Source organism: Micromonospora sp. DT43 (assembly GCF_049841645.1).
In the GTDB taxonomy this organism is placed as follows: domain Bacteria; phylum Actinomycetota; class Actinomycetes; order Mycobacteriales; family Micromonosporaceae; genus Micromonospora.
Genome location: NZ_JBNCKR010000018.1, coordinates 55,978 through 113,648, shown reverse-complemented (window position 1 = coordinate 113,648; position 57,671 = coordinate 55,978). Strand labels below are relative to the sequence as shown.

At 72.0% G+C, this 57,671-nt stretch carries 47 protein-coding genes and 1 pseudogene (1 of these 48 running past the window's edge); 21 read left to right on the top strand and 27 right to left on the bottom strand.

Annotated features, from left to right (window positions below; translation table 11 throughout):
• Positions 1-85 precede the first annotated feature (85 nt).
• From ACLQ26_RS30100 to ACLQ26_RS30085, 4 genes are all read right to left on the bottom strand, one after another.
• Positions 86-2,284 carry a transglycosylase domain-containing protein gene (locus tag ACLQ26_RS30100; protein WP_425747724.1) on the bottom strand — a complete coding sequence of 733 codons (2,199 nt, stop codon included), beginning with the start codon at positions 2,282-2,284 and terminating at the stop codon, positions 86-88.
• Between the two features lie 251 nt (positions 2,285-2,535).
• Positions 2,536-3,303: a hypothetical protein gene (locus ACLQ26_RS30095; RefSeq protein WP_007462534.1), complete on the bottom strand. Its 768-nt coding sequence runs from the start codon at positions 3,301-3,303 to the stop codon at positions 2,536-2,538.
• A gap of 173 nt (positions 3,304-3,476) precedes the next feature.
• A complete protein-coding gene (locus ACLQ26_RS30090; protein ID WP_425747723.1) occupies positions 3,477-4,583 on the bottom strand; it encodes an SPFH domain-containing protein in 1,107 nt (368 codons plus the stop codon).
• 5 nt (positions 4,584-4,588) lie between these two features.
• Positions 4,589-5,062 (bottom strand): NfeD family protein, encoded by a 474-nt coding sequence (locus ACLQ26_RS30085; RefSeq protein ID WP_425747721.1) that lies wholly within the window; start codon positions 5,060-5,062, stop codon positions 4,589-4,591.
• Positions 5,063-5,182: 120 nt separating this feature from the next.
• On the opposite strand from ACLQ26_RS30085, the gene ACLQ26_RS30080 reads away from it, so the two are divergent.
• Positions 5,183-6,493, top strand: coding sequence for a serine hydrolase domain-containing protein (locus ACLQ26_RS30080; protein WP_425747720.1), 1,311 nt, complete (start codon positions 5,183-5,185; stop codon positions 6,491-6,493).
• A 59-nt stretch (positions 6,494-6,552) separates the two neighbouring features.
• Here ACLQ26_RS30080 and ACLQ26_RS30075 read toward each other — a convergent pair whose 3' ends face one another.
• Positions 6,553-7,365: a DUF3097 domain-containing protein gene (locus ACLQ26_RS30075; RefSeq protein ID WP_425747719.1), complete on the bottom strand. Its 813-nt coding sequence runs from the start codon at positions 7,363-7,365 to the stop codon at positions 6,553-6,555.
• Between the two features lie 237 nt (positions 7,366-7,602).
• On the opposite strand from ACLQ26_RS30075, the gene ACLQ26_RS30070 reads away from it, so the two are divergent.
• Positions 7,603-8,397: a hypothetical protein gene (locus ACLQ26_RS30070; RefSeq protein ID WP_425747718.1), complete on the top strand. Its 795-nt coding sequence runs from the start codon at positions 7,603-7,605 to the stop codon at positions 8,395-8,397.
• A 30-nt stretch (positions 8,398-8,427) separates the two neighbouring features.
• Here the strand turns inward: ACLQ26_RS30070 and ACLQ26_RS30065 are convergent, their stop codons facing one another.
• The 4 genes from ACLQ26_RS30065 to fabG all read right to left on the bottom strand — a co-directional run bounded on the left by ACLQ26_RS30065 (position 8,428) and on the right by fabG (position 11,850).
• The gene (locus ACLQ26_RS30065; RefSeq protein WP_007462546.1) at positions 8,428-9,207 is read right to left on the bottom strand and encodes an HAD-IIA family hydrolase; all 780 of its coding nucleotides are present in this window, start codon (positions 9,205-9,207) and stop codon (positions 8,428-8,430) included.
• Positions 9,200-10,252: a ferrochelatase gene (locus ACLQ26_RS30060; protein ID WP_425747717.1), complete on the bottom strand. Its 1,053-nt coding sequence runs from the start codon at positions 10,250-10,252 to the stop codon at positions 9,200-9,202. Before ACLQ26_RS30060 ends, ACLQ26_RS30065 begins: the two co-directional genes overlap by 8 nt.
• A 100-nt stretch (positions 10,253-10,352) precedes the next feature.
• Positions 10,353-11,120, bottom strand: a complete 768-nt coding sequence (gene fabI / locus ACLQ26_RS30055; RefSeq protein WP_425747716.1) for an enoyl-ACP reductase FabI — start codon at positions 11,118-11,120, stop codon at positions 10,353-10,355.
• Between the two features lie 25 nt (positions 11,121-11,145).
• Positions 11,146-11,850 carry a 3-oxoacyl-ACP reductase FabG gene (gene fabG / locus ACLQ26_RS30050; protein ID WP_425747715.1) on the bottom strand — a complete coding sequence of 235 codons (705 nt, stop codon included), beginning with the start codon at positions 11,848-11,850 and terminating at the stop codon, positions 11,146-11,148.
• Positions 11,851-12,004: 154 nt separating this feature from the next.
• Between fabG and ACLQ26_RS30045 the strand changes: the two genes are divergently transcribed.
• The 5 genes from ACLQ26_RS30045 to ACLQ26_RS30025 all read left to right on the top strand — a co-directional run bounded on the left by ACLQ26_RS30045 (position 12,005) and on the right by ACLQ26_RS30025 (position 16,416).
• Positions 12,005-13,234, top strand: coding sequence for a sensor histidine kinase (locus ACLQ26_RS30045; RefSeq protein WP_425747714.1), 1,230 nt, complete (start codon positions 12,005-12,007; stop codon positions 13,232-13,234).
• Entirely contained in the window at positions 13,231-13,893 is a 663-nt protein-coding gene (locus ACLQ26_RS30040) for a response regulator (RefSeq protein ID WP_007462555.1), read from the top strand. Before ACLQ26_RS30045 ends, ACLQ26_RS30040 begins: the two co-directional genes overlap by 4 nt.
• A gap of 99 nt (positions 13,894-13,992) precedes the next feature.
• Complete coding sequence (locus tag ACLQ26_RS30035) at positions 13,993-14,886, top strand: alpha/beta hydrolase (protein WP_425747713.1); 894 nt, start codon at positions 13,993-13,995, stop codon at positions 14,884-14,886.
• Positions 14,883-16,136, top strand: coding sequence for an acyltransferase family protein (locus tag ACLQ26_RS30030; protein ID WP_425747712.1), 1,254 nt, complete (start codon positions 14,883-14,885; stop codon positions 16,134-16,136). Before ACLQ26_RS30035 ends, ACLQ26_RS30030 begins: the two co-directional genes overlap by 4 nt.
• Positions 16,137-16,260: 124 nt before the next feature.
• Positions 16,261-16,416, top strand: coding sequence for a hypothetical protein (locus ACLQ26_RS30025; protein ID WP_425747711.1), 156 nt, complete (start codon positions 16,261-16,263; stop codon positions 16,414-16,416).
• Positions 16,417-16,515: 99 nt separating this feature from the next.
• Here the strand turns inward: ACLQ26_RS30025 and ACLQ26_RS30020 are convergent, their stop codons facing one another.
• From ACLQ26_RS30020 to ACLQ26_RS30010, 3 genes are read right to left on the bottom strand one after another with little or no spacing between them, the layout of a single operon-like run.
• The gene (locus ACLQ26_RS30020) at positions 16,516-17,466 is read right to left on the bottom strand and encodes a VWA domain-containing protein (protein WP_425747710.1); all 951 of its coding nucleotides are present in this window, start codon (positions 17,464-17,466) and stop codon (positions 16,516-16,518) included.
• Entirely contained in the window at positions 17,463-18,458 is a 996-nt protein-coding gene (locus tag ACLQ26_RS30015) for a DUF58 domain-containing protein (RefSeq protein ID WP_363690031.1), read from the bottom strand. The genes ACLQ26_RS30020 and ACLQ26_RS30015 overlap by 4 nt, the downstream gene beginning before the upstream one ends.
• Positions 18,437-19,543, bottom strand: a complete 1,107-nt coding sequence (locus ACLQ26_RS30010) for an AAA family ATPase (protein WP_363689997.1) — start codon at positions 19,541-19,543, stop codon at positions 18,437-18,439. The genes ACLQ26_RS30015 and ACLQ26_RS30010 overlap by 22 nt, the downstream gene beginning before the upstream one ends.
• 240 nt (positions 19,544-19,783) lie before the next feature.
• On the opposite strand from ACLQ26_RS30010, the gene ACLQ26_RS30005 reads away from it, so the two are divergent.
• From ACLQ26_RS30005 to ACLQ26_RS29995, 3 genes are all read left to right on the top strand, one after another.
• On the top strand, positions 19,784-20,014 hold the full coding sequence (locus tag ACLQ26_RS30005) for a hypothetical protein (RefSeq protein ID WP_425747708.1): 231 nt from the start codon (positions 19,784-19,786) through the stop codon (positions 20,012-20,014).
• 385 nt (positions 20,015-20,399) lie between these two features.
• Positions 20,400-20,942 (top strand): PH domain-containing protein, encoded by a 543-nt coding sequence (locus tag ACLQ26_RS30000; RefSeq protein ID WP_425747735.1) that lies wholly within the window; start codon positions 20,400-20,402, stop codon positions 20,940-20,942.
• Between the two features lie 43 nt (positions 20,943-20,985).
• Complete coding sequence (locus ACLQ26_RS29995) at positions 20,986-22,422, top strand: PH domain-containing protein (protein ID WP_425747707.1); 1,437 nt, start codon at positions 20,986-20,988, stop codon at positions 22,420-22,422.
• Between the two features lie 18 nt (positions 22,423-22,440).
• Here ACLQ26_RS29995 and ACLQ26_RS29990 read toward each other — a convergent pair whose 3' ends face one another.
• A complete protein-coding gene (locus ACLQ26_RS29990; RefSeq protein WP_425747706.1) occupies positions 22,441-23,466 on the bottom strand; it encodes a phosphatase PAP2 family protein in 1,026 nt (341 codons plus the stop codon).
• A gap of 126 nt (positions 23,467-23,592) precedes the next feature.
• On the opposite strand from ACLQ26_RS29990, the gene ACLQ26_RS29985 reads away from it, so the two are divergent.
• Together ACLQ26_RS29985 and ACLQ26_RS29980 are read left to right on the top strand one after the other, a co-directional pair.
• The gene (locus ACLQ26_RS29985; RefSeq protein ID WP_425747705.1) at positions 23,593-23,997 is read left to right on the top strand and encodes a thioesterase family protein; all 405 of its coding nucleotides are present in this window, start codon (positions 23,593-23,595) and stop codon (positions 23,995-23,997) included.
• Positions 23,994-24,824, top strand: coding sequence for an MBL fold metallo-hydrolase (locus tag ACLQ26_RS29980; RefSeq protein WP_425747704.1), 831 nt, complete (start codon positions 23,994-23,996; stop codon positions 24,822-24,824). Before ACLQ26_RS29985 ends, ACLQ26_RS29980 begins: the two co-directional genes overlap by 4 nt.
• Here ACLQ26_RS29980 and ACLQ26_RS29975 read toward each other — a convergent pair.
• Both ACLQ26_RS29975 and ACLQ26_RS29970 read right to left on the bottom strand, forming a co-directional pair.
• A complete protein-coding gene (locus ACLQ26_RS29975) occupies positions 24,821-25,756 on the bottom strand; it encodes a PfkB family carbohydrate kinase (protein WP_425747703.1) in 936 nt (311 codons plus the stop codon). The two genes, ACLQ26_RS29980 and ACLQ26_RS29975, sit on opposite strands and share 4 nt — an antisense overlap.
• A 102-nt stretch (positions 25,757-25,858) precedes the next feature.
• A complete protein-coding gene (locus ACLQ26_RS29970; protein WP_425747702.1) occupies positions 25,859-27,010 on the bottom strand; it encodes an XdhC family protein in 1,152 nt (383 codons plus the stop codon).
• Positions 27,011-27,489: 479 nt separating this feature from the next.
• Between ACLQ26_RS29970 and ACLQ26_RS29965 the strand changes: the two genes are divergently transcribed.
• Positions 27,490-28,638 carry a lytic polysaccharide monooxygenase auxiliary activity family 9 protein gene (locus ACLQ26_RS29965; RefSeq protein ID WP_425747701.1) on the top strand — a complete coding sequence of 383 codons (1,149 nt, stop codon included), beginning with the start codon at positions 27,490-27,492 and terminating at the stop codon, positions 28,636-28,638.
• Positions 28,639-28,727: 89 nt separating this feature from the next.
• Here ACLQ26_RS29965 and asnB read toward each other — a convergent pair whose 3' ends face one another.
• On the bottom strand, positions 28,728-30,689 hold the full coding sequence (asnB, locus tag ACLQ26_RS29960) for an asparagine synthase (glutamine-hydrolyzing) (protein ID WP_425747700.1): 1,962 nt from the start codon (positions 30,687-30,689) through the stop codon (positions 28,728-28,730).
• Between the two features lie 133 nt (positions 30,690-30,822).
• Between asnB and ACLQ26_RS29955 the strand changes: the two genes are divergently transcribed.
• The 3 genes from ACLQ26_RS29955 (at position 30,823) to ACLQ26_RS29945 (ending at position 37,355) form a co-directional block, all read left to right on the top strand.
• Positions 30,823-32,304 carry an aminopeptidase P family protein gene (locus ACLQ26_RS29955; protein ID WP_425747698.1) on the top strand — a complete coding sequence of 494 codons (1,482 nt, stop codon included), beginning with the start codon at positions 30,823-30,825 and terminating at the stop codon, positions 32,302-32,304.
• 912 nt (positions 32,305-33,216) lie between these two features.
• Complete coding sequence (locus tag ACLQ26_RS29950) at positions 33,217-35,409, top strand: right-handed parallel beta-helix repeat-containing protein (RefSeq protein ID WP_425747697.1); 2,193 nt, start codon at positions 33,217-33,219, stop codon at positions 35,407-35,409.
• Positions 35,410-35,708: 299 nt separating this feature from the next.
• Positions 35,709-37,355: a hypothetical protein gene (locus ACLQ26_RS29945; RefSeq protein ID WP_425747696.1), complete on the top strand. Its 1,647-nt coding sequence runs from the start codon at positions 35,709-35,711 to the stop codon at positions 37,353-37,355.
• Between the two features lie 68 nt (positions 37,356-37,423).
• Here ACLQ26_RS29945 and pulA read toward each other — a convergent pair whose 3' ends face one another.
• From pulA to ACLQ26_RS29920, 5 genes are all read right to left on the bottom strand, one after another.
• Positions 37,424-42,922, bottom strand: a complete 5,499-nt coding sequence (gene pulA / locus ACLQ26_RS29940) for a pullulanase-type alpha-1,6-glucosidase (protein ID WP_425747695.1) — start codon at positions 42,920-42,922, stop codon at positions 37,424-37,426.
• Positions 42,923-43,032: 110 nt separating this feature from the next.
• On the bottom strand, positions 43,033-43,722 hold the full coding sequence (locus ACLQ26_RS29935) for a cellulose binding domain-containing protein (RefSeq protein ID WP_425747694.1): 690 nt from the start codon (positions 43,720-43,722) through the stop codon (positions 43,033-43,035).
• 81 nt (positions 43,723-43,803) lie between these two features.
• Positions 43,804-44,469, bottom strand: a complete 666-nt coding sequence (locus ACLQ26_RS29930) for a hypothetical protein (RefSeq protein WP_425747693.1) — start codon at positions 44,467-44,469, stop codon at positions 43,804-43,806.
• Positions 44,470-44,604: 135 nt separating this feature from the next.
• A complete protein-coding gene (locus ACLQ26_RS29925) occupies positions 44,605-44,994 on the bottom strand; it encodes a hypothetical protein (RefSeq protein ID WP_363690029.1) in 390 nt (129 codons plus the stop codon).
• A gap of 37 nt (positions 44,995-45,031) precedes the next feature.
• Positions 45,032-45,739, bottom strand: coding sequence for a hypothetical protein (locus tag ACLQ26_RS29920; protein WP_425747692.1), 708 nt, complete (start codon positions 45,737-45,739; stop codon positions 45,032-45,034).
• Between the two features lie 19 nt (positions 45,740-45,758).
• Here ACLQ26_RS29920 and ACLQ26_RS29915 point away from each other — a divergent pair, with 19 nt between their 5' ends.
• Positions 45,759-45,947, top strand: coding sequence for a hypothetical protein (locus ACLQ26_RS29915; protein WP_393297527.1), 189 nt, complete (start codon positions 45,759-45,761; stop codon positions 45,945-45,947).
• Positions 45,948-45,998: 51 nt separating this feature from the next.
• On the opposite strand, the gene ACLQ26_RS29910 is transcribed toward ACLQ26_RS29915, so the two are convergent.
• The 4 genes from ACLQ26_RS29910 to ACLQ26_RS29895 all read right to left on the bottom strand — a co-directional run bounded on the left by ACLQ26_RS29910 (position 45,999) and on the right by ACLQ26_RS29895 (position 52,283).
• Entirely contained in the window at positions 45,999-46,664 is a 666-nt protein-coding gene (locus ACLQ26_RS29910) for a DedA family protein (RefSeq protein WP_425747691.1), read from the bottom strand.
• Between the two features lie 188 nt (positions 46,665-46,852).
• Complete coding sequence (locus tag ACLQ26_RS29905; RefSeq protein ID WP_425747690.1) at positions 46,853-48,343, bottom strand: FG-GAP repeat domain-containing protein; 1,491 nt, start codon at positions 48,341-48,343, stop codon at positions 46,853-46,855.
• A 78-nt stretch (positions 48,344-48,421) separates the two neighbouring features.
• Entirely contained in the window at positions 48,422-49,972 is a 1,551-nt protein-coding gene (locus ACLQ26_RS29900; RefSeq protein WP_425747688.1) for an FG-GAP repeat domain-containing protein, read from the bottom strand.
• 52 nt (positions 49,973-50,024) lie between these two features.
• The gene (locus ACLQ26_RS29895; RefSeq protein ID WP_425747687.1) at positions 50,025-52,283 is read right to left on the bottom strand and encodes an AfsR/SARP family transcriptional regulator; all 2,259 of its coding nucleotides are present in this window, start codon (positions 52,281-52,283) and stop codon (positions 50,025-50,027) included.
• A 259-nt stretch (positions 52,284-52,542) separates the two neighbouring features.
• Between ACLQ26_RS29895 and ACLQ26_RS29890 the strand changes: the two genes are divergently transcribed.
• Positions 52,543-55,395 carry an aconitate hydratase gene (locus ACLQ26_RS29890; RefSeq protein ID WP_425747686.1) on the top strand — a complete coding sequence of 951 codons (2,853 nt, stop codon included), beginning with the start codon at positions 52,543-52,545 and terminating at the stop codon, positions 55,393-55,395.
• Positions 55,396-55,517: 122 nt separating this feature from the next.
• Here the strand turns inward: ACLQ26_RS29890 and ACLQ26_RS29885 are convergent, their stop codons facing one another.
• The gene (locus ACLQ26_RS29885; RefSeq protein ID WP_425747685.1) at positions 55,518-55,682 is read right to left on the bottom strand and encodes a hypothetical protein; all 165 of its coding nucleotides are present in this window, start codon (positions 55,680-55,682) and stop codon (positions 55,518-55,520) included.
• A gap of 331 nt (positions 55,683-56,013) precedes the next feature.
• Between ACLQ26_RS29885 and ACLQ26_RS29880 the strand changes: the two genes are divergently transcribed.
• From ACLQ26_RS29880 to ACLQ26_RS29870, 3 genes and pseudogenes are all read left to right on the top strand, one after another.
• Entirely contained in the window at positions 56,014-56,238 is a 225-nt protein-coding gene (locus tag ACLQ26_RS29880) for a winged helix-turn-helix domain-containing protein (protein WP_425747683.1), read from the top strand.
• A pseudogene (locus ACLQ26_RS29875) lies at positions 56,234-56,371 on the top strand (XRE family transcriptional regulator); the annotation flags it as partial. The gene ACLQ26_RS29880 and the pseudogene ACLQ26_RS29875, both read left to right, overlap by 5 nt.
• Positions 56,365-56,553, top strand: a complete 189-nt coding sequence (locus ACLQ26_RS29870; RefSeq protein ID WP_425747681.1) for a DUF397 domain-containing protein — start codon at positions 56,365-56,367, stop codon at positions 56,551-56,553. The pseudogene ACLQ26_RS29875 and the gene ACLQ26_RS29870, both read left to right, overlap by 7 nt.
• 279 nt (positions 56,554-56,832) lie before the next feature.
• On the opposite strand, the gene ACLQ26_RS29865 is transcribed toward ACLQ26_RS29870, so the two are convergent.
• On the bottom strand, positions 56,833-57,671 hold the 3' portion of the coding sequence (locus ACLQ26_RS29865) for an RNA polymerase sigma factor (RefSeq protein ID WP_425747680.1). It continues 424 nt past the right edge of the window; only the last 839 of its 1,263 coding nucleotides appear in the window; the start codon falls outside the window, past its right edge; it ends in the stop codon at positions 56,833-56,835.

Genomic DNA, 57,671 nt, shown 5'->3' with positions numbered 1-57,671 from the left:
GGAGTGCGCGACGCCCGCCAGCGGACCTGCGGAAAGAGCACGGCGGCCCGGCCCGAGGTGGACCGGGCCGCCACTGAATCCGGGATCAGCCCCGACGGTCGAGCCAGCGTTGCAGGGCCGAACGCGGATCCTGAGCGGGCTGCTGCTGACGCTCGGGGACGGTCGGGCGCTCCACCGGGCGGTGCGGCTCGCCGGCCAGCTCCTTGCTCGGCGCGGCGAACGCCTTCTCCGGCTGACCCTTCACCGCCGTGGCGATGACTCGGGCGACCGCGTCGATCACCTTGCTCTGCACCGCCGAGCCCACCGAGTCGGCCGGGTCGTCCGGGTTGGCGGCGATGCCGGCAACTGCCACCTGCGGGGTGAAGCCGACGAACGTCTCGGTGGCGTTCTCCTCCGAACTGCCCGTCTTACCGGCCACCGGCCGCCCGCCGAGGATGTCGTTCACGCCGGTGGCGGTGCCGCCATTGCACTGCCCGAACGCCGACTGCTGGCCCACCGGGCACCGAGCGGCGTCGGTCGCGGCACGGGCGACGTCGGCGTCGAGGACCTTCTTGCAGGACGGCTGCCCGACCGGCACCTTCGCGCCGTTCGCGTCGGTCACCGAGACCACCGGCACCGGCGAGCAGTAGGTGCCTTCGGCAGCCACCGTGGCATACGCGTTCGCCAGGTCCAACGGAGTGGTGGCCGCCACGCCGAGAGTGAAGGAACCCCAGTTGGCGGCGTTGTTCTTGGCGAAGGAGGCGTCCGAGTCGGCGCGGAAGGTGATGCCGAGCCGCTGCGCCATCTGCACCACCTTGTCCTGGCCGACCTGCTCGGCCAGCCAGACGAAGTAGGTGTTCACGGAACGACCGAAGCCGTCCCACATCATCCGGTACCCGTCCATCCAGTCCGGGTTGGCGTTCGCCGGGCACCAGTGCCCGTCGCAACTGCCCGGGCCCTCGGCGGCGTACCGGGTGGGTAGCTTGGCGGGCGCGTCGAAGCCGGTGGAGAGAGTACGGCCCGACTCCAGCGCGGCGAGCATGGTGAACAGCTTGAACGTCGAACCCGCCTGGTACCCGTCGACACTGGCCCCACCGGAGATCAACGGGTTGACGGTGTTCGGGTAGTTCGGCTGCCCGGCCGGGTTGTCGGCCAGGCTGTAGTGCCTGTTGACCGCCATCGCCAGCACCCGCCCGGTGCCCGGCTGCACGGCCGCGATCGGCAGGGCGCGCTTGTTGTCGTAGCCGTACACCTTGGTGGCCTGCTGTTGCGCGGTGGCCTGGACCTTCGGGTCCAGCGAGGTGACGACCGTGTAGCCGCCCGAGCGCAGGGCCTGCTCGCGCTCGGCGGCAGTGGCGCCGAAGGCCGGTTGGGTCAGCCACCACTGGCGCAGGTAGTCACAGAAGTAGCCCCAGTCGTCGTGGCCCTGGGCGACGGCGGTGCAGCCGTTGGGCTGCGCGGTCGGGTGCAGGGCCAGCGGCTCGGCCTTCGCCTGCGCGGCCTGCGCGGCGGTGACCGCGCCGGTGGCGACCATCGAGTCCAGCACGTACGACCGACGGGCCAGCGCCTCGTCCTTGTCGCCACCGATCGGGCTGTACGCGTCCGGGGACTGCACCAGGCCGGCGAGCAACGCCGACTGGGCCAGGGTCAGCTTCGCCGGCGCCGTGCCGAAGTAACGCTGGCTGGCCGCCGCGATCCCGTACGCCCCCGCGCCGAAGTAGGCGATGTTCAGGTACCGGTTGAGGATTTCGTCCTTACCGAGGCTCTTGTCCAGCGCGCCCGCGTACCGGATCTCCTGGAGCTTGCGCCCGACGGTGGGGTCGGTGGCGGCGGCGCGCTCCTCCGGCGTGCGGGTGGGGTCGGTCTTGAGGACGTTGCGGACGTACTGCATCGTCAGCGTGGAACCGCCCTGCTCGGTGCCGCCGCCCTTGACGTTGGCGACCAGCGCTCGGGCCAGGCCCCGCAGGTCCGCGCCGCCGTGGTCGTAGAACCGCCGGTCCTCGGCCGCCACGATCGCCTGCCGCATCACCGGGGCGACGTCCGCCAGCGCGACGTCGGTGCGGTTCACGTCGTAGAACGTGGTGAGCAGCGTCTTGCCGTCGTTGGCGTAGAGGTACGAGCGCTGCGGGGTGGCCGGTGTCTTCAGCGAGGCCGGCAACGCGGCGTACGACCCGATCGCGGCACGCGCGGCGAACCCGACCAGCAGGTTGCCCGGGAGCGCGGCGACGGCCAGGGCGAGCCCTGCCAGCACGCCGGCGAGCAACACGGTGAGCAGCCGCGACAGCGGCGAGCGAGAGGCGGCCATGCTCCCCAGGATTGCCACAAAAAACGCCAACCGACCACCCCAACCCACCGAGTGTCACCAACTTCACCCGCTCATCCCCCACCCCCACCCCCACCCCCACCCCCACCCCACCCCGGGGCCCCTACCCACCCCGGTGATCATGGGCTTAGCGGGGGGTTTGATCACAGAACCGCCCGTCAACCTCATGATCACCGGAGTGGGCGGCCGGGATGGACCGGGTGGGTGGGTGGGTGGGTGGGTGGGTGGGTGGTTTAGGGGGTTGGGGTATTTAGGCTGGCTGCGGCGGCGTCTCTGGCGGTTTCTCGGGGCATCAGGCGGCCGGAGCGGTAGCCGATGCCGATGCCGGCGATCAGCACGAAGATCGCGCCGAACGTCTGTAGCGAGCCGATCAGGGCACCGCCCAGGCCGAGCAACGGCGCGGCGATGATCAGCATGACGCCGTCGCCAAGGCTGAAGGTGCCCGAGCGGGCCACCGCCCAGCCGGTGAGGAACCAGCCCACGCTGTAGAACGTCGCGCCGAGCAGGACCAGCGACCGCGCGGTGGTCCCGAAGACGGGCGTCTGCTCCTCCAGGCCGGCGAACGGCAGCATCAGCACCGTCCCGGCGATGCTGACCAGCAGCCCGGCGGCGGCCACCCGGCGGCTGCGCGTGGCGGCCAACAGACCGGTGAGGGCCAGCAGCGCGAGCAGGCCGAGCCACACTGCGGCCACCCAGCCGATCAGGTACACGGCCCGCCCGTCGGCCGGATACGGGTCGTTGCCCACCCCTCCGTCGCTGGCCATCGCCACCGCGCCGTAGAGGATGGCGTACGCGGGCAGCAGCCACACCGCGGCCCGCGCGAACCGGCGTACCGACCAGGCCCAGCTGGCGTTCGTGGCCGGCCCGGCCGGGGTCGGCTCGCCCACGAAGGGGAGTACGCCGAACCCGCCACCGGTGCTCCGGGAGCCCAGTGGGGCGGCCGGGTCGTGCGCGCCGGGCACCGGGGCCGAGGACCACATCCGATTCGCCGGATCCTTCATGCGTCACCTCGCTCGTCCACGAGCGGTGCGGAACGCGCCGGGGCGCCCCGATTGCCTGGTCACCACCCGTCCTAGGACCGATCGTGGCAGGCATCGGAGCGCCCCATGAGTCTTTCTCGCATTCAGGGCCAGCGTCGAAGCCCCTGGCCGGCCGGTCGGCCGGCGAGTACGGATCAGCCGCGCTCGCGCTGGTCGGCCGGGTCCTCGGTCAGGCTGGGCGGAGTGACCGGCTCCGGAGCGGGCAGCCCCTGCGGCTTGTTGCCGCCGGTGGCCTGCGCCTCGGCGACGCGTACCTCGTCGTGGATCTGCTGGGCGGCATCCGCCGCAGCCTGCGCCGCCTCCGCGGCCTCGCGCTCCACCTGGCTCGCGTGGTCGGCAGCCTCCGGCGAGGGCAGGTCCCCCACCATCTGGCTCAGCCCACCGAGCGCGCCACCCATGCCCTCCAGGGCCTTGGTCAGCTCGGCCGGCACGATCCAGACCTTGTTGGCGCTGCCCTGGGCGATCTGCGGCAGAGCCTGCAGGTACTGGTACGCGAGCACCTTCTGGCTCGGGTTGGCCTGGTGGATCGCGTCGAAGACCGTCCGGATCGCCTTCGCCTGACCCTCGGCCTGCAGGATCCGAGCCTGCCGGTCACCGTCGGCCCGCAACACCGCCGACTGCTTGTCACCCTCGGCGGTGAGGATCACCGACTGCTTGTGCCCCTCGGCGGTCAGGATCGCCGCGCGGCGGTCCCGCTCGGCGCGCATCTGCTTCTCCATCGAGTCGCGGATGCTGGCCGGCGGCTCGATCGCCTTGATCTCGACCCGGGTCACCTTGATGCCCCACCGACCGGTGGTCTCGTCCAGCACACCGGAGAGGTGCCTGTTGATCTCGTCCCGGCTGGTCAGCGCCCGCTCCAGGTCGAGCGAGCCGATCACGTTACGCAGCGTGGTGACGGTGAGCTGCTCGATGGCCTGCAGGAAGCTGGAGATCTCATAGGTCGCCCGGACCGAGTCGACCACCTTGAAGTAGAGAACCGTGTCGATCGAGACCACCAGGTTGTCCGAGGTGATCACCGGCTGCGGGGGGAAGCTGACGACCTGCTCCCGCATGTCGACCTTGGTGCGTACGGCGTCGATGAACGGCACCAGCAGGTTGAGGCCGGGGTTGAGGGTGCGCTTGTACTTGCCGAGCCGTTCCACCACGTCCTGGCGCTGCTGCGGCACGATCCGCACCGCCTTTGCCAGCGTTATCACGGCGATCAACGCCACCGCGATCACCAGCACACCCAATATGGTCATCCCGTTCACCCTCTCGCTTCCGGCAGCTCGCCGGCGGAAGAAACGTCGTCCTGCCAGACCAGGGCGGTCGCGCCCCGGACCTTTATCACCCGAACCCGCTGGCCGGGCTCGAAAGTCTGCGTCGTGTCGTACGGCCGGGCGGTCCACAGCTCCCCGTCGATCTTGACGAGGCCGTGGTCGGCGTCCACCCGCTCCAGCACCAGGGCGCTGGAGCCCTCGATCGCCTCCACGCCGAACGGCTGCTCGCCGCTCTCCAGCGCCGAACGGCGATGCCGCCGAATGACCGGACGGGCCACCACCAGACTCAACGCGGACACCACCGCGAAGACCAGAGCCTGCACGGCCACCGGCGCGCCGAGAGCGGCGGCACCGGCGGCGGCGAACGCACCGAGCCCGAACATGATGAGAAAGAGCGTCGTCGTGAAGATCTCGGCGACCGCCAGCACCACACCCAAAACGATCCACACCACCGCGTCCACACCACGATCGTGACACGCAAACGCACGCGCGGCCTCCCCAGGGAGATCAGTAGGCTCATCGACGCCCTTACCGGCCCGCCGGAACGCCACCAATCGGCGCCCGCCCCGAGGAGGTCCCCCTTGACCCTGCTGCCCGAGACCGCCCGTCAGATCGACGCCCGGGTCGCCCAGGCCCAGGCCGACGGCCATGTCCCCTCGCTGGTGCTGGGCGTGGTGCGCGACGGCACGCTGGCGCACCTGGCCCTGGCCGGAGAGCATCCCCGCCCAGACGTCGATCTCCAGTACCGTCTGGGTTCGATCAGCAAGACCATGACCGCGACCCTGATCATGCAGCTGCGCGACGCCGGCCGGCTCGCCCTCGACGACCCGCTGGAGCGACACCTGCCGGGCACCGGCGTCGGCGCGCTCACCCTGCGCCAACTGCTCGCGCACGCCAGCGGCATGCAGCGTGAACCCGAGGGCGACTGGTGGGAACGCGCGGCCGGCGTGGACCTCACCACCCTGCTCGCCGGGGTCACCCCCGACAAGATCGCCTACCCGCCGCACGCCACCTACCACTACTCCAACCTGGCGTACGGGCTGCTCGGCGGCGTCCTCGAACGACTCACCGGGACGCCCTGGGCCGACCTGCTCGGCGAGCGGATCCTCACCCCGCTGGGCCTGCGCCGCACCACGTACGCGGCCACCGAGCCGTTCGCCCGTGGCTACGTCGTACACCCCTGGCACGACACCCTGCGCGAGGAGCCGCGCACCGACACCGGAGCGATGGCCCCGGCCGGTCAGCTCTGGTCGACGATCGAGGATCTGGGCCGCTGGGCCGCCTTCCTGGCCGATCCCGACCCGTCGGTGCTGGCCGCCGAGACGCTTACCGAGATGTGCTCACCCGTGGTGATCAGCGACCAGGAGTCCTGGACCCACGGCCACGGCCTCGGGCTGGAGCTCTTCCGGGAAGGCGACCGGGTGTACGTCGGACACGGCGGCTCCATGCCCGGCTACGTCGCCTCGCTGGCCGTGCACCGGCCCAGCCGCACCGCGGTCGTGGGCTTCGCCAACTCGTACGGTTTCCGCACCGGCTACCTGGGCGGGCTGAGCCGGCAACTGCTCACGCTCGTGTTGGACGCCGAACCCGCCCCGGTCACCGCGTGGCGACCGGCCGCCGCCCCGCCGCCCGCCGAACTCGCCGAGCTGACCGGCCGCTGGTGGTGGATGGGCACCACCATCGAGGTGTACGTGGACGCCGCCGGCGACCTGCACGCCGGACCGGTCGGCACGCCGAACCTCTTCGTCGCCGAGGGCACGGACCGCTGGCGGGGCCGGGCCGGCGGACAGGACGGCGAGATCCTCACTGTGCGCCGCGACGAGCAGGGCCGCGCGGTCGCGCTGGACATCGCCACCTTCGTCTACTCCCGCACCCCCGACCAGGAGCCCTGAGCGCCTCCCGCGCCTCCCGCCCGCGTCGCACGAGCGGCGCGAGCGGGCGCGGGGCCGGATCAGGCTGGTTCGGTGACGAAGTCGATGAGGCGTTCCATGGCGTTGATCAGTGGAGTCTCGACGTCGGCGAAGCTGTTCACCCGGGACAGGATGTGTCGCCACATGTCGGCCGGCTCGGCCACCCCGAGGGCCGCGCAGACCCCTTCCTTCCACGGGCGCCCCGGCGGCACCACCGGCCACGCAGCGATGCCCAGCGCGGCCGGCTTGACCGCCTGCCACACGTCGACGTAGGGGTGCCCGGTCACCAGCACGTACGGCGAGGTCACCCGTGCCACGATCCGGCTCTCCTTGCTGCCCGGCACGAGATGGTCGACAAGCACACCCAGTCGCCGGGTGGGGCCGGGGCCGAAGTCGCGAACCGCGGCGTCGAGGTCGTCGATGCCGTCCAGGGGCTCCACGACCACGCCCTCTATCCGCAGGTCGTCGCCCCAGATGCGCTCGACAAGCGCGGCGTCGTGGATGCCCTCCACCCAGATCCGGCTGGCCTTGGCCACCTGGGCGCGAACATTGTCCACCGCCACCGAACCGGACGCGGTACGCCGACGGGCAGCCGGCACCGGGGCGCGGCTCGGGCGGCGCAGTGTCACCGGACGGCCGTCGAGCAGGAACGCCGCGGGCAGCAGCGGGAAGTTGCGCCGTTTGCCGTGTCGGTCCTCCAACACCACCGCGCCCGCCTCGAAGCCCACCACCGCTCCGCAGAACCCGGAGTCGGCGTCCTCCACCACGAGCTCCGGTTCGGCATCCACCTCGGGGGTGACCTTCCGTCGCCGCCAGTCCCCCGCCAGCACGTCCTCGCCGTATCGCCCCGCCATGTCGATCACGCTAACCCCACGCCGCCGGCCCGTGTCATCCCGACACACCGTCACCTGCCGCCGCCCCGGGCGGACGAGGCAGGCACCCGAGCGCCGCCCGTCAACTGGCGGGACCCGACGCGTGCCCACGGCTGGGCAGGCAGGGAGCGGATGGGGCGAAGGGGGCAGTTCGGGGCAGGCAGGGCGGCCGGAGCGGCAGTCGAGACAGGGCCACCGATGACCACGTACCCTTTCGGCATGTCCACCCCCGCAACGGGCGCGGCCACGCTTGCGCCGCGCCGGTCGAGCCGGTTCGTTGCCTGGGTGCGCGCGTGGCGCGCCGGGCTGGTGCCGTTCGACGAGGTCGCCGACGCCATCGCCGGTGCGGAGGAGCACCTCGTCGCGGACGCCCCCGGCACCTGGACCGACGTCCCGCTGGGTGCCGCGCTGCCCACCCTGGCCAAGCTCTCCCCCGACGAGATCCGTCTGGTGCTACCCGCGCCGGGTGACCCGCGGGGTCTGCCCGGTCCCGGGGACTTCGCCGGGGCGGCGCTGGTGGCGGGCGAGGCGGTGGTGGCCGGTGGGCTGGGCCTGATCCCGCAGGTCCGCAGCCACACGTCCGGTTCGGGGGACTGTTTCGAGACGGTGCTGTGGCGGGTCTACCCGCTGCCGGCCAACGCCCCGGCCGCCTCGCTGTCGCTGCCCGGCGCCGCCGAGGCGGAGGCCGAGCTGGCGGCCGCGCTGGCCGAGACGACCGCCGCGCTGACCCGTCTCGACGTGGCCCAGTGGCGGCCCGAGTTGGCCGGAGCACTGGCCGCGCTGCGCCGCCCGGACGGTGCCACCGACCTGCCACCGGGCTTCGACCCGCGGGCCCGCCGGCTCTTCGCCCGTGCCGCCGTGCTGGACCGGGTGCTCGCGCTGGCCGGGCACGCCGCTCCCGGTGGCGCGATCAACAACTACGAGGCCCAGCAGCGCGACGCCGCGCTGCGCCCCCTCACCACGGCCTGCCGGCAGGCACTGGTGGCCGCCTGCAACGCCCCCCTACGCCCCTGACCCCACATCGGCGGCGAGCCGCGCGGGGCGTCAGATCTCGTCGAGCAGGTCCGCCACCGAGTTGATGATCCGGGACGGTCGGTACGGGTAACGCTCCGCCTCGGTACGGCTGCTGATGCCGGTGAGCACCAGGATGGTCTCCAGCCCGGCCTCCAGGCCGCAGAGGATGTCGGTGTCCATCCGGTCGCCGATCATCGCGGTGGTCTCCGAGTGCGCGTTGATGGTGTTCAGCGCGGAGCGCATCATCATCGGGTTGGGCTTGCCGACGAAGTACGGCTCCACCCCGGTCGCCTTGGAGATCATGGCGGCGACCGAGCCGGCGGCGGGCAACGCGCCCTCCACGGACGGGCCGGTCACGTCGGGGTTGGTGCAGATGAACCGGGCCCCGTCGTTGATCAGCCGGACCGCCTTGGTGATCGCCTCGAAGCTGTAGGTGCGGGTCTCGCCGAGCACCACGTAGTCCGGGGCGAAGTCGGTGAGCACGTAGCCGACCGCGTGCAGCGCCGTGGTCAGGCCGGCCTCGCCGATGACGTATGCGGTGCCACCCGGCCGCTGGTCGGCGAGGAACTGGCCGGTGGCCAGGGCCGACGACCAGATCGACTCCTCCGGAACGTCCAGGCCCATCCGGCTCAACCGGGCCGTCAGGTCCCGTGGCGTGTAGATCGAGTTGTTGGTCAGCACCAGGAACGGCTTGCCGGAGGCGCGCATCCGGTTGATGAACTCGGGGGCGCCGGGAACGGGCTGGCCCTCGTGGACCAGCACACCGTCCATGTCGGTGAGCCAGCTCTGCACGGGCTTACGGTCATGCATCGGTGCTCCCAGCGGGCGTCGGACGGCGGGTGGGTACGCAGCACACGGTGGGGCAGGTGTCCCACATCGGCAGTTCGCCGAGCCGGCGACGTAGCTGCGCGCCGTCCGGGTCGGTCCGCTCGGTGACCAGCTCCCGGACCATTGTCACGAAGCGCGGATCGGTGCCCGGGGTGCCGGCCCGGACGAAGTCGAGGCCGAGCTGCTTGGCCGTCTCCAGCGCCTCGGTGTCGAGGTCCCACACGACCTCGAGGTGGTCGGAGACGAACCCGATCGGGCTGACCACCACGCTCGTGGTGCCGCCCCGCGCGAGGGCGGCCAGGTGGTCGTTGATGTCCGGCTCCAGCCACGGCACCTGCGGGGGGCCGGAACGGCTCTGCCAGACCAGGTCGTACGCGAGGCCGGGGGCGGCGGCAGCGGCCACCAGCCGGGCGGCCTCGCGCAGTTGCGCCTCGTACCGGCCGCCGTGCGGGCCGGCGTTCGCCGCCATCGAGCTGGGAATGGAGTGGGCGGTGAACACCAGCCGGGTGGTGTCCCGCTTGGCCGGGTCGAGCTGGCCCAGCGCGGCACGGACGGCGTCGACGTGCGGCTCGATGAAGCCGGGGTGGTCCCAGAACTGGCGCAGCTTCTCGATAACCGGGGCGTCCGGGCCGACGGCGGCGCGGGCGGCGGCGATGTCCTCCTGGTACTGCCGGCAGGACGAGTAGCCGCCGTACGCGCTGGTGACGAAGGCGAGCGCTCGGGTCACCCCGTCGTCGCGCATCTGCGTCACGGTGTCGGCGAGCATCGGGTCCCAGTTGCGGTTGCCCCAGTAGAGGGGCAGGTCGAGGCCGTGCGCGGCGAAGTCGGCGCGGACGGCGGCCAGCAGCTCGCGGTTCTGCTTGTTGATCGGGGACACCCCGCCGAAGTGCTGGTAGTGCTCCGCGACCTCGGCCAGCCGCTCGGGCGGCACACCTCGGCCGCGGGTCACGTTCTGCAGGAACGGCATCACGTCCTCGGGCCGTTCGGGCCCGCCGAAGGACACCAGCACCACCGCGTCGTACGCCATGGGGTCATTCTTGCCCCTCGGCCGCGACGGCCCGGCGACGCCCCCTGGTCCGGACGCGTGGATCACGCGGACGGCGGCCAGGGAGCGTCGCGGCGCGGCGTCAGGAACCGATGGCGTGGTAGCCGCCGTCGACGTGCACGATCTCGCCGGTGGTGGCCGGGAACCAGTCGGAGAGCAGCGCCAGGCAGGCCCGAGCGGCCGGCTCCTGGTCGGTGAGGCTCCAGCCCAGCGGCGCCCGCTCGGCCCAGGCCTCCTCGAACTGGTCGAAGCCGGGGATCGACTTCGCGGCGATCGTCCGCAGCGGCCCGGCGGCGACCAGGTTGCTGCGGATGCCCTGCTTGCCCAGGTGCAGGGCAAGGTAGCGGGACGCGGACTCCAGGCCGGCCTTGGCCACGCCCATCCAGTCGTAGACCGGCCACGCCTTCGTCGCGTCGAAGGTCAGGCCGACCACCGCGCCGCCGGCAGACATCAGCGGCAGCGCCGCCATGGCCAGCGACTTGTACGAGAAGGTGGAGACGTGCAGGGCGGTCGCCACGTCCTCCCAGGGCGCGTCGAGGAAGCCACCGCCCAGGCAGCTCTGCGGGGCGAAGCCGATCGAGTGCACGACCCCGTCGAGGCCGTCGACGTGCTCGCGGACCCGGTCGGCGAGGCTGGCCAGGTGCTCGGTGTTTGTCACGTCGACCTCGATCACCGGCGCGGGCTCGGGCAGCCGCTTGGCGATCCGCTCGACCAGGGAGAGCCGTCCGAAGCCGGTCAGCACGACCTGCGCGCCGTTCTCCTGGGCGAGTTTCGCCACCGAGAAGGCGATCGAAGCCTCGGTGATCACACCGGTGACGAGCAGCCGCTTACCGGCGAGCAGTCCGGACATCGCAGATTCCTCCGTAGTCAAAAGGTCAGTGGCCCATGCCGAGGCCGCCGTCGACCGGGATCACAGCGCCGGAGACGTACCCGGCGCTGTCCGAGGCCAGCCAGGTGACCACGGCGGCCACCTCGTCCGGGCTGGCCATCCGGCCGGCCGGGATGGACTTGCGGATCTCCGCCTTGCGGTCGTCGCTGAGGCCGGCGGTCATGTCGGTGTCGATGAAGCCGGGTGCCACCACGTTCGCGGTGATGTTGCGGCTGCCCAGCTCACGGGTGATCGAGCGGGCCACGCCTACCAGGCCGGCCTTGCTGGCGGCGTAGTTGACCTGACCGGCGCCGCCGGAGAGGCCCACCACCGAGGAGATGAAGATCATGCGGCCCCACTTGGCCCGCAGCATCTTGCCGGAGGCCCGCTTCGCCACCCGGAACGCGCCGCTGAGGTTGGTGTCCACCACACCTGTGAACTGCTCCTCGGACATCCGCAGCAGCAGCGTGTCGTCGGTCATGCCGGCGTTGGCGACGAGCACCTCGACCGGCCCCAACTCGGCCTCGACGGCGGCGAACGCGGCGTCGATCGAGGCCGCGTCGGTGACGTCGGCGCGTACGCCGAACAGCCCCTCAGGCGCGTCGCCGCTGCGGTGGGTGACCGCCACCCGATCGCCCTGCTTGGCGAAGGCCTGCGCGATGGCCAGGCCGATCCCCCGGTTACCCCCGGTCACCAGCACGGTTCGGGACACGGTTCCTCCTTGCGAATGGTCAGCACGGACGCGTCGGAGCCTAGGCGTTACCGGCAGGTAAGCGCTAACGGGAGTCGCGTCACACCTTGGTACGACATGGGGATCAACCCCTGGTGGCACGCCCGCAACGGGCTCGGCCCGTAGCCTCCGGGTGGTGAACCGGCATCCGATCGCCACGGCCCTGCGGGCGCTGCGACAGACCCTGTGGGGCCGGGACGCCCCGACCGAAGGGCCGCTGCTGGCCCGTTGGCCCCGGGTGGCCCCGTACGCCACCCCGGTCGGGCTGCTCGCCGCGCTCGGCCTCTTCCTGATCACACTGAACGTGGAGAGCAGCTGGGGCCTGCCCACGCCGGTCGCGGTGCTGTTCTCGGGGATGACCGTGGCGCCGCTGCTGGCGCTGCCCCGGCGTCCGCTGCTGGCCTGGCGGCTCGCGGTACTGGCCCTGCTGATCTGCACGTTCAACGCGCCGGACGACCGGTCCTGGCCGTGGACCCCGCCGCTGGCGCTCGGGTCGGTCGCGGTGCTGGCGGTGGTCGTCGCACGTGTCGACCGGCCGGTGCTGGTCTGGGTGGTGACGATCAGCACGGTGCCGGTATTCGGCCTGGTCCACCCCGACAACCGGATCCCCGTCCTGCTGCTGCTCGGGGCGCTGGCGATCGTCGGTGACCTGATCCGGCGCAACCGGCTGTCCCGGCGGGCGCTGGCCGCGCAGACCGAGCTGAGCGAGCGGGAGCAGGAGCGCCGCGCGGTGCTGGAGGAACGCACCCGGATCGCCCGCGAGCTGCACGACGTGGTGGCTCACCACATGTCGCTGATCGCGGTGCAGGCCGAGACCGCGCCGTACCGGCTGACCGACGTGCCGGCGTCGGCGGCCGCGGAGTTCGGCGCCATCGCCGGCTCGGCCCGCGACGCGCTCACCGACATGCGGCGACTGTTGGGGGTGCTGCGCAGCGAGGCGAGCGGTCCAGAAACCGCACCACAACCCGACCTGGGCGACCTGGGCGCGATGGTGGACGTGGCCCGCCGCGCCGGGCTGCCGGTGACGCTCGACGTCGACCCGTCGGTCGACGGGCGGGTGCCCGCGCCGGTCGGGCTTGCCGCGTACCGCATCGTGCAGGAGGGGCTGGCGAACGCGGCCCGGCACGCGGCCGGCGCCGCGGTGCGCGTCACCGTCCGCACCGGCCGGTCCGGTCTGGGAGTACGCGTCGAGAACTCGCCTGCCGACGCCCGACCGACAGCCGACGGCGGCCCGGGGCACGGGCTGACCGGCATGCGGGAGCGTGCCACCTCGTTGGGCGGTACGTTCACCGCCGGGCCGCTGCCCGACGGCGGTTACGCGGTGGCGGCCGAACTGCCGTACGAGGCGGAGAGCGGAGACGCATGATCAAGGTGCTGATCGCCGACGACCAGGCGATGGTCCGGCAGGGCTTCGGCGCGTTGCTGGCCGCTCAGCCGGACCTGCTCGTGGTGGGTGACGCCGCCGACGGCGCACAGGCAGTCGCCGCCACCCGCCGGCTCGACCCGGACGTGGTGCTGATGGACGTTCGGATGCCGGTCATGGACGGGCTGGAGGCCACCCGCAAGCTGCTCGGCGACCGGTCGGCGCAGCGCCCCCGGGTGCTCATCCTCACGACGTTCGACCTGGACGACTACGTGTACGAGGCGCTGCGGGCCGGCGCCAGCGGCTTCCTGCTCAAGGACGCCCCGGCTGCCGACCTGGTGCAGGCGGTGCGGGTGGTGGCGGCCGGTGACGCGCTGCTCGCCCCGGCGGTGACCCGCCGGTTGATCGCCGAGTTCGCGGCCCGCCCGGACCGGCGCCGGCCCCGCCCCACCGACCTGGCCGGGCTCACGCCCCGCGAGACCGAGGTGCTGCGGTTGATCGCCCGGGGTCGCAACAACGCGGAGATCGCCGGTGACCTGGTGGTGGCCGAGCAGACCGTGAAGACGCACGTCGGGCGGATCCTCGGCAAGCTGGGGCTGCGCGACCGCGCCCAGGCAGTGGTGCTGGCGTACGAGACGGGTCTGGTCGCCGCCGGCGAGTAGTCCCCCGGAGCCACCCGAGAAACGGCTCCCCGGTGCGACGTCCGCGACCCGTACGTCCCCGCACTCTCCTCCGGACGACATACCCGGAGGGAGAACGTGATGCGACGACGAGGTGCCGCCCGTTTCGCACTGAGCGCACTGCTCGGCGTGAACCTGGTCCTGCCCATCCGACCCGAGCCGGTCGCCGCGGCGGGGTTCGTCGAGGCGTACCCGGTCAGCGCGGCGGCGATGCGCGCGGCCGGCCCCCCGTACGCGGACTGGGCGGCCGACGGACGCCGGTTCCTGTTCTTCGACACGCGCGGTGACGGCCGGGCCGTGGAGGTGCTCGGCGACCTGGCCGACGCGGACCGGATCGCGGTGCTGGTGCCCGGGGTGGGCAGCACCCTCGCGGACTTCGACAGCGGGTTGGGCGGGGTGGCCCGGCGGGCGCCGGCGGTGCAGGCCACGCAGCTCTACGCGCAGGTGCGGTCGACCGACCCGACGGCGCGGGTCGCGGTGCTGGCCTGGCTCGGCTACGACCCGCCCGACGGGGTGCTGACCGCCGTCAGCGACGCCAGCGCCCGGCGTGGGGCGGCCGGGCTGGCCGGGCTGCTGCGGGAGTTGGCCGCACGCCGTCCCGCCGCGACGATCACGGTGATCGGGCACAGCTACGGGGCGTTGGTGGCGGCGCTGGCGGCGACGCACGCCCCGGCTCAGGTCGCCGACGTGGTCAGCCTCGGTGGTGTCGGGGCCGGGGTGCAGCGCGCCGCCGACCTGCGCGGCGGACTGCGGTTCTGGGCTGCCGAGGCGCCGTCGGACTGGATCCGCCGGGTGCCACAGGTGCGGCTGCCCGGCCTCGGCTACGGGCGTCGCCCCGGCGATCCGGCTTTCGGCGCCCGACCGCTGCCGGTGGACGGGGTGGCCGGGCATGACGGCTACCTGGTGGCCGGCAGCGCCACCCTGGTCGCGGTCACGGCGGTAGTGCTCGGCAGCCCGGTCGGGGACGCCCGGTGAGCCGCGACCGCGCGGTCGACGCGCTGCGGGCGTACGCGATCGGTGGGGTGGTGCTCGGGCACTGGCTGGTCACCGGCCTGGTGCTGGCCGGCGACGGCGGGCTGCACCAGGCCAGCCCGCTGACCACGATGCCGGACCTGGCCCCGATGACCTGGGTGTTGCAGACGCTCGGCCTGTTCTTCTTCGCCGCCGGCTTCGGCTCGGCCCGGTCGCTGGCCCGGCACCGGGGCGGCACGGGTCGCTGGCTGGCCCGCCGGTTGCGTCGGCTGCTGCTGCCCACTGTGGCGCTGCTGGGCGCCGGCGCGGCCGTGCTGCTGGCCGCCGCCGTGGCGGGCGCGCCCGACGACACGCTGGCCGTCGGACTGCACCTGGCGGTCAGTCCGCTCTGGTTCCTGGCGCCGCTGCTGCTCCTGGTGACGGTGAGCGGCCCACTGCGCGCCGCCGTACGCCGGTGGGGCGTGGCCCGCTGCGTCGTCCCGGCGGTGGCCGTGGTGGCGGCGAGCGACGTGGCGGTGCGCCTGCTGCCGGACGGTGTGGCAGTGGCTCCGGTCAGCGTGGTGGCGGCCTGGGCGGTGCCGTACCTGCTCGGCCTGGCGTACGCCGACGGGCGGTTGGCCGGGCGACGGGCGGCCGGCCTGCTCGCGGCCGGTGGGGGCGCGGTGCTGGCCGCGCTGCTGGCGGTGGGCTACCCGGTCAGCGCGGTCGGCGTGCCCGGGGACGGGGTGTCCAACCTGAACCCGCCGTCGCTGCTTGCGGTGGCCCTGGCCGTCACCCAGGTCGGGCTGGGTCTGCTGGCCCGACCCGGCTGGGAACGGGTGCTGGCCCGACCGCTGCCGAGCCGGGCGGTGACCGCGGTGAACCACAACGCGGTGCGGATCTACCTGTGGCACCAGCCGGTGCTGGTCACGGTGACCGCGCTCACCGCCCGGGGTGGCCTGGCCCTGCCCGGCCTGCACACCACGCCGGTCGGTCCGGGGTGGGTGCTGGCCCGGTTCTGCTGGCTGCCGCTGCTCGCCGCGGTGCTGGTGACGGTCGTGCGCACGGGCCGCCGGAGCGGGTCGACGGACCGTCCCGACCGGTGGCGCCGGCCGGGCGGTGGAGCGGTCGCCGACCGGTCGGCCGAGTGCGTCCGGCCGCCGGCCCAGGTGTACGATCATCAACGTTCCGGCCGGGCCGACTTGCAGGAGGTGATCGCTGTGCGAGATAGCGATCCTCCCAGTCGTGGCCGGGCCGATGGTCAGCCCCGCTGAGCCACGACTCAGTCTGGCGAGCTGACCCCGCTCCGCTCCCCCACCGCCTCGGCTGACGCCGGGGCGCGTGTGCCGCGCCGTCCGATCACCGGACGGTCGTCGGGAGCCGCCCGGTCACGACTTCGTGTGCGCGTCCCCACCCCCTGCGGTCCGCCCCCGCACGCGGACCGTCCCGCCGCCACTCGGAGCCGTCATGAGCCGCTACGTCGCCCCGCTGGGCTTCACCCTCGCCGCCGTCTGGGTGGCCGTCGTCTTCGTCCTGGCCGGCGGCGGCCACTGACCACCGCCGGCCGTTCTCTTCCCTGGTCGCTGCCGTGGCGTCCTCTTCCCTGGTCGCTGCCGTGGCGTCCTCTTCCCTGGTCGCTGCCGTGGCCGGCGATCAGACGATCCGCGACGACCAGAGCAGACTGAGCGCTCCGGCGCACAGCGCCAGCAGCAGCGCCAAGCCCGCGTACCACTGGGTCACCTCGCGCGGCTCGGTGCGGAACCCGATCGAGCTGCCCATGTCCTGGTAGACCTGCTTCAGCTCGCTCACCGAGGCCGCCTCGTAGAAGTAGCCCTCGGTGGTCTCGGCCAGTTCGGCGAGGGCCAGCCGGTCCACCGGCACCCGCTGGAGCTGCCCGCCGATGTCGACCTGACCGGTGTCGGTGCCGAACGCGATTGTGGACACCGGCACGTTCGCCGCCTGCGCGGCGGCCGCCGCTTCCTCCACGGACCGGCCGGAGGTGCGGAACCCGTCGGACAGCAGCACGATCCGCGCCGGTGGGATGCCCGCCGCGCCGTCGGCCGGCACCGACCGGATCGCCTCCAGGCAGGTGAACACCGCCTCACCCGTCGCGGTCGCCTCGGCCAGCACCAGCCCGTCGATGGCGGTGGTCACCGCGTCCCGGTCCTTGCCCGGCGGCACCAGCACGTTGGCAGCCTTCGCGAACGAGACGAGGCCCAGGTTGTAGCTCTCCGGTAGCTCACCGACGAACTGCTTGGCCGCCTCCTGCGCGGCCTCCAGCCGGTTCGGCGCCACGTCGTCGGCCTGCATGGACAGCGACACGTCGATGGCGAGCATCACCGTCGCCCGCTCCAACGGCTCCTTCGTGTCCACCGCCGGACGGGCCAACGCCGTGGCCAGCACCAGCAGGCAGAGCAGGAACGCGGTCGCCGGCACGTGTCGCCGCCAGCCCAGTCCCTTCGGCGCTACGGTCCGCAGCAGGTCCACATTGGTGAACCGCATCGCGTACGCCCGGCGGTGCAGCTGCCGCCACACGTAGAACGCGGTGAGGGCGAACACCGGCAGCAGTGCCAGCAGCCACCACGGTTGCAGAAAACGGATCATCGTGTCGTCCCCCGGGTGCGCGCGTGCCGCTGCGCGGCCACGAAACGCACCATGTCCAGCAGCCAGTCTCGGTCGGTACGCAGACGCAGGTGAGCCGCCCCGGCGCCACGCAGCGCGGCGGCGATCGCGGCCCGTTGGGCGGTGGCGGCCTCGGCGTAGCGCTGCCGCAGCCGCGGGTCGGCGGTCTGCACCTCGTGCAGCTCACCGCTCTCCGGGTCGACCACCGGCAGCACCCCCACGTCGGGCAACTCCAGCTCGCGCGGGTCGACCACCTCGATCGCCAGCAGGTCGTGCCGGACGCGCAGCTTGCGCATCGGCCGGGCCCACTGCTCGGTAGGCGCCAGGAAGTCCGAGACCACCACTGCCACACCGCGCCGCCGGGGCGGGCGGTTGAGCATCTCGACGAGCGCGCCCAGATCGCCCCGGCCGGGTTGGATCGCGGTGCCGGCGACGGCCCGCAACAGGCCCTGCGCCTCCTTGCGGCCGGAGCGCGCCGGCAGTCGGGTGAGCACCCCCGGGCCGACCGGCGGCGGGCCACCCCTGAAGCGTCGCGCCGGCGCGGACGCGCCACCACCGGTGCCGATCACCGCGCCGATCCGGTTGCCGCCCCGGACGGTCAGATGGGTGATGGCGGCCGCGGCGGCCACCACCACCTCCCGCTTGAGCCACTGCCCGGTGCCGAAGTCCAGGCTGGCCGAGAGGTCCAGAGCCAGCCACGTCTCCAGCTCCCGGTCCGCGACAGTGCGCCGCACGTGCGGGGTCGTGGTCCGCGCGGTCACCGGCCAGTCCATCCGGCGTACGTCGTCGCCGGGGCGGTACTCCCGCGACTCGCCCGCCTCGCTGCCCGGCCCCGGGAGCAGGCCGGCGTAGTCACCCTGGAGCAGACCGTCGAGCTTGCGGGTGACAAGCAACTGGAGTCGGGACAGCACAGCCTCGCTGCGGTCGGGGGCGGGACGAGGGGTGGGTGAGGTCACGGCCGCTGCCCGGGCCAGCCGGCGCCCGGCGGCGGGGTGCTCGACGGCGGGGTGGCCTGCTGCCGGGGGGCGACCGCCGGAAGCGGGATGGTCGACATCACCCGGTGCACGATGTGGTCGGCCGGCACGTCGTCGGCGAGCGCGTCGTAGCTGAGCACCAGCCGGTGGCGCAGGATGTCCGGGGCGATGTCCTGCACGTCCTGCGGCAGGGCGTAGTCGCGCCCGCGCAGCAGCGCCAGCGCTCGGGTGGCCCGGACCAGACCGAGCGAGGCACGCGGGCTGGCCCCGTACTGGATCAGCTGGGCGACGTCCGGCATGCCGTGCTCGGCGGGCGCGCGGGTGGCCAGCACCAGGCGCACCGCGTAGTCGACGAGCGCGTTGTGCACGAAGACCTGGTCGGCCTTGCGTTGCAGGGCGATCAGCTCGGGGGTGTCGAAGACCGCCGTCGGCTCCGGGGCGGTAACCCCCATCCGGTAGACGATCTCCCGCTCCTCGGCGTCGGTCGGGTAGCCCACGACGATCTTCATGAGGAACCGGTCCCGCTGCGCCTCCGGAAGCGGGTAGACGCCCTCCTGCTCGATCGGGTTCTGGGTGGCCATCACCAGGAACGGATCGGGCACCCGGTGGCTCTCGCCGCCGATGGACACCTGACGTTCGCTCATGACCTCCAGCAGCGCCGACTGCACCTTGGCCGGAGCGCGGTTGATCTCGTCGGCGAGCAGGAAGTTGACGAAGACCGGGCCCAACTCGACGTCGAACTTCTCACTCGACTGCCGGTAGATCCGGGTGCCCATGATGTCGGCCGGCACCAGGTCCGGGGTGAACTGCACCCGGGCGAAGGACCCGCCGACGACCTTGGCGAGGGTCTCCACGGCCAGGGTCTTGGCCACGCCGGGCACACCCTCGAGCAGGCAGTGGCCGCGGGCGAGCAGCGCGACGAACATCCGCTCGACCATCCGGTCCTGCCCGACGATCACCCGTTTGATCTCGAACAGCGCTTTCTCCAGCAGGGTGGCGTCCTGCGCCGGTGTGGTCACCGGCGCAGGAGTCTCCGGTGCCGCCCCGTTCGGCGTCGGGGCGTCGGGCATGGTCGGCTGGGCCACCGGTCCTCCACAGCGTTTGTCGGTCGTCGCGGCTGGTGCGGTATCAAGACTCGCACGCCTTCCTGAGTGTCGAGGGGGGGAGAAGCCGATTTTCGCCGCGCCGTCCCGGCAGCCGAATCGCGCATCACGGGTGGACAGGAACCGGCCTGCCGTGTGTACGATTCACCCCGTCGCCGGGCGGCTCCCCCCGTGGCCGCCCGGCGCTCAAGCTCTCCGCCCGGCCGCCCTAGACTGGCCCGGATGAGCCTCCCCTCCCCTGCCGACGAGCCCCTGGTCTGCTCGGCCCGCGGTTGTCGCGCCCCCGCCGTCTGGGCGCTGGAGTGGAACAATCCCCGCCTGCACACCGCCGAGCGGCGCAAGACCTGGCTGGCCTGCGCCCAGCATCGCGGCAGTCTCGGCGAATTCCTGGAGCTTCGCGGCTTCCTTCGTGCCGTCAATCCGGTGCCCGGATCGCCTACCCTCGACACGTGAGCGAGCGCAGCGAGCGACCGATGAGGCACGGCAGCGTGGCGCTCCGCGCCGGCGACGGGCAGGGCGAGGCGCACGACGCGCGGCGCGTGCGGCACAGCAGCGCGCGATGCCGCAGCGTGCGGCACGGCAGCGCGCGGAACGGCACCCGTCGGTGAGCGCCGAGGATCGCGTCGACCCGGCGACGCCCCCCGGGCACGCCTCCCCGCCCTGGCCACCCACCCCGGCCCCCGCGCCGCCGCCCGGCGCGTTCCCGGCGCCCGGCACACTCGGTCCGGACCCTTCCCCGCCGGACGTGTCGTCCCCGGCCCCACTGCCGCCGAGCGCCCTACCCCGGCTCGGCGGAATCGACGCCGGATCACCTCCGCCCGACCTGCCGTCCCCCGGTCTGCTGCCGCCCGGCCCCGGCACGCTGACCGGCTCCGGCCCCCAGTCGTCGGGGCGGGGGCCGCTGGAGCCCTGGCCGGACACCGTCCAGTGGCAGCCGATCTCCACCGACCTGATCTGGGTGGAGCTGATCCGGCTCGCCGTCGTGGTGGCCGTCGGCCTGGCGGTGACCGCTGTCGGCTGGGCGCTGAGCGGCCACTGGCTGTTCGGGCTCGCCCTGGCTCTCGTGGTGGTGCTCGGCGTGTGGCGGGCCACGGCCGTCGTCCGCGCCGTACGCGCCTGGGGTTACGCCGAGCGCGACGACGACCTGCTGGTGCGGCACGGGTTGCTGGTCCGGCGGTTGTCCATCGTCCCGTACTCCCGCATGCAGTTCGTCGACGTGAGCGCCGGCCCGCTGGAGCGTGCCTTCGACCTGGCCACCGTGCAGTTGCACACGGCGGCGGCCGCCAGTGACGCGCGGGTGCCGGGCCTGCGTCCGGCGGAGGCGTCCCGGCTGCGCGACCGGCTCACCGCGCTCGGCGAGGACCGGGCGGAGGGGCTGTGACCGCCCGCGGAGGAGACCGTCGGCGCCGCCGAGAGCCGTCCCGATGAGCGACGGCCCCGCCGAGTCGGGCACCCGGCCGCCGCTGCCGGCAGGACCACTCGGCCCACCACACCCCGCCGGACCGCCCGGGGCGGTAGACCCCTGGCCGGCGTCGCCGGGCGGCGGTGACGGGGAGCCACGGCAGCGGCTGCACCCGCTCAGCCCCCTGCTGCACGGTGCCAAGTCGCTTGTCGTGGTGATCGCGGGCCTGTCCTGGTCGACGCTGTCGCGGGTCGGCTTCGGCTGGTTCGCGGCGATGGTGGCGGTGCTGGCGATCGGCGCGACAGTGCTGTCGGTGATCAGCTGGTACAACACCGGCTACCACGTGGTGGGCCGCGAACTGCGGGTGCACGAGGGGCTGCTCTGGCGGCGTACCCGGGCCATCCCGCTGGAGCGGTTGCAGGCCGTGGAGGTGGTCCGGCCCCTGCTCGCCCAGCTCACCGGCCTGGCCGAGCTGCGCCTGGAGGTGGTCGGCGGGGGCAAGACCGAGGCGCCGCTGGCGTACCTTCTGGTGGCCGACGCGGCCCGCCTGCGCGAGCGGCTGCTGGCGCTCGCCGGGCGGACGACGCCGCCACCCCCGCCCGGTGTCACCGCCGTCCCGACGGAATCCGGGACGGCGGCGGCCGCGCCGGGCCGGCCGCTGCACGCGGTACGCAACAAGAACCTGCTGGTCAGTCAGTTGCTCACCCCGCAGGCGTTCCTACTGCCGTTCGGCCTGGCCTTCGTCGTGGTGCAGTTCGTCACCGCAGGCTCGTGGTCGTTCGTCGCGGTGGCGAGCACGTTGACCGCGATGGCCGGTGTGCTGCTGCAACCGATCCGCCGGGTCCTCGACGACTGGAACTTCCGACTGGCCCGCGACGGCGGCATCCTGCGGGTGCACAACGGCCTGCTGGAGACGCGCGCGCAGACCGTGCCGCTGGACCGGGTCCAGACCGTGCGGGCCACCTGGCCGCTGCTGTGGCGGGTCAACGACTGGCTGCGCCTGCGGTTGGAGGTGGCCGGCTACTCAGTGGCGGAGGCCGACGACCGCAACCGGCCGGACCGGCTGCTGCCGGTCGGCGACCTGCCGACCGCCACGATGATCGTCGCCGAGGTGTTGCCGGGCGTACGCCTGGACGCGTTGGCGCTGAGCCCACCACCGCCCCGGACGCGCTGGCTGCATCCACTCGGGCGCGGCGCGCTCGGTGCGGGCCTGTTCGACCGGGTCTTCGCCACCCGGTCCGGACTGCTCACCCGGCAGGTGGCGATCGTGCCGTACGCGCGGATCCAGAGCGTGCGGGTGGTGCAGGGGCCGGTGCAGCGCCGGCTGGGCCTGGCGACCGTACACGCGGACACGGCGGGCGGCTCAGGCGCGACAGCCCAGGACCGCGACCTGTCCGAGGCCTGGGCCCTGGCAGCCGAGCTGACAACCCGCGCGCACGCGGCCCGCGCAAACCCCTAGACCGCGTCGATCATGAACTTATTGCCTCGACACGCCGGTCGGGACGGCAACAACTTCATGATCGACGGGGTCTTGGGCGGGGGGTTTGGGGTGGCGGGGGTGGCGGGCGCGCCAGGCGCGCTCGGCCAGGCCGACGACCAGGTAGGTGAGCCCTACGTACGTCCAGCCCACCAGCACGTCGATCACGTAGTGCTCACCGGAGTAGACCAGGGTGAAGGTCATCGCCAGCGGGTACGCGAGCAGCAGCGGCCACCAGCGGCGGCGGGTGGTGCGCAGGAAGAACAGCACCACGAACAGCGCCCAGGCGGTGTGCAGGGACGGCATCGCGGCGACCGGGTTCGAGGCGATCTGGCCGGCGTTGAGCACGTTGCCGGCGCCGTGCATGCCGAACGCCTTCCAGCCCCGGGTGGAGATCCGGGCGACCTCGGTGAGCAGGCCGTTCTGCGCGGCCCACCAGGGCGGGGCGGCCGGGTAGAGGAAGTAGGTGGCCAGGCCGGCGGCGCACAGGAAACCCCAGCGGCGCATGTACGCGGCCCAGCGGTGCCGATCGCGCAGCCACAGCACCGCGGCGGCGGCCAGCGTCACCACGAAGTGCGAGAAGTACACCCAGCTCGCGGCGACGTCCCACCAGTGCACCTGCGGGCGGTAGAGGTGCTCCTGCAACCAGACGGTGGGCACCTCCCCGCCGGTGGCCCAGCCGAACATGAACCGGTCGGCGACGATCAACTCCATCGCGTGCGGGGTGGAGCCGTTGTCGGCGAACCCGCGCGACAGGTTGTAGACGACGAACAGCAGCACCACCGGCACCCAGTCCCGGGCGAAGCGCAGGTGGCTGCGCCACGGCCGCTCGCTGTTCCAGGCGATCGTCGCCAACCAGATCCAGACGAATGCGTACGCCGGGTCGGTGGGCAGCCCGATCGCGAGCCAGGCGGCGACGAAGGCGACCGCCCAGACCGTCATGGCGACGATGCGCCGACGGCCCCCGTCCGGGGACGCGGGCGGGTCGGTCCGGGCGGGGGGCTGGGGGTCAGTCACGACGGCCATCGCGGTCAAGGTTAACGACGGGTACGGCATCGACAGACGGGGACCACCCGCAGCGGCTGCGCACGGGTGCGCCCGGATCGCCGGGCGCGTGCCCGACGCATCCGGCGAACACCTAGGCTGACGACCATGCAGGAGCAGCCCGAGTCGGCCCTCGCACCGGGTCTGACCGCCCAGGTCGAACTGACAGTCACCGAAACGGACACCGCCCAGGCGGTCGGTTCGGGGGACGTACCGGTGCTGGGCACACCACGGGTGCTCGCGCTGGCCGAGGCGGCCACCGTCGCGGCCACGGCGGCCACGCTGGCGGCCGGATCGACAACGGTGGGCACCCGGGTCGAGTTGGAGCACCTCGCGCCGACAGTGGTCGGGCGCACGGTGCGGGCGCAGGCGCTGCTGGCGGCCGTCGACGGTCGCCGGTTGTCGTTCGAGGTCACCGTCGCCGACGGTGACCAGACGGTGGCCCGGGGCCGGGTCGACCGGATCGTGGTGGACCGGCAACGCTTCGTCGACCGGGCCGGGCGGTCGTCGTGAGCGCCGGGTTCGCCGAGGTCGCCGACCGGGTGTACGTGCTGCGCGAGCCCCTGCTGCGGGTGAACGTCACACTTGTCGTCGGCGACGACGAGGCGCTGCTGGTGGACACGCTCTCCTCCGCCCGGCAGGCCACGGAGCTGGCCGCCGCCGTCGGGCGGGTCACCGACCGCCCGCTGACGCTTGTCAACACCCACCACCACTACGACCACTGCTTCGGCAACGCCGTCCTGGCCGGCGAGCCAACCCGCCCCGTGTACGCGCACGAGCGGGCCGCCGCGGCCCTGCGCGAGGAGCCGGAGCGGCTGCGCCGGGAGGCGTACGAGGAGGTGCGGACGGAGCACCCGGAGCTGGCCGCCGAGCTGGCCGATACCCCGCTGCTCGCTGCGACGCACCCGGTGCACACCGAGACCGCGCTCGACCTGGGTGGCCGGCGGGTGCTGCTGCGGCACCCGGGGCGCGGGCACACCGACGCCGACCTGGTGGTGCACGTGCCCGACGCGGACGTGCTCGTCGCCGGTGATCTGGTGGAGCAGAGCGGCCCGCCCGCCTTCGAGGACTCGTACCCCCTGCAGTGGCCGGACGCGGTCGCGGACCTGCTGCGGCTGACGACCGCGCGCACGGTGGTCGTGCCGGGCCACGGCGACCCGGTGGACGTCGGGTTCGTCCACGCCCAGCACGCCGAGCTGGTGCGACTGGCCTGGCTGATCCGGGCCGCGCACACGGGTGACGCGCCGCCGGAGCGGGTGGCCGCCGAGGCGCCCTTCGGTGCCCGCGCGGCCCTGATCGCCGCCCGCCGCGGCTACGTCGAACTCAACGGCACGCCCTAACGCCCGAAGCGACGGGTGACGTCGGCGCGGGTGGGCATGGCGGTGGCGCCGCCCGGGGACTCGCAGACCAGGCCCGCCACCCGCAGCGCGAAGGCCACCCGTTCGACCCAGACCGCCGGGTCGTCCGGCTCGCCGTCGAGGAGCAGGTCGGCGATGAGCGCGGCCATGACCGAGTCGCCGGCACCGGTGGCGTCGATCGCGTCGACCTTGGAGGCCGGCACCCGTACCGGATCGGCGCCGGCGGCGGCCAGCACCGCGCCGGCCGCGCCGAGCGTCACCACCACCGTGGCCGCGCCCAGCTCCCGCAGGTACGCGGCCACCCCCTCGACCGGCTCGCCCGGGTAGAGCAGCTTGGCGTCGACGGCGCTCAGCTTGACCAGGTGCGCGCCCGCGGCGAACTCGGCCACCACCTCGCGCAGACCGTCCAGCGCGGCCGGCCCGTCGAGCAGGCGGGGGCGTACGTTCGGGTCGAAGACGCGCAGCCCGGCGGCGAGCGACCAGGCCCGGCGAGCGGCGGCCAGGGTGTCGGGGCGAAGCAGCACGACGGAGCCGCAGTAGAGCACGTCCGCGCCCTGGACAAGCGTCACGTCCAGGTCGTCGGGGCCGAGCAGGCCGTAGGAGGGCGGCTCGCCGTAGAAGCGGAAGTCGGGTTCCGGCCCGGCGTACGTGACCACCGCGAGCGTGGTCGACGCCGGCACCGTGACAACACCGGCGACACCGACGCCGACCTCGGTCAGGAAGCCGCGGATGCGCCCGCCCAGCACGTCGTCACCGAGCGAGCCGACGAACTGCGCCGCGCCGCCGAGCCGGGTCACCCCGACGGCGACGTTGAGCGGCCCACCGCCGATCGCCTGCCGGTAGACCCGTTCCCCGTCACGCTCGGTGTCGAGCAGGTCGACGAGCGCCTCGCCGAGCACCACCGCGTACCCCATCGGGAGTCCCCCTCGTCGTCGCCGCCGCCGGCCACGACGGCCGCCTGGAACCAGGCTGGCACAGCGCGCGGCCCGGTGAGCGGCGAAGACGCGGCGCCGCGATCAGCCCGCGTGGTGGATCGGTCCGTCGAGCGCGGACAGGGGCCGGCCGCTGCCGCCCCAGCGGGCCGCGACGATCTGCGCGGCGACGCTCACCGCGGTCTCCTCGGGTGTACGCCCACCGAGGTCCAGCCCGATCGGTGAGGCGAGCCGGTCGAGCTGCTCCGGGCTGAGCCCGGCCTCGCGCAGCAGCTTGTGCCGCTCGTCGTGGGTGCGCCGCGACCCCATCGCGCCGACGTACGCCACCTGTTGGCGCAGGGCCAGCGCCAGCAGCGGCACGTCGAACTTCGGGTCGTGGGTGAGCACGCAGACGACTGTGCGCGCGTCGACCCGGCCAGCGTCGACCTCGGACCGTAGATAGCGGTGCGGCCACTGCACCACCACCTCGTGCGCGTCCGGGAAGCGCCGGCCGGTGGCGAAGACGGCACGGGCGTCGCAGACGGTCACCCGGTAGCCGAGGAACGCGCCGATCCGGGCCACCGCGGCCGCGAAGTCGATCGCCCCGAAGACGATCATCCGGGGTGCGGTGGTGTACGCGGCCACGAAGAGGCTGAGGCCGGCGCCCCGGCGCTGCCCGTGGTAGCCGTACCGGAGCACGCCGCTGTGCCCGGCGGCGAGCAGCCCGAGCGCGTCGTCGGCCGCGGCGTCGTCCAGCCGGTCGTCGCCGAGCGAGCCGGTCACCTGCCCCCCGGTGAGCGCCAGCCGTCGACCCAGTCGCCCCGCCGGGTCGGTAGGCGTCCCGCCCGGGGAGTCACCCGCGTCGGCCGCCACACAGGTGACGACCGCGGCCGGTTCGCCGGCCTGCCGCGCGGCGGCGACCGCGTCCAGCTGCGCGAGGGCGCCGTCGTCGATCCGCTCCACGAACACGTCGAGCATTCCGCCGCAGGTCAGACCCACGGCGTACGCCTCGTCGTCGCTGACGCCGTAGTGGACGAGCTCGGGTACGCCGGTGTCGAGCACGTGGCGGGCACGCTCGTAGAGGTCGGCCTCGACGCAGCCGCCGGAGACGCTGCCGGTGACCGTGCCGTCGGCGGCCACGAGCATGGCGGCACCGGGCGGCTGCGGCGCGGACCGCCAGGTGGCCACGACGGTGGCCAGGGCCACCGTCTCGCCGGCGCGGCAGCGGCGGTGCAGGTCGTCGAACACGTCGGGCACGCGCTGCCGCCTCCTTCGTCTCGTCGCCGGCCGGTCCCGCCGTACGACCGACCCGGCGACGTGCACCGCGTCGAGGTGGGAGATCTACCCGGACGGCAGTCGTCGCCGTGGGGATGCAGACCATCACTATAGGAGAGAACCCGTCGATCCGATCGGGAGACGGGTGAGCCCACGGGCCACACCAGCCGTGTTTGACACATCGAGGATCGACTATTGCGCTGACGGCGGGTGGCGTGATGGGATGACGCGTACCGGGCGGTGCGAGGGCTGCCGCGCCGCCGGTTGCCGGGTTGAGTTCAACGCGAGGGCACCGGTCCAGGACAGGACCGTTGATGGCGTGTGTCCGCTGGCCGATCTTCTGCCGGGGCACGTCACGGTGATCGTCGTATCCGCCCCCGGGGCGCTGCGACACGACACCTCATCCCACCCGATTGCGGCGAGGCGGCTCGGGCTGCACGCCTCGCGAGTCAGGAGAACCCGTGAACCGTTCCCGTACGGCCGCAGTGCTCACCGCGGCCCTTACCCTCGCTCTGGGCGCCGTCGCCCTGGCGTCCAGTCCGCAACCGGCCGCCGCGCACGGCGCGGCGATGACACCGGGCAGCCGTACCTACCTCTGCTGGCAGGACGGGCTCAGCCAGACCGGCGAGGTCAAACCGAACAACCCGGCGTGCTCCGCCGCGGTGGCGCAGAGCGGGGCGAACTCGCTCTACAACTGGTTCAGCGTGCTGCGCTCGGACGCCGGTGGTCGGACCACCGGCTTCATTCCGGACGGGCAGCTGTGCAGTGGCGGCAACCCCGGTTACAAGGGTTACGACCTGGCGCGCACCGACTGGCCGCTGACCCACCTGACCTCCGGCGCGCGGCTGGACTTCCGGTACAGCAACTGGGCGCACCACCCGGGCACGTTCTACTTCTACGTCACCAAGGACAGCTGGAGCCCGACCCGGGCGCTGGCCTGGAGTGACCTGGAGCAGCCGTTCCTGACGGTGACCAACCCGCCGCAGCGCGGCGGCGTCGGCACCAACGACGGGCACTACTACTTCAGCGGCAACCTCCCGTCGGGCAAGAGCGGCCGGCACATCATCTACTCCCGCTGGGTGCGCTCGGACTCGCAGGAGAACTTCTTCGGCTGCTCCGACGTGACCTTCGACGGCGGCAGCGGTCAGGTCACAGGTGTGGGTCCGGGCGGCTCGAACCCGACCACCGCACCGCCCACCACCGCACCGCCGACCACCGCGCCGCCGACGACCGCGCCGCCGACGACCGCGCCGCCGACGACGGCACCCCCGACCACCGCACCGCCGACCACCCCGCCGCCGGGTGGCAGCGACTGCATGGCCGTCTACAAGGTGACGAGCACGTGGCAGGGTGGCTTCCAGGGCGAAGTCATGATCATGAACCACGGCAGTACGCCGTTCTCCGGCTGGACCGCGAGCTGGACCTGGCCCAGCGGGCAGGCGATCAATCAGATCTGGAGTGCCACACAGACGACGTCCGGAGCTTCGGTGACGGCGACAAATGTCGGGTACAACGGCACGATCGCACCGGAGGGCACCACCACGTTCGGCTTCCTGGCCAGCAGTACAGGAACGAACACCCTCCCGACGGTCAGCTGCGCTCGCCGCTGACCGCACACCCCACTAAATGATCAAGAGGTTTGCGTCACCCGGAATCGCTCGGGTGACGCAAACCTCTTGATCGACAGGGTGGGACGGGGTCAGCGGACCATGCTGCCGACCACAGGCTTCGTCAGCAGGGCGGACTGGTTGCGCTGGATGCCCGGGTCGAGCGTCTTGGCCACGAAGATGGCGTGCCAGATGCAGAAGATCAGCACCGTCCACACCTTGCGGGAGTGGTCGGCCTCCTCCCGCTTGTGCTCGTCGAGCAGCCGCAGCGCGTACGACAGGTCGAGCAGGTCGCCCGCGCCCGAGGTGCTGAGCACGTGCCGGGCCCACTCGTACATCTCGCCGCGCAGCCAGACCCGGGTGGGCGTCGGGAAGCCCAGCTTCTTGCGGTTGACGATCGCCGGCGGCACGACACCCTGCAACGCCTGACGCATCGCGTACTTGGTGGCGTCCGAGCGCGGCGGCAGCTTCAGGTCCACCGGGATCTTGGCCGCGACGTCGAAGACCTCACGGTCGAGGAACGGCACCCGCACCTCCAGCGAGTGCGACATCGAGATCCGGTCGGCCTTGACCAGGATGTCGCCGCGCAGCCAGGTGTAGAGGTCGACGTACTGCATCTTGGTGACGTCGTCCAGCTCGGTGCACTCGGCGTAGATCGGTGCGGTCACGTCCGTGTAGCGCACCGAGGGGTCGTAGCGCCGCAGCAGGTGCTGCTTCTCCTCCTCGGTGAACATCCGGGCGTTGCCGTAGTAGCGCTCCTCGATCGGGGTGGTGCCGCGCTCCAGGAAGCTCTTGCCCTTGACCCCCTGCGGGATCGCCTTGGAGACGGCGCGCAGCCCCTTCTGCACCCCACCGGGCAGGCCGTTGACGGTGCCGAGCGACAGCGGCTCCCGGTAGATCGTGTAACCGCCGAAGAACTCGTCCGCGCCCTCGCCGGAGAGCACGACAGTGACGTGCTCGGCGGCCTTCTTCGCCACGAAGTAGAGCGGCACCAGCGCCGGGTCCGCCACCGGGTCGTCGAGGTGCCAGACGATCTTCGGCAGCGCGTCGATCATGTCCTGCGGACCGATCTTGGTGGGGATGGTGGTGACGTCCAGGTGCCGGGCCGACTCCTGCGCGACGTCGATCTCCGAATAGCCCGGCACGTCGTAGCCGACAGTGAAGGTGAGGATGTTCGGGTTGAACTCGCGGGCCAGCGCGACGACAGCTGTCGAGTCGATGCCGCTGGACAGGAACGAGCCGACCGGCACGTCGGAGCGCATGTGCATGCGGACGCTCTCGCGCAGCGTCTCCCGGATCTCGTGGTACAGCTTCTGCTCGTCGTCGACAGGCGCGGGCCGGAACACCGGCCGGTACCACCGGCGTACGTCGATGCGACCGCCCGGGGTCCAGCTCAGGTACTCCCCCGAGCCGATACGGCTGATGCCCTTGTGCAGGGTGCCGGGCTCCGGAACGTACTGCAGGGTCAGGTAGTGGCTCAGGTTCGCCGCGTCGACGCCCGCGTCGCCCTGGTAGCTGCTGTGCGCGAACGGCAGCAGCGCCTTCTTCTCCGACGCCAGGTACAGGCCGTCGGCGGTCTCCAGGTAGTGCAGCGGCTTGATGCCGAAGTAGTCGCGGGCGCCGAACGCGCGCCGTTCCTGCCGGTCCCAGATGACGAAGGCGAACATGCCGCGCAGGCGGGTGAGCACCTGCTCGCCCCAGAAGTGGTAGCCGGCGACGATCACCTCACCGTCACCGGCGGTGGCGAACTGCGCGCCGAAGTTCCGGACGAGCTCGTCGCGCAGCTCGATGTAGTTGTAGATCTCACCGTTGAAGGTGAGCAGGTAACGGCCGTTCGCGTAGGGCAGCGGCTCGTGACTCGACGCCACGTCGATGATGGCGAGCCGCTTGTGGGCGAACACGCCGTCCGCGTACCGGCCGGAGGCGTCACCGACCACCTCGACCCCTGTCTCGTCGGGGCCGCGGTGGTGCAGGCATTCCAATGCTCCGGCGATGTGGTCGCGGTGCGCGGCGGCGTTACCGTTCGCGCTGAAGAAGGCCAGGAGTCCGCACATGGTGGTCATCTTTCCACGCGGTCTGTCGGCCCGTCGCAGCCGTCCGTCGATCCGGAGCGCTCCCGGCCGCCACCAACGCGAACCGGGCACGCGGTACCGTCGGGACCAGCAACGACGCGGAGGGAGCGGCGCAATGACCGAGGAAAGCACCGACGGTACGCCGACAGACGGCACGGAATCGCACGATCCGGACTTTCCGGAGGCGTTCCTGTCCTTCATGCGGCAGGGCTGGCGGGACACTGAACTCCCGGTCACGCCCCGTCCCGAGGCGCCCAACTACGCCAAGCGCCGCGCCGCGCTCTCGGCGGCCTTCCCCGGCGAGACACTTGTCATCCCGACCGGCGGCGAAAAGGTCCGCGCCAACGACACCGCCTACCCGTTCCGGCCGGGCAGCGACTTCGCCTACCTGACCGGTGACCACGACCCGGACAGCGTGCTGGTGCTGCGCCCGAACGGCTCGGGGCACGACGCGACGCTGTACATGCGGCCCCGCTCGTCCCGCGAGACCGACGAGTTCTTCCGCAGCCGGCACGGTGAGCTGTGGGTCGGCCGGCGGCACACCCTCGGCGAGAAGTCCACCGAGCTGGGCCTGCCCACCGCCGACCTGACCGGCCTGGAGGCGACGCTCGCCGACCTGGCGCCCGGCCGCACCCGGGTCCTGCGCGGCTTCGACGCCCAGGTCGACGCGGCCGTCCGCCCGTACGACGGGGTCCGCGCCGAGGGGCAGCCGCCCCGCGACCGGGAGCTGGCGATCGCCATCTCGGAGCAGAAGCTGGTCAAGGACGAGTGGGAGATCGGCCAGCTCCAGGACGCCATCGACGCCACGGTGCGCGGCTTCGAGGACGTGGCCCGGATCCTGCCGGCCGACCGCGCCGTCTCGGAGCGTCTGCTGGAGGGGATCTTCGCGCTGCGCGCCCGCCACGACGGCAACGACGTCGGGTACGGCTCGATCGTCGGCGCCGGCGAACACGCCACGATCCTGCACTGGGTGCACAACCACGGCGCCACCCGTCCGGGTGACCTGCTGCTGATGGACATGGGCGTCGAGGGACGCAACCTCTACACCGCCGACGTGACGCGGGTGCTGCCGGTCAACGGCCGGTTCACCGCCCTGCAACGCCAGGTCTACGACATCGTGTACGCCTCACAGCAGGCCGGCATCGACGCCATCCGCCCCGGCGTGAAGTTCAAGGACGTCCACCTGACCTGCATGCGGGTGCTCGCCGAGGGCCTGGCCGACCTGGGCCTGCTGCCGGTGAGCGTTGACGAGGCCATGGACGAGAAGTCCTCGGTCTACCGGCGGTGGACGCTGCACGGCTTCGGCCACATGCTCGGCATCGACGTGCACGACTGCTCGAACGCCCGCAAGGAGACCTACCGCGACGGCGCGCTGGGCGAGGGCTACGTGCTCACCGTCGAGCCGGGCCTGTACTTCCAGCCGGAGGACGAGCTGGTCCCCGCCGAGCTGCGCGGCATCGGCATCCGCATCGAGGACGACGTACTGGTCACTGCCACCGGTGCCGTGAACCTGTCCGCCGGCCTGCCGCGTACCGCCGACGAGGTGGAGACGTGGCTGGCCGAGCAGCGCGAGGCAGGCCCCCGCCTGCCCGCCTGACCCGTCCGACCGCAAGCCCCGCCCCTCCCCCGCCCCCGGCCTCCGGGGTGCCGACGGGAGGGGCGCGGCGTTGCCCCCACCCCCCGGCGCTCGCCTAGATCCACTCGGGTTCCTTGAATCCGGGGCTTCCGACCCGCTCGGACAGCGCGCTTCCAGGAACCCGAGTCGATCACGCCCGACCGGCCCGACCGGCCCGACCGGCCCGACCGGCCCGACCGGCCCGACCGGCCCGACCGGCCCGACCCACGGACCAGCCTCGCCGGTGACCACCCCCGGCCCGGGCCGGCCGGCCCCGGACCCACCGGACCGGCCCTGGTCCACAGGGCCAGCCCTCGGCCCACCGGCCAGTCCGACCCAACGGCCAGCCTGCGACCCCACCGGACCGGCCCCCGCCCCCACCGACCCCGGCCCCGGCCCCGGCCCCTGCCCCTGCCCCGGTCCCGGTCCCGGTCCCGGTCCCGGTCCGAGTCTCGGCCCCGGTCCCGGCCGCACCGAATCAGCCCCGACCCCCACGCCCAGCACGCCAGCCAAGATCGACTCGAGCTCCCTGAATCCGGGGCTTCCGACCCGCTCGAACAGCGCGCTTTCCAGGAACCCGAGTGGATCACGCTCGGTGGCAGCGCTCACGCTCGGCGGCGGCGCGTGGCGGCAGCGACGGTCCGAGCGCCTAACGCTCGGTCCGCAGCGAGTGCCGCGACCGCGTTTGGGCTGCTCACGCCCCTTCCTGTCACCCCGGACGGTTACCGAGCCCCTGCCCTAACCTGAGGCATATGCGGGGTTTTCTCGGATACGTCCGCCTCGCGAAGATAGTTCTCATACGGTGGGCATCGGAGGCTGCAACCGATTTGTGGCTGGTCGTGGCGCTGCGGGCGGTGCGACCCCGTCTGGTAGTAGGAAGGGCGGAAGGCTCTGATGTCAAACGACGTAACGAGTACCGACGGCGGGGCCTCGACGGCTCCGCCGACACGACGACGACGGGCCCTGTGGGTTGCCGGCGTCGCCGGCCTGACCGGTGTGGTCGGCCTGGCCGCCCTCGGCGGTGTGGCCGCCAGGGACGACAAGCCCACCTCCGGCCGGGTGTCCGACGCCCAGTCGTCGACCAATCGGCAGAACGTCAGCGACGCCGGCGGGAACACCGATGGTGGCGGGGAGAGCGGCGCCAAGGAGAGCGGCGGCGACGACGAGTGGAGCGGCGACGACTGGAGTGGCTTCGACGACCGCGCCGGCAAGGACGACAAGCGGGACGAGAAGGACCGCACCAAGGAGGTGCCCTGCGACTCGGACAAGCTGATCCAGGCGATCACCTTCGCCAACAACGGCGACGGCGGTGTGCTGGAGCTGGCCAAGGGCTGCACGTACACCCTGACCCGCAACCAGGACGGCAACGGCCTCCCGGTGATCACCGAGCCCATCACGCTCAGGGGCGAGCACACGACAATTGGTCGTGAGGCCACCGCCGACTACTTCCGCATCCTGAACGTCGGCCCGGGCGGGCAGCTCACCCTCAAGGGCCTGAGCATCAAGGGTGGGCAGACCATCCAGCAGGCGATGACCGTGGAACCGGCGACGGTCTGGGGGCCGTACTCGGCCTCCGTCCGGACCTCCGCCGCGACGACCAAGCCGACGGCAGTCACCGCATCCGGCACCGCAGCCAAGCCGGCAACGGCCACGGCAGCGAAGCCTGCGGCGGCCACGGCAGCGAAGCCTGCGGCGACAACCGCCCCGGCCACCGCAGCGGCAACCAAGCAGGCGGCCAAGCCGACCACGGCAACCGGCCAGGCCACCGCAGCGGCAGCCAAGCAGGCGGCAACGACGGCAGCCGAGCCGACGGCAGCCAAGCAGGCAACGGCCAACGCGACGGCCAAGGCGGTGCCGACCGCGCCGAGAGCAGCCAAGGTCGCGGAGCCGACGGCAGCATCCAAGGCGGCGAGCAAGCCGGAGGCAGGCAAGGCGACGGAGCCGACGGCGGCGGCCAAGGCGGCGAGCAAGCCGGAGGCAGGCAAGGCGACGGAGCCGACGGCGGCGGCCAAGGCGGCCACGGAAGCGGCGGCAGCCAAGCAGGCAGTGGCAACGGCCAAGGCGGCCTCCGCCGCGAAGGCAGCGGCGGCCCAGCAGGCAACCGCCAAGCAGGCAGCGGCCAAGGCAGCGACCGCACCGGCCCAGCAGGCAGCGACAATCGCCAAGGCCCCGCCGGCCGCGGCGAGCACGGCTGCGGTCGTGCCGCTGGTGGAGGAGCCCGGGTTCAACGACGGCGCCGGGGTGCTCGTACAGCCCGGTGGTCGCGCGGAGATCCTGGACAGTGAGCTGCTCTACAACCAGTCCGGCGGCAGCGGCGGCGGGCTGGCCAACTTCGGCAGCACCAGGCTCAGCAAGACGACTGTCGCGCACAACACCGCCTTCTTCGTCGGCGGTGGCATCTTCAACGCCGGCGTACTCCAGGTCGACGAGTCGAAGGTCAAGGACAACACCGGAATCATCGGTGGCGGTGGCATCTCCAACGGCGCGCCGGCGATTCGCAGCGAGGGCGTTGTGGGCGGTTCGGTCTGGGTCTACAAGAGCGAGGTCACCGACAACGAGACGCTCGGCTTCGGCGGCGGCGTGCTGGATGTCGAGGGCACCACGACGCTGCACCAGACGACTGTCGGTGACAACACCGCGGTGCTCGAGGGTGGTGGCGTCGCGGTGGCGGACAGCCAGCTCACCCTCAAGGACGCCACGGTGGTCAAGAACAGCGCCGCTCGCGACGGTGGCGGCCTGTTCCTGACCGACGGCAGCGTTGCGACGATCGAGAACAGCAGGATCAAGGACAACACCGCTGGCTTCTCCGGCGGCGGCCTCTTCAACGACGACGGCGTCACCACGCTGCGCGACAGCGAGGTGTCGGGCAACCGGGCCGTCGGTCCGTTCGGCCGGGGCGGCGGCATCGTCAACACCGAGGGGAGCGAGGTCACGCTCCACCGGACGACTGTGGCGTACAACTTCTCCACGCTCGAGCCGGGGGGCATCTTCAACAGCCTCGGCGGCACGGTGTTGCTTGACGACGAGTCCGCGGTCACTGCCAACCGACCGACGAACTGCTTCAACGTTCTGGACTGCTTCGCCTGATCGGGTGGGGCTGAACCACATAGAGGGCGCGCCCCTCCGAGCCGGTCACGGCACGGAGGGGCGTACCCATTTGGGCTGGTCAGAGGCTCGGCGGCCCGGCTTGGGGGCCGCGTGCCCGGCCGGGGGTTCCCGGCCGGCAAACGCGAACATGAACCTAATGTGGGGTTGTTTCGGATACGCCCGCGAGGCGAGGAACATTCTCATACGGTGTTTTTGGGAGCTACAACCGATTTGTAGCAGGGGACGACCGCCTGAGGGCGGCGACCCTGTCTGGTACGAGGAGAGGGCAGAGAGCTCCGATGTCCAACTACCTAACGAACAACGAAGCCTCCGGGCGGGCGACGGCCAAGAGCCGCCGCAAGCTCTGGCTCGCCAGCGGCGTGGCCGGTCTGACGGGCGTGATCAGTCTCGCGGCGGTGGGCGTCGCGGGCAGCGCCGGAGCGGTCGGCCTGAACTGGAACACCGCGCAGGTCAGCAAGGACGGCGACCAGCACGGTGACGAGGGCCGCGACTGGGACAAGGACAAGGACCAGGACAAGGGCAAGGATCGCGACAAGGACCACGAGCGCGGGAAGGAGGTGCCCTGCGACACCGACAAGCTGATTCAGGCGATCGTGTTCGCCAACAACAAGCACGGCGGTGTGCTGGAGCTGGCCAAGGGCTGCACCTACAACCTGAGCCGTAACGACTTCGAGGGCAACGGCCTGCCGGTCATCACCGAGAACATCACGCTCAAGGGTGAGCACACGACGATCGTCCGGGAAGCCACGGCCGACTACTTCCGGATCCTCAACGTCGGCAGCGGTGGGCACCTCACCATCAAGGGCCTGACCATCAAGGGTGGCCAGACCCTCGAACTGTTCGATTCCGTCGAGCCGGCGGCCGTCTGGGCGTCCTACTCGGACTCCGAGGCGATCGCGGCGCAGGTGAAGGCGGGCGTTCCGCTGAACCAGGCGCTCGCGACGCGGCAGGCCAACCCGAAGGCGGGCCTGAAGGCCGCGCCGAAGGTGACGTCGAAGGCCGCGACGAAGGCGGCGCCGGGCGTCGTCACGCCGCTGGTCGAGGAGCCGGACGAGAACGACGGTGCCGGCATCCTGGTCCAGCCGGGTGGCACGGCCGAGATCCTGGAGTCCGAGGTCGTCCTCAACCAGTCGGGCGGCAACGGCGGTGGCGTGGCCAACTTCGGCACCACGAAGATCTGGCACAGCACCGTCACCCGCAACACCGCCTTCTTCTTCGGTGGTGGTGTCTTCAACGCCGGCCTGCTCAAGGTCGAGGAGTCGAAGATCACCGACAACACCGCAGTCGTCGGTGGTGGCGGCATCTCCAACGGTGCCGCGCGGATCTTCGCCGACGACGTCGACGGTGGGACCGTCGAGCTGAAGAAGGCTGAGATCACCGACAACGAGACGCTGGGCTTCGGCGGTGGCTACCTCGACATCGAGGGCAACACCACGGCGTACGAGACGAAGTTCGCCTCGAACACCGCGGTCCTCGCCGGTGGCGGTCTCGCCGCGGCGGACAGCCAGCTCAACCTCTACAACAGCACGGTCGAGAAGAACAGCACCGCCGGTGTCGGCGGCGGCGTGGCCATCGCGTTCGACAGCGCGGTCACGTTCGAGAAGGGCGCCATCAAGGACAACACCGCCGGCTTCTTCGGCGGCGGGCTCTTCAACGCCGGCAGCATCACCACGCTGCGCGACACCGAGGTCGTCGGCAACCGGGCCATCGGTCCGATCGGGGTCGGTGGCGGCATCTTCAACATCTTCGGCGAGGTCAACCTGTCGAAGGCGAAGGTCGCCTACAACTTCTCCACCTTCGAGCCGGGCGGGGTCTTCAGCTTCTTCGGCGAGGTGAACGTGGACGACAAGTCGGCGATCACCGCGAACCGTCCGACGAACTGCCTGGCCATCCCGGGCGGCACCATCGAGAACTGCTTCGCCTGATCACGGCGTAGCGCCAGCACGACGGGCCGGCCCCCTTCCGCAGGACGCGGAAGGGGGCCGGTCGCCGCTCACTTCTGGACGAACACCGCCACGCTGCGCGCCGGCACCGTGAAGGTGCCGGCCGCCCGGTCGAACGACGCCTTCCGCAGCGCCGGATCGGCCGAGTTGACCAGCACCGGGTGCAACGCCACGTCCGCCCCTCGCATACCGGTCACGGTCTGCGTCGCCGCCTCCGGCGTGCTGTTGAAGACCACTGTCAGCGACGTCCACGCCCCGCCCAGGCCACGGGCGTCCAGGGTCATCGTCAGCACACCCGGGGTCTCCTGCTCCCCGGACAGCGGGAACGCCACCCGTCGCTGCACCTGCTCGGCGGTGCTCAACCCGAACACCGGCGAGGACGCCCGGATGCGCAGCAGCTCGGCGTACCGGGCGTCGGTGGTGGTGATCGCCGCGCAGTCGGGCACCAGGGCCGGGTCGGCGAGCAGCGGCCTGGCGTACGGCCACTTGTCCTGGTTGTCAGCCGCCGGCGGCAGGCCGGCGCCGAACCCGTTGCCCCGGGCGCAGTCCCAGCGGATCTGGTTGAACCAGTCACCGGAGTTGAACGAGTTGCGGTCCAACGACTTCGACCGCAGCCGTTCGGTGCCGGCGGTGACGAACCCGGTGCCCTGCCCCAGCACCACGGTGCTCAGCGCCAGCACCTGCATCCGGGCACGGTCCGCAGCGGTGGTGGCCTGCGGCAGCTTGTACGCCAGAGTGTCGTACAGGATCTCGTTGTCGTGCGCGTCGACGTAGGTGACGGCCTCCCCCGGCGCCGCGGTGTAGCCGGCCGGGGAGCCGTTGTAGTCCACCTGCGCGCCGGTGACCTGCCGCCCGGCGGTGTCGGTGAACCGGTAGTCGCGCAGGTTGCCGGTGAGACCCACCTTGATCAGGTCGTGGGCGTGCAGCAGGCGGGCCTTCTGCTCGGCCGCCGACCCGTTCACCGGGTCGCCGTTGGGGTCGGTGTAGAGCCCGGAGGCGAAGCCCTGCACGCGGGGGTTGGCGTCGAACGGTCCGCCGCCGCGCACGGCGTCGCGCAGCCGGTCGTTGAACGTGCCGATGCCGGTGCCGGCCATGTTGGCCTGGGTGGCCTGCACGAACCGGGCGTCATTGGCGACCTCGCCGAAGTTCCAGCCCTCGCCGTAGAGCATGATCGCCTTGCCGTCCACCCCGTCGCGGGCGACGGTCAGCCGGTCCAGCGCGGCGCGTACGGCCAGGATGTTGGCCTTCGGGTGGTGACCCATGAGGTCGAACCGGAAGCCGTCCACCCGGTACTGCTTCGCCCAGGTGACAAGCGAGTCGACGACGAGTTTGCCCATCATCGCGTGTTCCGGTGCCGTGTTGGCGCAGCAGGTGGAGTTGGCGACCGTGCCGTCCTCCAACAGCCGGTGGTAGTAGCCGGGCACGACCTGGTCGAGCACGGACTTGTCGTCGACGCCGGCCGCCGACGTGTGGTTGTAGACCACGTCCATGACCACCCGCAGGCCGGCCTCGTTCACCCCGGCGACCATCCGCCGGAACTCGGTGGTCCGCGCCGCGCCGACCGGGTCGACGGCGTACCCGCCCTCCGGGACTGTGTAGTGCAGCGGGTCGTACCCCCAGTTGTAGCCGTCGGTCTCCGCGACCGCCGCGACGCACTTCTGCTGTTCCTCGGAGTCCGGCGGGAGCGCCGCCAGGTCGCAGGCCGGCTGGCGCTGGTCGGCCCGCCTCTCGGGGATCGTGGCGAAGTCGAACGCCGGCAGCAGGTGCAGGTGGGTGACACCGGCGTCGCCCAACGCCCGCAGGTGGGTCATCCCTGCGGTTCCCGGGTCGGTGAAGGCCAGGAACGTGCCCCGACGTTCCGCCGGCACGGTGTCGTCGGCGATGGAGAAGTCGCGTACCGACAGCTCGGAGATCTGCGCCCTCGACGCCGGCACGGCCGCCGGTTTGCGCAGCGTCCGCCAGCCCGGCGGGGCCAGCGCAGGGTCGTTGAGGTCGACAAGTTGACTGTGCGTGGAGTCCGCGGCGAGGGCCACGGAGTACGGGTCGGTCACCGACGCGGTGACCATCCGCTGCGCGGCCGGCTGCCACGTCTGCACCTGGTAGCGGTAGTACTTCCCCGTCCAGGCGTGACTGCCGCGCACCGACCACACGCCGGTGCGGTCGTCTCGGCGCATCGGCACCGTCTTCGGCGTCGCGGTGGGTGAGTCGAACAGTTGCAGCGCCACCGTCCGGGCGGTCGGCGCCCAGAGCGCGAGACTCGGCGTCCGACCGGCGAAGGTCGGGCCGAGCGTCACCTGGGTGGCCCGGGAGTACACGTCGTCGAGCACGCCCGGGATCTGCACGCCGGTCGCGGCGAGCAGGGCCCCCGACGCGTCGCGCTCGGTGACCAGCAGCTGCCCACGCAGCGCCGCCGGCACCTTCGCCAGGTCACCCCGGTCCAGGGTGAAGGCCCGGTAGGACCACAGGTGCGGGAACGCCGCGCGCTGGGCCTCGGTGAGCCCGTTGCGCTGCGCCCGCAACGGCAGACTGGTGTACGTCCCGGACAGCTCGCCGTCGACGACGCTCACCCCGCCGGTCGGGGCGGCCACCAGGGCGTACACCCGGCCGTCGGTCGGGCCGGTCTGCCACGCCACTGTGGACCTGTCGATCCAGTGCGCCTTCTGTTTGCCGATGTCGGTGTCCCCGCCTGCGCTTGTCGTGGTCGACGGCAGCAGCCGCCCCGGGATGGCGGCGAGCAACCACACCTCCCGGCCGGCGGCGAGGTCGAGCCGCTGGTCGTCGGGCAGATCCTTGGTGTCGCCGTTGTGGATGATGTAGTTCAGCCCGGTGGCCCCGGCCGCCAGCGGCACCCGGAACACCGCGCCGAACGCGTCTGTCGAGGTCGGTTTGAGCGGGGTGGCCCACTCGGTCGGGTTGGCCGCCCCGTCCCACAGGTGCAGGCCCCACCCGTCGTAGTTGCCGTCGGCCCGCCGGTAGTGGATGACCGCGGTGCCCTCCTCGACCGGCGGGTCCGGTTGACCGGTGGCCGCCTGCCTGCTCGGGTAGACCGCCGGGTCGCCCTGCTTGAGCCAGACCTCACCGGTGGCAGTGACGTCGATACTGCGGTCCTGGGCGACGTCCTTCGTGCCGTCGGAGTCCACCACCACGAAGCCCACGGACTTCGCGCCCGGCTTGAGTTTCACCCAGGCGAACCGGCCGTAGGAGTCCTCACCGGCGAACGGCTGCCCCTTCGGCCACTCGGTGACGTACGCCGGGTCGATGTCACCCCACGCGTACAGCGCCCAGTCGTCGTACCCCCCGGCCGGACGCTTGTAGTGCACCACCGCCCACTCCCGGGACCCGCCCCGCTCGGGCGTCCCCACGACGGCGACGGACCGCGCGGTCGCGGTGCGGCCACGGCCGTCGCGGACGACGGCGCGGTACTCGATCCGGGTGCCGCCGGCCAGCCCGTCCAGGTCGTGGTGCACGGTGTACGGCGCGTGGTCGGCGCTGCCCAGCAATGTCCACCTGCCGCCGGCCACCCGGGCCGCCACGGTGACGGTGGCCAGCGGGTCGCCCGTCACCTTCGCGGTGACCGCCGCGCGGGTGGCCACCGACGCGTCCGGTGCGGGAGTGGTGATGGTGACGGCCGGGTTACCCGTCGGCCGGGCGATGGGGGTGCCCGCCCGGTACACGGCCGCCGACAGCGGTGGCACGGTCACGGTGAGCCTGCCGTCGCCGCCGGCCTCGACCGTCGCGGCGCCGCCGTAGATGCCGGTGAAGGTGGCGCCGGCCGACCAGGTGTCCACCGTGACAGTCTGCGCGGTCGCGGCGTTGTTCACCGCAACCACGTACTCGGTCCGGTCGGCGGGGGCGATCCGGGAGGCCGCGAACACGCCGGGGCCGTCGGCGGCGTACCGGGTGACCTGGATGCCGTCGCGCAGCGCGGGGTGCGCCTGACGCAGTCGGCCCAGCTCGGCGATCGTCCGGTACAGCGGGTGGCCGGTGTCGAACTGGTCGCTGGCGTGGGTACGGTCGGTGCCGAGCAGGTCGTCGTCGAGATAGTCGTCGACCTTGGACGCGAACATGTCCTGCCGGGCGTCCTTGTCCCCGCCGGGGCCGGTGAAGCCCTGCTCGTCTCCGGAGTAGACCACCGGTTGGCCCCGGGTGAGGAACATCAGCTGGTGGGCGAGCTGATCCCGGCGCAGGTGACTGGTCGGGTCGGTGCCGCCTCCGGCGATGAACGACCCGATCCGGCCCATGTCGTGGTTGCCGAGGAAGGTGGTGAGCCGGCCCGCGTCGGTGTCCCGGGCGGCGTAGAGGTCGTCGCGGGCGTACACGTCGGCGAGAGCCTTCGCCGAGCCGGCGCCCGCCGTGTAGCCCCGCGCGGCCTCCTGGAACGCGAAGTCGAGGGTGGCCGGCAGGCCGCCCCGGCGGACGTAGCTGGAGCTGATCTCCGGATCGGCGCTGTACACCTCACCGAACAGGAAGAAGTCCTTCTTGCCGGCCTTCTCGGCGGCCCGCTCGACACCCCTGGTGAACTGCGGCCAGAAGTCCATGTTGACGTGCTTGACGGTGTCCAGCCGGAACCCGTCGACGCCTGTCGCGCCGATCCAGTCGCCGTACGCCTTCGTCATTCCCCGCACCACCTCGGGGCGCTCGGTCCACAGGTCGTCGAGGCCGAAGAAGTCGCCGTACTCGCTGTTCTCGCCGGCAAAGGTCGAGTCACCCCGGTTGTGGTACATGGTCGCGTCGTTGAGCCAGGCCGGAACCTTCACTGTGGCGTCACCCGGCTCGGGAAGGACAGGCGTGTAGGGGCCGGAGTTCCGGTCGACAGTCGGGAAGTCCCGGGTGCCGTCGGCGTAGTTGCGGTCCTCGAAGGCCCGCCCCTGCGCGTCCGTGTACGGCGAGGTCGCCTTGTCCACGTACGCGTACGTGTCTTCGGCGTACTTGATCACGTCGGCCGTGTGGTTGACGATCACATCGAGGTAGATCTTGATGCCGCGTCGGTGCGCGAGCGAGACCAGCTCCTTGAGCTGCGCGTTGGTGCCGAAGTGTGGATCGACCTGGGTGAAGTCGGTGATCCAGTAGCCGTGGTAGCCGGCCGAGACGTCATCGCCCGCGCCCTGCACCGGCCGGTTCTTGAAGATCGGGGCGAGCCAGATGGCTGTGGTGCCCAGACCCTGGATGTAGGCCAACCTGTCGATGACGCCCTTGAGGTCACCGCCGTGGTAGAAGCCCTTGTCGGTCGGGTCGAGCCCGGTGCGCAGCCGGCCGCCGGTCAGGCCGCCGGAGTCGTTGCGCCGGTCACCGTTGGCGAACCGGTCCGGCAGGACGAAGTAGAACTGCTCGGCACGCGCGGTGTCCGCGCCGGCGGCCAGCAACGCCTCGGCGGTGGGCTCGTCGCGCCACTGCACGGCGCCGGCCGCGGCGAGGGAGCCGACACCGGACGGTCGGGGGTCGGCGTCGGCGCCGAGGAGACGCACGCCATCCGGCGTACCGACGAGGGTGAAGGTGAGCAGGCAGACGAGCGCGAGCAGGGCGGTACGCGGGATCGGCGGGGGTTTCATCGACGGCCTTCCTCTGGTCGTGATTGGCCGCACGCTAACCCTTGCCGAAACAATCTGCAATACCTTGCAAACAAAGTCGTAACCGAGCAGCATCCTTGCGGAAGCACAGCTCAGAACCCGCCGCAGCGCACCCCGTCGACAGTGCACCCGCGCGGTGTCGTGGACGCCCGCTCCAGGTGGAACCGCAGCGGCACCGACCCACCGGCCGGCACGTCCACCCCACTGACGTACGTGAAACTCCCGTCCGACTGGCGCAGCGTTCCCTGCGGCACCCCCTCCACCCACGCGGTCACCAGCCGCCCACCGGCGAAGTCGAACCGCACCGTCCAACCGTGGGCAGCACCCGACGCGTTGACGATCAGCACCTCGCCGATGAAACCCCCGTCGAAGCTCTGCACGACCCGGTACCGCCCACTCACCGCAGGCGGCCGCTGCGGCGCCCCGGTCGACGGCCGCGCCGAGGTCGACGCCACCGTCGGGCCGACCACAGGTGGCCGCGACATGGCAGGCGTGCTCGGCGGCGGCCCACTCGCCCGCGGCGACAGTCCCGGCAGCGCCGGCGACCGCTCCGCCAGCGGCGTCGACGACGTATCGGACGGCACGACCGGCACCTGCGGCAACGGCAACCCCGCCGGCGGCGGCCCGTCGTCGGGGGCCGGACTACGCCCCCGGTACGCGCCCAGCGCCACGAAGAGCAGAACCAGCATCACGACGAGGCCGGCGCACGCCACGATCCACGGCGACGACGCGATGGCGGCCGGACCACGCGACGGTCGCGACGCGCGACGCATGCCGGACATGTACCTCCCTCAGCGGGCCGTCCGGGCAGCGTAGCGATCGACGGGCCGACCCGGAAGCGCCGACGGTCACCCCGACAACGGTCAGCCGAAGCGGCAGTCCACCCCGTTGACAGTGCACCGCACCGGCCGCTGCGCCGACCCGTCCCACGCCAGCCGCAGACGTACCGTCTGCGTGTCACCCGGATCCAGCGCCACCGAACCGCTCAGCACGAACTCACCGTCACCCTGCGCCGACACCGAGATCCCCGCCTCGCCGCTGACCCGCAGGCCCCGCATGTCGTCCTCGAACGCCAACTCCACCCGCCAGCCCGCCGACCGGGCCGACTCGTTCGTCAGCGACAGCACCGCCTCGGTCGCGTTGTAGCCATCCGTACCGACCTGGTACCGGGCGGACACCGTCCCGTTCGCCGGCGGCACCGCCGCGGCGCTCGTCCGGGCCGGCGACGGCGACCCCGTGGTGGCGCGCGGTGACGGCGTCCGGCTGCTCCGCGAGGGCCGCGGCGACGCCGTGCGCCGCTCCAGCCCACCGGGCGTCGGCGCCGACGACACCGTGGCCGGCACCGTAGGCAGGAACACCGGCGGCGCGGCCTGCGGCGCGCTCTCCCGCTCCCGGGTACGGAACGACAGGAGCGCGACCACCAACAGCACCACAAGCGCGCCGATGCCGAGCAGCACCACGATCCACGGCACCGACAGCAGCACCCGCGCCGTCCGCGGACCCGCCGCGCCCTCCGGCCCCACCGCCATCAGGTCTCCCCTCGTCCCACCGACGCGACAGCGTAGCCAGCGACGGCCAGAACGAAAACCTGGCGGGTACGGATCGGACCGACCGGCCCACGTGGTGCGGAAAACGGCTCAACGCCGTGGACGGTCCGCCCGCGATCAGGCCGTCCGGATGACCGTGCAGATGAGGGGGCCCTCACCCGACGTACGCAGCAGGTAGCGGTACCGCTCCCCCGGCACCGAGTGCCCCCGGCTGTCCAGGAACTCCCACTCCACCGACACCATCGTCAGCAGCGCCGACACCGGCTGCACGTCCTCGATGCGGGCGTGCGCGGCGATGAGCTCCCGGTCCTGGTAGTCGGGCGCCGCGCCCACGAAGGACAGCGCGACGGCCGCCAGCGACGTGAACGAGAAGCTGTACGTGTCGGCCACCACCAACCCCGGCAGGGCGTAACAACCGGCGAGGGACGGCAGGTCGCCCGAGGTCATCGCGGCGCCGTACCGGTCGAAGAAGCCGGTAAGCGTGTCGAGATCCGTAGAGGCGTTCACGACCACAGCAATTGCCGTTCATCCGTCGGGCCAAACCTCAGCGGGGCGGAACCCGCACCTCGATCTCCGCACCCAACTGGGCGCCACCTGTCAACCCCAGATCGTCACCACTCCAGAACCGCCCCGGGTCGTACCAGTTTGGACGCTTCCCGGCGGGCAGCAGGCCCATCGCCTCGTAGGTCACCGCCACCACCTCGGCGCAGTACGCCGTCTCCAACGCCCTCTCCCGCGCGGCGGCGCTGGCCGGAGCGGCGGAGTCGCCCCGGGTTGCCTGGGCGGCCCGCGAGACGGCTCGCAGCGCGGCCCGGCCGGGACCCGGCAGCGACGGCACCCGTCCGCGCACCCACCGCCACGCCAACTGCGCGGTCGACGGGAAGGGCGTGCCGTCCAGCCGCGCGACCGTCCGCAGCACCGCCCGCTCCATCTCCCCGGCGGCCGGCGGGTCGAGCTGCCGCAGCCAGGCCCGCTGCCCGTACCTGTTGGCCCACACGCAGACCGCGTCCCGCAGGTCGTGCAGCTGCACACCGCGCTGGTGCGTGCCCGACCACAGGTCCGGCAGCGACCTGCCCAGCTCCGCGTGCCACATCAGCGGCGGCATGTCGTCAAGCACCACCGCCATCCCGACGTGGTTGACCGGGCTGTTCGTGGTGAACTGGATCGCCCGGTCCGGCACGCTGCGACCCCGGAACACCCACACGTCACCGGTGCGGGTCAACTCGACGGCCTCATCCAGGCTGATGCTCATGAGGGACTAGCCTAGGCCGATGCGGCAGGGAATGCGGTGGTGGAAGGTCCTCGGGCTCGCCGGCCTGGCCGGGGTCGCGGCGTCCGGCGTGGTGATCGCCCGGGCCGAGCGGCGCCGGCGCGCGTACACGCCGGAGGAGATCAGGCAGCGGCTGCTGGAACGGCACGCCCAAGCCGGCGACGCCACGAAACCCCTGGACCCTGCCTGACCCACGAGCCCGCGTCTGCGCGTCTGTCACCGGTAGGGCGCTGTGCCCACGTCAGTGTTCGCTGCCGGCGCGGACCGGCTCGGCGTCGTCGGTGGTGTCGGTCGCGTCGGTCGACGCGAACCGGTGCGCCCGTCGGCGCAGCCACCAGGTGCTGACAAGGCCGGCGAGTACGGCGAGGACCAGTCCCGCCCAGGAGATGTCCTTGAGCCAGTGCTCGGCCGCCCGGCCGACGCTGTACAGCAGGTAGGTGGTGCCGAACGCCCAGACCAGGCCGCCTGCGGCGTTGGCCAGCAGGAACCGCCGGTAGGGCACGTGCAGTGCTCCGGCGAGCGGGCCGGCGAGGATGCGCAGCAGCGCCACGAACCGACCGAAGAAGACCGCCCAGACGCCGTACCGGGCGAAGGTCCCCTCGGCCCGGGTGAGCTGCGCGGGGCCGAGATGGCGCGGGAAACGCCGACCGAGCCTGATCAGCAGCGGACGGCCGCCGCGGCGGCCCACGGCGTACCCGATGGAGTCGCCCGCGATGGCGCCCACGGCCGCCGCGGTGGCGACCCACTCCGGCTCGACCACGCCGGTGGCGGCGAGCAGCGCGGAGCTGACCAGGACGATCTCGCCGGGCAGCGGAACGCCCATGCTCTCCACGCCGATCACCGCCGCGACGATCAGATAGACCGCCAGCGGCGGCAGCGCCACGAGCCAGTGTTGTACGTCGACCATGGCTGTCGTGTCCTCTCCCGGTCGGTCCGCCCTCGAACCCTACCCGGGGTCCGGAGATCCGGGCGTTCCGCCGACCGACCTGACACCTGCCCGGCCCGGTAGGGCGCCCAACCTGCGGTCGGCTCCCGTACACCCACGCCGCGTCCCGCCGGGGGCCCTGGGCGGGCGTGCCCGGCGGGAGCGGTCCGTCACGCGGTGGCGGGGATGTCCGCGCAGCCGCCGAAATGGTGGTCGGCACGGATCTGATAGACGTCGACGATGTCGAAGATCCACCAGGTGGAACCGTTGGTGCAGTCCTGCCGGTACAGGGCCAGGTCCGTCGACCCGTTGCCGTTGTAGTCGCCGGGGGCCGGGATGTCCTTACAGCCGCCGTACTTCAGGCCCGACTGGATCGCTCCGCTCAACCGCAGGTTGTAGATCGACCAGGACGAGCCGTTGGTGCAGTCCTGCCGGTACAGGGCCAGGTCGGTCCACTTGTCGCCGTTGTAGTCACCCGGTGCCGGGATGTCCCCACAGCCGCCGTACTTGAAGCCGGACCTGATCGCGCTGGAGTTCTTCACGTCGTAGATCGACCAGGACGAACCATTGGTGCAGTCCTGCCGGTACAGGGCCAGGTCCGTCGACCCGTTGCCGTTGTAGTCACCAGGCGCGGGGATGTCCTTGCAGCCGCCGTACTTGAAGCCGGACCTGATCGCGCTGGAGTTCTTCACGTCGTAGATCGACCACGACGAACCGTTGGTGCAGTCCTGCCGGTACAGGGCCAGGTCGGTCACACCATCACCGTTGTAGTCACCCGGCGCCGGGATGTCCGCGCAGCCCCCGTACTTGAAATCGGCCTTGATCTGCGTCGTCCTGTCCCGGCCGCTCTTGATCCACCAGGCGGAACCGTTGACGCAGTCGCGGCGGTACAACGCCAGATCCGCCACCCCGTCACCGTCGTAGTCACCCGGGGCGGGGATGTCCGCGCTCCCGCCGTAGTGGTGGTCGGCGAGGATAATCTGCTCGGTGCTGGGGCTCTGCACCCACCAGGCCGAACCGTTCACCGGGTCACGCCGGTACAGCGCCAGGTCGGTGGAGCCGTCACCGTCGTAGTCCGCGAGTGCGGAACTGACGGCCCCCCACAGCGCCGTCGCGAGCCGTTCCCCGTCCGCTGCCTGTGGCTGGTACGCGTCCGGGGTGCCGGAGATCTGTACCGCCTGGCAGATCTCGCCCACCGGTGCGGTCTGCCAGGGGTACCGCTCCATCTTCGTGAGGAAGGAATTGGTCGAGTAGACCGGATCCAGGATCTGCGCCTGCGTGCCCCAACCCGTGCTGGGGCGCTGCTGGTACAGGCCGAGACTGTCCCGGTCGCCGTAGGGGAGGTTCTGGATCGTGCTCTCCACGATCGCCGTGGTCAGCGCGATGGTGGCGGCGCGGACCGGCAGCCTCCGCGCTTTCACCACCTGGACGATCAACCGGGCACAGGCCACCCGGCTGGGGGTGAGGGCGGAACCCCTGAGCTTGCCGGTAAGCGTCGGGCCGACCCGGGCGGCGAACGCCGCGTCGGCGCTGGTGGGGGCGGCCGCCGTACAGTCGGGGATGACGGCGGCCTGGGCGACCGGCACGTCGAAGGCCAACGCGGCGAACGTCACCATGGCGGCGAGGCCGGCGAGTGCGCCGTGGAAACGAAGACGTCTCACACCTTGCTCCTTGCGAAACGGGGGTGGGCGGCGGGGGTGGGGCCGCCCGCGGAGAGCGGAACGGCCCCACCTGAACTGTCAGGCAGTCGCGGGGATGTCCGCGCAGCCGCCCCAGTGGTGGTCGGCGAAGATCTGGCCGTTGTCCGTGATGTCGAGGACCCACCAGGTGGAGCCGTTGGTGCAGTCCCGGCGGTACAGGGCCAGGTCGTTGACGCCGTCCCCGTTGTAGTCACCGGGAGCGGGGATGTCCGCGCAACCGCCGTACTTCAGACCCGACCTGACCGCGTTGGCCGTGACGATGTCGAAGATCGACCAGGACGAGCCGTTGGTGCAGTCCTGCCGGTACAGGGCCAGGTCCGTCGACCCATTGCCGTTGTAGTCGCCCGGGGCCGGGATGTCGGCGCAACCGCCGTACTTCAGGCCCGACTGGATCGCCCCGCTCAACCGCAGGTTGTAGATCGACCAGGAGGAGCCGTTGGTGCAGTCCTGCCGGTACAGGGCCAGGTCGGTCCACTTGTCGCCGTTGTAGTCACCAGGCGCGGGGATGTCCTTGCAGCCGCCGTACTTGAAGCCGGACCTGATCGCGCTGGAGTTCTTCACGTCGTAGATCGACCAGGACGAACCGTTGGTGCAGTCCTGCCGGTACAGGGCCAGGTCGGTCACACCGTCACCGTTGTAGTCACCCGGTGCCGGGATGTCCGCGCAGCCCCCGTACTTGAAATCGGCCTTGATCTGCGTCGTCTTGTCCCGGCCGTTCTTGATCCACCAGGCGGAACCGTTGACGCAGTCCCGGCGGTACAACGCCAGATCCTCGACCCCGTCACCGTTGTAGTCACCCGGGGCCGGGATGTCCGCGCTCCCGCCGTAGTGATGATCGGAGAAGACGCTCTCCCGCGAGTTGGAGCTCTCCACCCACCACGCCGAACCGTTCGTGGCATCCCGCCGGTACAGCGCCAGGTCCGTCTGGCCGTCACCGTCGTAGTCCCCGGTGACCATCTTCGTCGAGGTGGGACTGTCGACGATGTTCTTGTATCGCAGCGGTCGGTTGTGGGTGATGTCGTAGTACGAGATGTCGCCGACCTGGTTGTGGCTGTTCCGGACCGGGCCCTTGGCCCAGTCCTGGAAAGCCGGACCGTTCAAGGAGTAGGTAAACGCGCCCTTGCTGTGGTCGGCGCCGTCCTTCCACCGGGCGAACAACTCGATGTGCCCACTCGAGAGGATCGCGTCACCAGGCTTGAGCGAGTCCGCGCTGATCGAGGTCGTCACCGACCCGATCGAGTTACGGAAGTCGTCTGTCGTCGGGCTGCTGGAAAGGTGCCACGCCATCGAGACCAGGCCGGAGCAGTCCGTCCGGTACTGCTTTCCGGCGGGGTCCGATGACTGCTGGGTCGAGATCACCCTCCCGCTGCCGTCGTAGACCGTGCCGTAGACCACGTTCTTGTCGACCCAGTACTGAGCACGGGCGAGCACCTCGGACCGGGTGATCTGGCCGCCGATGCTGCTGGCTGCCTGGGCCGGAGCGGCGGACGCCACCACCTGAATCGCGGTGAGCGCGGTGGCGGTGGCGGCCAGCGCCAGCGCTCCGGCCACGATGCGACCGGCGCGCTGACGTAACCTCGTTTTGGTCATCGGGATCCCTTCGACTGGCCAATTCCTGCCAGTGACGGTGCCCTGACTCCCTTCAGGAACGCTGCAGCTCGGCGCCTCGGCAGGTACAGCGGATCTGGAGCTCCTCTGCAGCGCACACGGCGCCGAGGCTGGGCGACGGTGGCCGCCGCGCCGCGCCGGTGTGGGTCGACGGATGTCGCCCGCCCGGGCCCGGGTACGTCGAGCCGGTGAGGGCGCCTGCCAACTCGCAGGCCAGATCGTCCAGCCGGTACGCGGCACATGCGGCGACCACCGCGTCGAGCGTCGCGCGCTCCCGGTCGAGCCACAGCGCCGGGTGGGACAGGGCCGCCTGGACGGCGGTGTCGAACGGGGACGCGTCCGCCGGTGGATGCCAGGCGAGGAACTCGCCGGACGGCGCTGGGTGCGACGCCGCGGCGATCAGGTGCAGGCCGCCAACGGCGATCGCCCCTATCCCCTGACGCAGCAGGTCGTCCGGGTCCTCGATCTCGGCCCGTTCGCGCGCGAAGAGCCGAACCAGCTCGTGCAGCCGGTACCGGGGCTGCTCGCGGCTTTCGCTCGGTACGACGTCGACCAGCCAGGCGTCGACGAGCCGGTCGAGCAGTTGCTCTCCCGCCGTCTCGGACAGGCTCAGCGCGGCAGAGACCGTCCACGAGGCGAAGTCCGGTGCCCCGAGAACGGCCAACAGCCGAAGGGCCGCCTGCGCCGACGGGTCCAGGGTCTGGTAGCTGAGGGCGAAGCTGGCCCGAACCTCCTGGTCACCAGCGGCGAGCTCGTCCAGCCGGCGGCGCTCGTCGGCAAGTCTGCGGGCCAGGACCTCCAGCGGCCAGTTCCGCCGGCCCACCAGCCGGGCCCCGGCCACCCTGATCGCCAGCGGCAGGCCGCCGCAATGCTCGACGATGGCCCGTGTCGCCGCCGGCTCCTGCCGGGTACGACCGCTGCCCACGATCCGGTCCAGCAGCTCGGCGGCTTCAGCTGTTTCCAGTACGTCGAGTTCGGTCAACCGGATTCCGTCCAGTCCGCCGAGAGCGGTGCGGCAGGTCACCAGCACGGCGCAACCGGGAGCCGCGGGGAGCAACGGTCGGAGCTGACTCTCGCCGCCCGCGTCGTCGAGCAGCACGAGTAGGCGCCGGCCGGCGGTGTGGGTCCGGTAGAGCTGGACCCGCTCCGCCAGGGTCTCGGGGACCGCCTCGGCCGCGACGTCGAGTGCCCGTAGGAAACCGCCGAGGACGTCGAGAGGTTCGAGCGGAGTGTCGCTGAGGCCGCGCAGGTCCGCGTACAGCTGCCCGTCCGGGTAGTGGTCGCACACCTCGTGACCGACCCGCACCGCCAGCGCGGATTTGCCCACGCCGCCTCTGCCGACGATGACCTCGACCGGCCGGGTGCCGCGGCCGGCCGGCGCGGTGATGGTCTGGACGAGCGACTCCACCACGGCGCGCCGGCCGGTGAAGTCCACGGGCTGCGGCGGCAGTTGCGCGGGACGGATCGGCGCTGCGCGGGCGCCGGTGGGGTGGTTGGTCGCCGCGGTGGTGCTGATCTGCTGCCGCGGTGCGGGGTACGGCACCGGCGGTGACGCCTCGTCCTCGCGCAGCAGCAGTTCGTGGACGCTGCGCAGTTCGGGGCCCGGTTCGATGCCCATCTCCCCGATCAGCAGAGCCCGTGCCTCCCGGTAGAGCGCCAGCGCGTCGGAGCGGCGTCCCATCATGGCCAACGCCGTCATCAGGTGACCGCGCAGCCGTTCCCGGTAGGGGTGGCTACCCACCAGGCTGGTCAGCTCGGTGCACGCCTGTTCGACGTGGCCGAGGGCGAGCTCGGTGGCGACCCGTTCCTCGACAGCCGTCAACCGCAGTTCCTCCAGCCGCAGCGCCTCGCCGGAGAGCGCGTGGTGATCGACGTCGTCGAGGGCGACACCTCGCCAGATGTCATCGGCGGCGCGCAGCCGGCGAACACCCTCGCCGGACCGACCGTGTGCCAGCGCCGCGCGACCCAGCTCCACCTGCCGTTCGAAGACGTCGCGGTCCAGCGTCTGAGGGTCGACCCGAAGGAGGTAGCCGGAGGACTGGGTGACGATCGCCGGCGCCCCGTCCGGGCCGATCAGTGTCCGGCGCAGCGCCGAGACGTACGTTTGGAGGACGCCACGGGCGGTGCCCGGGGGTGCGGCACCCCAGACGGCATCGACCAGTTTCGCGGCCGACACCACCCGCCCATGCTCGACCAACAGTGTGGCGAGCAGAGTTCGTCGTTTGCGTCCGCCGAGCGGTATGAGCCGCCCGTGCCCCAGCACCTCGACCGGTCCAAGCAGACGGAATTCCACGTCAACCTCCCCCGAAGCAGCCGGCGGTAGCCGGGCAGACAGGCTAGGTCCGCAAGGCGCACGGGAGGAGTCCGGCAAGTCGACGGCAGGTGTCGTGATTCCGGCGACGTTCGTCCCGAAACCTGGCCCACGGTTGCGCGAATAGCAAGACGGACGTACGGTTTTGTTGGAGAGCGGAATCGGCGGGTAAGTGTCACCTAACCTCGGCGGCACCCCGGCCGGTGCGACAGACTGCTCAGGACTACTCACGGTCGCTGGTGTGAAGGAGTACGACGTGGCGAGCCTCGACACCTTCGGTGCGAAGACCCAGCTACGCGTCGGAGACGCGAGCTACGAGATTTTCAAGATCGACAAGGTGGACGGCCACGAGCGGCTGCCGTACAGCCTGAAGATCCTCCTGGAGAACCTGCTGCGGACCGAGGACGGCGCGAACATCACCGCCGACCACATCGAGCAGCTCGGCGGGTGGGACCCGACCGCCGACCCGAGCGTGGAGATCCAGTTCACCCCGGCGCGGGTGCTCATGCAGGACTTCACAGGCGTGCCCTGCGTGGTCGACCTGGCCACCATGCGCGAGGCCGTACGTGAGCTGGGTGGCGACGCCACCAAGGTCAACCCCCTCGCCCCCGCCGAGCTGGTCATCGACCACTCGGTGATCGCCGACCTGTTCGGCCGCGAGGACGCGTTCGCCCGCAACGTCGAGCTGGAGTACGAGCGCAACAGGGAGCGCTACCAGTTCCTGCGCTGGGGCCAGACCGCGTTCAACGAGTTCAAGGTCGTCCCCCCGGGCACCGGCATCGTGCACCAGGTCAACATCGAGTACCTGGCCCGCACCATCATGGAGCGCAACGGCCAGGCGTACCCGGACACGGTTGTCGGCACCGACTCGCACACCACGATGGTCAACGGCCTGGGCGTGCTGGGCTGGGGCGTCGGCGGCATCGAGGCCGAGGCCGCGATGCTCGGCCAGCCGGTCAGCATGCTGATCCCCCGCGTGGTGGGCTTCAAGCTCTCCGGCGAGATGCCGGCCGGCACCACCGCCACCGACCTGGTGCTGACCATCACCGAGATGCTGCGCAAGCACGGTGTGGTCGGCAAGTTCGTCGAGTTCTACGGCCCCGGCGTGAGCGCTGTGCCGCTTGCCAACCGGGCCACCATCGGCAACATGTCCCCGGAGTACGGCTCCACCGTCGCGATCTTCCCGATCGACGCCGAGACGATCCGCTACCTGGAGCTGACCGGCCGCGACGCCGCGCAGGTCGCGCTCGTCGAGGCGTACGCCAAGGAGCAGGGCCTCTGGCACGACCCGGCGGCGGAGCCGGCCTACTCGGAGCGCCTGGAGCTGGATCTGGGCACCATCGAGCCGTCGCTCGCCGGCCCGAAGCGCCCGCAGGACCGGGTGCCGCTGGGCGCCGCCAAGACGCTGTTCCGCTCGGCGCTCACCGACTACGTCGCCGACGACTCCGTCGGTGAGCGTGACCTCAAGCCGGGTGTGGCGCGCGAGCAGTTGCCGGTGGGTGCGAACGGACCGGCCGACGAGGCCAGCGCCGAGTCGTTCCCGGCCAGCGACCCGCCCGCCAACCAGTTCAGCGACCCGGCGGACGAGCCGCGCGACCTGGAGACCGCTGCGGTCGGCGCGGGCGGCCGGGCCAGCAACCCGGTCCGGGTCACCGGCGCCGACGGCGTCGAGTACGAGCTGGACCACGGCGCGGTGGTGATCGCGGCGATCACCTCCTGCACCAACACGTCCAACCCGCAGGTGATGATCGGTGCCGCTCTGCTGGCCCGCAACGCCGTGGAGAAGGGCCTGACCCGCAAGCCGTGGGTGAAGACCACCCTGGCGCCGGGTTCCAAGGTCGTCATGGACTACTACGAGCGGGCCGGTCTCACGCCCTACCTCGACAAGCTGGGCTTCAACCTCGTCGGGTACGGCTGCACCACCTGCATCGGCAACTCGGGCCCGCTGCCCGAGGAGGTGTCGGCGGCGGTCAACGAGCACGACCTGTCGGTCGTCTCGGTGCTCTCCGGCAACCGGAACTTCGAGGGCCGGATCAACCCGGACGTCAAGATGAACTACCTGGCGTCCCCTCCGCTTGTGGTCGCGTACGCCCTCGCCGGCACGATGGACATCGACCTGGCCAACGAGCCGATCGGTGAGGACACCGAGGGCAACCCGGTCTACCTGCGCGAGATCTGGCCGAACAGCGCCGAGATCCAGGACGTCATCGCCCAGGCGATCGGCGCGACCGGGTTCAGCGCCGCGTACGCCGACGTCTTCGCCGGCGACGAGCGGTGGCAGTCGCTGCCCACCCCGACCGGCGACACGTTCGCCTGGGCCGACGACTCGACCTACGTGCGCAAGCCCCCGTACTTCGAGGGCATGCAGCCGGAGCCGAGCCCGGTCGTCGACATCTCCGGCGCCCGGGTGCTGGCCAAGCTTGGTGACTCGGTGACCACCGACCACATCTCGCCGGCCGGCTCGATCAAGGCCGACTCGCCGGCCGGCGCGTACCTCGCCGAGCACGGCGTGCCGCGCCACGAGTTCAACTCGTACGGCTCCCGCCGGGGCAACCACGAGGTGATGATCCGGGGCACCTTCGCCAACATCCGGCTGCGCAACCAGCTGGTGCCCGGGGTGGAGGGCGGCTTCACCGTCAACCACCTCACCGGCGAGCAGACCTCGATCTACGACGCCTCGATGGCCTACCAGGAGGCCGGCATCCCGCTTGTCATCCTGGCCGGCAAGGAGTACGGGTCGGGCTCGTCGCGGGACTGGGCGGCCAAGGGCACCATGCTGCTGGGCGTCCGGGCGGTCATCGCCGAGTCGTACGAGCGGATCCACCGCTCGAACCTGATCGGCATGGGCGTACTGCCGCTGCAGTTCCCGGTGGACGTCACCGCCGAGTCGCTGGGCCTGACCGGCACCGAGATGTTCACCATCACCGGGGTGACCGCTCTCAACGACGGCGACACCCCGCGCACGGTGACTGTCACGACCGACACCGGCGTGGAGTTCGAGGCCGTCGTGCGGATCGACACCCCGGGCGAGGCGGACTACTACCGGCACGGCGGCATCCTGCAGTACGTGCTGCGCCGCATGATCGCCAACTGATCGCGTACGGCTGGTCGAAGGCCGCTCCCGCTACGGCGGGGGCGGCCTTCGCCGTGCATCCCCAGGGAGGGCTTGCGGTCAGGGCGCCCGGAGTCGAACGGCACGGGCGCGATGCCAGCTGGTCAGGCCGATCCGCGGCGGGCGGCGTCCGTCGGGGTCGCCCGCAGCGCGGGGCAGGGCCAGTCCTGCCCGCAGGCGTCGCAGATCCACAGGGGGCCGTCGGCGGTGTGCGCGACCGCCGGGCCGCACCGGGAGCGCCAGCGTGCTTCCGGTACGACGTTCGGCACGCGACCCGGGCCACGGTACGGAGGGCGCGGTGGCCCGGCCGGGCCGGCGGTCGGCACACCGGGCGAGGGCGGCCGGTCGGGTCGATTGCCGGCCCGACGGGGGAAGTTGCAGGACCTGTCCTCGGGCAGCATCGGTACCACCTCCGCGCGAAAGGGTCGGCACGCCCGCCTCTTGCCACGAGGCGCGACGCACCCTCTATCTGGCAGCGACCCGTGCCGACTCGATGTCCACCAGGGGCCGCGCCTCACTCCCCACAAACTAGTGCCAGCAGTGCCAGAAGGTCAAGCAGTGCCATAGGTGCAAGCAGGGTCCGAGTGGGTAGGAAGGACCATGACGTCCGTGCCCATCCCGTACACGGCCCGAGAGATCGAGGACGACCTGACTCGACGCATCGCCGCCGGGGAGTTCCGGCCGGGCTCGCGCCTACCTACGTATGACGCGCTGGCGCAGGAGTACGGGTCAGCCCGACGGACCGTCGCCCGTGCCGTGGAGGCTCTCAAGTCCCGCGGACTGGTTGTTGGCGTACCGGGCTCAGGAACCTTCGTCGCGGAGTAGCGCGCAAGCGCAGCTCATCGACAAGGCTGCCGACGTTGCTGAGCTCGACAGACGGTGGGAACGCATCCGCGACGGCGCCCTGTCGCGTGCCCAGTCCCTCAAGCTCCTCACAGAAGCGGCAGCATCATGGACCTGGCCGGCGCTCGCTGGCGCAAGAGCAGCAAGGATGGCAACAACGGCGGCGACTGCGTCGAGGTGGCCGACAACCTCGCGGGCGTCGTCGGCGTACGCGACTCCAAGGACCCGGCCGGTCCGACGCTCGCCTTCGACCCGGCGTCCTGGACCCGCTTCCTGGCGTTGGCCAAGCTCGGCTGACCCCCACCCCGAACGAGCAAGTACGGCTGGGCGAAGGCCGCTTCCGCTCCGCCGGGGGCGGCCTTCGCCGTCCACGCCGGGGTGCGCGCTGGACGGGTAGGTCCCCACTCCCTGCCCGCCAGGGCGATGTGCTGTTGAGCGGTATACCTCAGAGTCATGAATATGACTGTGAGGTATACCGCTCACCACCGCATCCGCCCTCCACGGAGGTGACCGACGGTCACTGCCGACCGGTGGCTGCGCCCACCGCCGCCCCAGCCGGGGTGCCGAATCACTCGTCTAGGGGTGAGTGCTCAGCACAGCCGCAGCGCGGTCGAGCAGGGCACGCCGCTCGGCGGCCGAGTCCACAGCTGCCGCCGCCTCCCGGAACAGCGCGGCGGCACGCGACCTGTCACCCTGCCGGGCCACCAGATCGGCCTGCACCGCCACGGCCACCGGATTACCGTCCAGCCCTCCCCCGGCACGCGCCTCGTCCAGCAGGACCAGTCCGGCCGTCGGCCCGTACGCGTAGCCGTGCGCGACCGCGCGGTTGAGCGCCACCACCGGCGACGGCCGGAGGCCGAGCAGAGCGTCGTAGGCGCGGGCGATCGCCTGCCAGTCGGTGGCCTCGGCGGACTCCGCGGTGGCGTGGCAGGCAGCGATGCGGGCCTGCCACGCGTACGGTCCGTCATCCCGGACCCGGGCCAGCGCCGAGATCCCCTCGGCGACGGCGGCCCGGTCCCAGCGGCGGCGGTCCTGCCGATCCAGGGAGAGCAGGTTGCCCTCGGCGTCGCGGCGGGCGTCGCGCCGGGAGTGCTGGAACAGGACCAGCGCCAGCAGCGCGGCGACCTCGGACTGCTCCGGCATCAACAGGTCGAGCAGCCGGGCCAGCCGGACCGCCTCGTCGGCGAACGCCGGCTCGCCGTCGGCGACGTAACCCCGGGTGAAGAGCAGGTACAGCACGGCGAGCACACCGGGCAGCCGTTCGGCGAGCGCCGGCCCGCTCGGCACCCGGTACGGGATGCCCGCCTCGGCGATACGGGTCCGGGCGCGGGTCAGCCGTCGGGTCATCGTCGACTCGCTTACCAGCAGCAGCCGGGCGATGTCGGCGGTCGGCACCCCGCAGACGGTCCGCAGCG

Excerpts from the sequence above, each read along its gene's own strand:
- pulA (WP_425747695.1), bottom strand. The coding sequence starts at position 42,922 with ATGAAACCCCCGCCGATCCCGCGTACCGCCCTGCTCGCGCTCGTCTGC.
- ACLQ26_RS29945 (WP_425747696.1), top strand. The coding sequence starts at position 35,709 with ATGTCCAACTACCTAACGAACAACGAAGCCTCCGGGCGGGCGACGGCC.
- ACLQ26_RS30075 (WP_425747719.1), bottom strand. The coding sequence starts at position 7,365 with ATGGCGGGGCGATACGGCGAGGACGTGCTGGCGGGGGACTGGCGGCGA.
- ACLQ26_RS29995 (WP_425747707.1), top strand. The coding sequence starts at position 20,986 with ATGAGCGACGGCCCCGCCGAGTCGGGCACCCGGCCGCCGCTGCCGGCA.
- ACLQ26_RS29985 (WP_425747705.1), top strand. The coding sequence starts at position 23,593 with ATGCAGGAGCAGCCCGAGTCGGCCCTCGCACCGGGTCTGACCGCCCAG.
- ACLQ26_RS30100 (WP_425747724.1), bottom strand. The coding sequence starts at position 2,284 with ATGGCCGCCTCTCGCTCGCCGCTGTCGCGGCTGCTCACCGTGTTGCTC.
- ACLQ26_RS29930 (WP_425747693.1), bottom strand. The coding sequence starts at position 44,469 with ATGGCGGTGGGGCCGGAGGGCGCGGCGGGTCCGCGGACGGCGCGGGTG.
- ACLQ26_RS29910 (WP_425747691.1), bottom strand. The coding sequence starts at position 46,664 with ATGGTCGACGTACAACACTGGCTCGTGGCGCTGCCGCCGCTGGCGGTC.
- ACLQ26_RS29935 (WP_425747694.1), bottom strand. The coding sequence starts at position 43,722 with ATGTCCGGCATGCGTCGCGCGTCGCGACCGTCGCGTGGTCCGGCCGCC.
- ACLQ26_RS30060 (WP_425747717.1), bottom strand. The coding sequence starts at position 10,252 with ATGGCGTACGACGCGGTGGTGCTGGTGTCCTTCGGCGGGCCCGAACGG.
- ACLQ26_RS30095 (WP_007462534.1), bottom strand. The coding sequence starts at position 3,303 with ATGAAGGATCCGGCGAATCGGATGTGGTCCTCGGCCCCGGTGCCCGGC.
- ACLQ26_RS29915 (WP_393297527.1), top strand. The coding sequence starts at position 45,759 with ATGCGGCAGGGAATGCGGTGGTGGAAGGTCCTCGGGCTCGCCGGCCTG.
- ACLQ26_RS29955 (WP_425747698.1), top strand. The coding sequence starts at position 30,823 with ATGACCGAGGAAAGCACCGACGGTACGCCGACAGACGGCACGGAATCG.
- ACLQ26_RS29975 (WP_425747703.1), bottom strand. The coding sequence starts at position 25,756 with ATGGGGTACGCGGTGGTGCTCGGCGAGGCGCTCGTCGACCTGCTCGAC.
- ACLQ26_RS29870 (WP_425747681.1), top strand. The coding sequence starts at position 56,365 with ATGGACCTGGCCGGCGCTCGCTGGCGCAAGAGCAGCAAGGATGGCAAC.
- ACLQ26_RS30065 (WP_007462546.1), bottom strand. The coding sequence starts at position 9,207 with ATGCATGACCGTAAGCCCGTGCAGAGCTGGCTCACCGACATGGACGGT.
- fabI (WP_425747716.1), bottom strand. The coding sequence starts at position 11,120 with ATGTCCGGACTGCTCGCCGGTAAGCGGCTGCTCGTCACCGGTGTGATC.
- ACLQ26_RS29880 (WP_425747683.1), top strand. The coding sequence starts at position 56,014 with ATGACGTCCGTGCCCATCCCGTACACGGCCCGAGAGATCGAGGACGAC.
- ACLQ26_RS30070 (WP_425747718.1), top strand. The coding sequence starts at position 7,603 with ATGTCCACCCCCGCAACGGGCGCGGCCACGCTTGCGCCGCGCCGGTCG.
- ACLQ26_RS30020 (WP_425747710.1), bottom strand. The coding sequence starts at position 17,466 with ATGATCCGTTTTCTGCAACCGTGGTGGCTGCTGGCACTGCTGCCGGTG.
- asnB (WP_425747700.1), bottom strand. The coding sequence starts at position 30,689 with ATGTGCGGACTCCTGGCCTTCTTCAGCGCGAACGGTAACGCCGCCGCG.
- ACLQ26_RS30090 (WP_425747723.1), bottom strand. The coding sequence starts at position 4,583 with ATGACCATATTGGGTGTGCTGGTGATCGCGGTGGCGTTGATCGCCGTG.
- ACLQ26_RS30005 (WP_425747708.1), top strand. The coding sequence starts at position 19,784 with ATGAGCCTCCCCTCCCCTGCCGACGAGCCCCTGGTCTGCTCGGCCCGC.
- ACLQ26_RS29920 (WP_425747692.1), bottom strand. The coding sequence starts at position 45,739 with ATGAGCATCAGCCTGGATGAGGCCGTCGAGTTGACCCGCACCGGTGAC.
- ACLQ26_RS30035 (WP_425747713.1), top strand. The coding sequence starts at position 13,993 with ATGCGACGACGAGGTGCCGCCCGTTTCGCACTGAGCGCACTGCTCGGC.
- ACLQ26_RS30040 (WP_007462555.1), top strand. The coding sequence starts at position 13,231 with ATGATCAAGGTGCTGATCGCCGACGACCAGGCGATGGTCCGGCAGGGC.
- ACLQ26_RS29950 (WP_425747697.1), top strand. The coding sequence starts at position 33,217 with ATGTCAAACGACGTAACGAGTACCGACGGCGGGGCCTCGACGGCTCCG.
- ACLQ26_RS29990 (WP_425747706.1), bottom strand. The coding sequence starts at position 23,466 with ATGGCCGTCGTGACTGACCCCCAGCCCCCCGCCCGGACCGACCCGCCC.
- ACLQ26_RS29900 (WP_425747688.1), bottom strand. The coding sequence starts at position 49,972 with ATGACCAAAACGAGGTTACGTCAGCGCGCCGGTCGCATCGTGGCCGGA.